Annotated in this window: 39 protein-coding genes, 2 pseudogenes and 1 riboswitch; of the genes and pseudogenes, 16 read left to right on the forward strand and 25 right to left on the reverse strand. The window is 58.1% G+C overall.

The window, feature by feature from the left end; genetic code table 11:
- Positions 1 to 214 precede the first annotated feature (214 nt).
- The 3 genes from ACYVGU_RS21030 to ACYVGU_RS21040 all read left to right on the forward strand — a co-directional run bounded on the left by ACYVGU_RS21030 (position 215) and on the right by ACYVGU_RS21040 (position 4,048).
- A complete protein-coding gene (locus ACYVGU_RS21030) occupies positions 215 to 979 on the forward strand; it encodes a ParA family protein (RefSeq protein ID WP_460623691.1) in 765 nt (254 codons plus the stop codon).
- Positions 980 to 1,286: 307 nt separating this feature from the next.
- A complete protein-coding gene (locus ACYVGU_RS21035) occupies positions 1,287 to 1,544 on the forward strand; it encodes a hypothetical protein (RefSeq protein WP_460623692.1) in 258 nt (85 codons plus the stop codon).
- A 353-nt stretch (positions 1,545 to 1,897) separates the two neighbouring features.
- Entirely contained in the window at positions 1,898 to 4,048 is a 2,151-nt protein-coding gene (locus ACYVGU_RS21040; RefSeq protein ID WP_460623693.1) for a glycoside hydrolase family 97 protein, read from the forward strand.
- Positions 4,049 to 4,295: 247 nt separating this feature from the next.
- On the opposite strand, the gene ACYVGU_RS21045 is transcribed toward ACYVGU_RS21040, so the two are convergent.
- The 4 genes from ACYVGU_RS21045 to ACYVGU_RS21060 form a co-directional block, all read right to left on the reverse strand.
- Positions 4,296 to 5,966 carry an alpha-N-arabinofuranosidase gene (locus ACYVGU_RS21045; RefSeq protein WP_460623695.1) on the reverse strand — a complete coding sequence of 557 codons (1,671 nt, stop codon included), beginning with the start codon at positions 5,964 to 5,966 and terminating at the stop codon, positions 4,296 to 4,298.
- A gap of 428 nt (positions 5,967 to 6,394) precedes the next feature.
- Positions 6,395 to 10,939, reverse strand: coding sequence for a PKD domain-containing protein (locus tag ACYVGU_RS21050; protein WP_460623696.1), 4,545 nt, complete (start codon positions 10,937 to 10,939; stop codon positions 6,395 to 6,397).
- A gap of 53 nt (positions 10,940 to 10,992) precedes the next feature.
- Entirely contained in the window at positions 10,993 to 12,297 is a 1,305-nt protein-coding gene (locus ACYVGU_RS21055) for a DNA/RNA non-specific endonuclease (RefSeq protein ID WP_460623698.1), read from the reverse strand.
- Positions 12,298 to 13,070: 773 nt separating this feature from the next.
- Positions 13,071 to 14,141 carry a glycoside hydrolase family 43 protein gene (locus ACYVGU_RS21060; RefSeq protein ID WP_460623699.1) on the reverse strand — a complete coding sequence of 357 codons (1,071 nt, stop codon included), beginning with the start codon at positions 14,139 to 14,141 and terminating at the stop codon, positions 13,071 to 13,073.
- 200 nt (positions 14,142 to 14,341) lie between these two features.
- Between ACYVGU_RS21060 and ACYVGU_RS21065 the strand changes: the two genes are divergently transcribed.
- From ACYVGU_RS21065 to ACYVGU_RS21075, 3 genes are all read left to right on the forward strand, one after another.
- Positions 14,342 to 15,997 carry a family 43 glycosylhydrolase gene (locus ACYVGU_RS21065; protein WP_460623701.1) on the forward strand — a complete coding sequence of 552 codons (1,656 nt, stop codon included), beginning with the start codon at positions 14,342 to 14,344 and terminating at the stop codon, positions 15,995 to 15,997.
- Between the two features lie 63 nt (positions 15,998 to 16,060).
- On the forward strand, positions 16,061 to 17,764 hold the full coding sequence (locus tag ACYVGU_RS21070; RefSeq protein ID WP_460623702.1) for an SLC5/6 family protein: 1,704 nt from the start codon (positions 16,061 to 16,063) through the stop codon (positions 17,762 to 17,764).
- Between the two features lie 406 nt (positions 17,765 to 18,170).
- The gene (locus ACYVGU_RS21075) at positions 18,171 to 18,395 is read left to right on the forward strand and encodes a hypothetical protein (RefSeq protein ID WP_460623703.1); all 225 of its coding nucleotides are present in this window, start codon (positions 18,171 to 18,173) and stop codon (positions 18,393 to 18,395) included.
- A gap of 155 nt (positions 18,396 to 18,550) precedes the next feature.
- Here ACYVGU_RS21075 and ACYVGU_RS21080 read toward each other — a convergent pair whose 3' ends face one another.
- The 7 genes from ACYVGU_RS21080 to ACYVGU_RS21110 all read right to left on the reverse strand — a co-directional run bounded on the left by ACYVGU_RS21080 (position 18,551) and on the right by ACYVGU_RS21110 (position 27,652).
- Positions 18,551 to 19,240, reverse strand: a complete 690-nt coding sequence (locus ACYVGU_RS21080; protein ID WP_460623704.1) for a ferritin-like domain-containing protein — start codon at positions 19,238 to 19,240, stop codon at positions 18,551 to 18,553.
- A 274-nt stretch (positions 19,241 to 19,514) separates the two neighbouring features.
- Positions 19,515 to 19,730 (reverse strand): hypothetical protein, encoded by a 216-nt coding sequence (locus ACYVGU_RS21085; protein WP_460623706.1) that lies wholly within the window; start codon positions 19,728 to 19,730, stop codon positions 19,515 to 19,517.
- Between the two features lie 260 nt (positions 19,731 to 19,990).
- A complete protein-coding gene (locus ACYVGU_RS21090; RefSeq protein WP_460623707.1) occupies positions 19,991 to 21,868 on the reverse strand; it encodes a pyruvate kinase in 1,878 nt (625 codons plus the stop codon).
- Positions 21,869 to 21,975: 107 nt separating this feature from the next.
- Positions 21,976 to 22,968: a 2-hydroxyacid dehydrogenase gene (locus ACYVGU_RS21095; protein WP_460623708.1), complete on the reverse strand. Its 993-nt coding sequence runs from the start codon at positions 22,966 to 22,968 to the stop codon at positions 21,976 to 21,978.
- A 129-nt stretch (positions 22,969 to 23,097) separates the two neighbouring features.
- Entirely contained in the window at positions 23,098 to 23,919 is an 822-nt protein-coding gene (locus ACYVGU_RS21100) for a universal stress protein (RefSeq protein ID WP_460623709.1), read from the reverse strand.
- Between the two features lie 467 nt (positions 23,920 to 24,386).
- Positions 24,387 to 26,954, reverse strand: coding sequence for an ABC transporter permease (locus ACYVGU_RS21105; RefSeq protein ID WP_460623710.1), 2,568 nt, complete (start codon positions 26,952 to 26,954; stop codon positions 24,387 to 24,389).
- On the reverse strand, positions 26,951 to 27,652 hold the full coding sequence (locus ACYVGU_RS21110; protein WP_460623711.1) for an ABC transporter ATP-binding protein: 702 nt from the start codon (positions 27,650 to 27,652) through the stop codon (positions 26,951 to 26,953). Before ACYVGU_RS21110 ends, ACYVGU_RS21105 begins: the two co-directional genes overlap by 4 nt.
- 145 nt (positions 27,653 to 27,797) lie before the next feature.
- Between ACYVGU_RS21110 and ACYVGU_RS21115 the strand changes: the two genes are divergently transcribed.
- A complete protein-coding gene (locus ACYVGU_RS21115; protein WP_460623713.1) occupies positions 27,798 to 28,505 on the forward strand; it encodes an arylesterase in 708 nt (235 codons plus the stop codon).
- A 57-nt stretch (positions 28,506 to 28,562) separates the two neighbouring features.
- Here ACYVGU_RS21115 and ACYVGU_RS21120 read toward each other — a convergent pair whose 3' ends face one another.
- From ACYVGU_RS21120 to ACYVGU_RS21180, 13 genes are all read right to left on the reverse strand, one after another.
- Positions 28,563 to 31,601: a PAS domain-containing protein gene (locus ACYVGU_RS21120; protein ID WP_460623714.1), complete on the reverse strand. Its 3,039-nt coding sequence runs from the start codon at positions 31,599 to 31,601 to the stop codon at positions 28,563 to 28,565.
- 287 nt (positions 31,602 to 31,888) lie between these two features.
- A complete protein-coding gene (locus ACYVGU_RS21125; RefSeq protein ID WP_460623716.1) occupies positions 31,889 to 32,317 on the reverse strand; it encodes a hypothetical protein in 429 nt (142 codons plus the stop codon).
- 93 nt (positions 32,318 to 32,410) lie between these two features.
- A complete protein-coding gene (locus tag ACYVGU_RS21130; protein ID WP_460623717.1) occupies positions 32,411 to 32,710 on the reverse strand; it encodes a hypothetical protein in 300 nt (99 codons plus the stop codon).
- A gap of 370 nt (positions 32,711 to 33,080) precedes the next feature.
- Positions 33,081 to 34,079 (reverse strand): type IV toxin-antitoxin system AbiEi family antitoxin, encoded by a 999-nt coding sequence (locus ACYVGU_RS21135; protein ID WP_460623718.1) that lies wholly within the window; start codon positions 34,077 to 34,079, stop codon positions 33,081 to 33,083.
- 120 nt (positions 34,080 to 34,199) lie between these two features.
- The gene (locus ACYVGU_RS21140; RefSeq protein WP_460623719.1) at positions 34,200 to 35,627 is read right to left on the reverse strand and encodes an IPT/TIG domain-containing protein; all 1,428 of its coding nucleotides are present in this window, start codon (positions 35,625 to 35,627) and stop codon (positions 34,200 to 34,202) included.
- Positions 35,628 to 35,695: 68 nt separating this feature from the next.
- Positions 35,696 to 38,578, reverse strand: a complete 2,883-nt coding sequence (locus ACYVGU_RS21145) for a TonB-dependent receptor (protein ID WP_460623720.1) — start codon at positions 38,576 to 38,578, stop codon at positions 35,696 to 35,698.
- A 149-nt stretch (positions 38,579 to 38,727) separates the two neighbouring features.
- Positions 38,728 to 40,002, reverse strand: a complete 1,275-nt coding sequence (locus ACYVGU_RS21150; RefSeq protein ID WP_460623721.1) for a DUF3570 domain-containing protein — start codon at positions 40,000 to 40,002, stop codon at positions 38,728 to 38,730.
- Positions 40,003 to 40,032: 30 nt separating this feature from the next.
- The gene (locus ACYVGU_RS21155; protein WP_460623722.1) at positions 40,033 to 40,278 is read right to left on the reverse strand and encodes a DUF4266 domain-containing protein; all 246 of its coding nucleotides are present in this window, start codon (positions 40,276 to 40,278) and stop codon (positions 40,033 to 40,035) included.
- Positions 40,275 to 41,291, reverse strand: a complete 1,017-nt coding sequence (locus ACYVGU_RS21160; protein ID WP_460623723.1) for an FAD:protein FMN transferase — start codon at positions 41,289 to 41,291, stop codon at positions 40,275 to 40,277. Before ACYVGU_RS21160 ends, ACYVGU_RS21155 begins: the two co-directional genes overlap by 4 nt.
- 80 nt (positions 41,292 to 41,371) lie before the next feature.
- Positions 41,372 to 41,827, reverse strand: coding sequence for a thioredoxin family protein (locus ACYVGU_RS21165; protein WP_460623725.1), 456 nt, complete (start codon positions 41,825 to 41,827; stop codon positions 41,372 to 41,374).
- A gap of 332 nt (positions 41,828 to 42,159) precedes the next feature.
- On the reverse strand, positions 42,160 to 43,485 hold the full coding sequence (locus ACYVGU_RS21170; RefSeq protein WP_460623727.1) for a voltage-gated chloride channel family protein: 1,326 nt from the start codon (positions 43,483 to 43,485) through the stop codon (positions 42,160 to 42,162).
- 58 nt (positions 43,486 to 43,543) lie between these two features.
- A riboswitch (Fluoride riboswitch) is annotated at positions 43,544 to 43,616 on the reverse strand.
- A gap of 101 nt (positions 43,617 to 43,717) precedes the next feature.
- Positions 43,718 to 44,914 carry an MFS transporter gene (locus ACYVGU_RS21175; RefSeq protein WP_460623728.1) on the reverse strand — a complete coding sequence of 399 codons (1,197 nt, stop codon included), beginning with the start codon at positions 44,912 to 44,914 and terminating at the stop codon, positions 43,718 to 43,720.
- Positions 44,915 to 45,260: 346 nt separating this feature from the next.
- A complete protein-coding gene (locus ACYVGU_RS21180) occupies positions 45,261 to 46,172 on the reverse strand; it encodes a bestrophin family protein (RefSeq protein ID WP_460623729.1) in 912 nt (303 codons plus the stop codon).
- Positions 46,173 to 46,646: 474 nt separating this feature from the next.
- Between ACYVGU_RS21180 and ACYVGU_RS21185 the strand changes: the two genes are divergently transcribed.
- From ACYVGU_RS21185 to ACYVGU_RS21200, 4 genes are all read left to right on the forward strand, one after another.
- Positions 46,647 to 47,087 carry a hypothetical protein gene (locus tag ACYVGU_RS21185; RefSeq protein ID WP_460623730.1) on the forward strand — a complete coding sequence of 147 codons (441 nt, stop codon included), beginning with the start codon at positions 46,647 to 46,649 and terminating at the stop codon, positions 47,085 to 47,087.
- 72 nt (positions 47,088 to 47,159) lie between these two features.
- Positions 47,160 to 48,458: a PAS domain-containing protein gene (locus tag ACYVGU_RS21190; RefSeq protein WP_460623731.1), complete on the forward strand. Its 1,299-nt coding sequence runs from the start codon at positions 47,160 to 47,162 to the stop codon at positions 48,456 to 48,458.
- Positions 48,459 to 48,499: 41 nt separating this feature from the next.
- Positions 48,500 to 48,856 (forward strand): hypothetical protein, encoded by a 357-nt coding sequence (locus tag ACYVGU_RS21195; RefSeq protein WP_460623732.1) that lies wholly within the window; start codon positions 48,500 to 48,502, stop codon positions 48,854 to 48,856.
- 201 nt (positions 48,857 to 49,057) lie between these two features.
- Positions 49,058 to 51,373, forward strand: coding sequence for a PAS domain-containing sensor histidine kinase (locus ACYVGU_RS21200; RefSeq protein WP_460623733.1), 2,316 nt, complete (start codon positions 49,058 to 49,060; stop codon positions 51,371 to 51,373).
- A 99-nt stretch (positions 51,374 to 51,472) separates the two neighbouring features.
- Here ACYVGU_RS21200 and ACYVGU_RS21205 read toward each other — a convergent pair whose 3' ends face one another.
- Positions 51,473 to 52,705, reverse strand: coding sequence for an NADP-dependent isocitrate dehydrogenase (locus ACYVGU_RS21205; protein WP_460615557.1), 1,233 nt, complete (start codon positions 52,703 to 52,705; stop codon positions 51,473 to 51,475).
- A 528-nt stretch (positions 52,706 to 53,233) separates the two neighbouring features.
- Between ACYVGU_RS21205 and ACYVGU_RS21210 the strand changes: the two genes are divergently transcribed.
- The 5 genes and pseudogenes from ACYVGU_RS21210 (at position 53,234) to ACYVGU_RS21230 (ending at position 57,422) form a co-directional block, all read left to right on the forward strand.
- Entirely contained in the window at positions 53,234 to 54,196 is a 963-nt protein-coding gene (locus ACYVGU_RS21210) for a site-specific integrase (RefSeq protein WP_460623734.1), read from the forward strand.
- Positions 54,197 to 54,207: 11 nt separating this feature from the next.
- Positions 54,208 to 54,414 (forward strand): hypothetical protein, encoded by a 207-nt coding sequence (locus tag ACYVGU_RS21215; RefSeq protein ID WP_460623735.1) that lies wholly within the window; start codon positions 54,208 to 54,210, stop codon positions 54,412 to 54,414.
- Positions 54,415 to 54,426: 12 nt separating this feature from the next.
- Positions 54,427 to 54,579 (forward strand): annotated as a pseudogene (locus tag ACYVGU_RS21220) (PAS domain-containing sensor histidine kinase); the annotation flags it as partial.
- Positions 54,580 to 55,332: 753 nt separating this feature from the next.
- A pseudogene (gene mobV, locus ACYVGU_RS21225) lies at positions 55,333 to 56,943 on the forward strand (MobV family relaxase).
- 125 nt (positions 56,944 to 57,068) lie between these two features.
- Entirely contained in the window at positions 57,069 to 57,422 is a 354-nt protein-coding gene (locus ACYVGU_RS21230; protein ID WP_460623736.1) for a transposase, read from the forward strand.
- Positions 57,423 to 57,671: the final 249 nt, after the last annotated feature.

Consider the following 57,671-nt stretch of genomic DNA (forward strand, 5'->3'; position numbering starts at 1 on the left):
ACATTCAACATCGCTTTTTGGACTCTGCTCAGGTTATGTGGTTACCTCATGACTGCCAAGATGATTTCACGGAAATAAGAACACCATGTTATCGGTATTATTTAGTAACATCAGTAACACAAGTAATATATGTAGTATTGGTAACAGTGGTAATACCAGTAACAGATGTGGTACTCATAACACGAATAACACGGTCAACTTCTATATTTGGCGTATGGGTAAAATCATCGCATTCACGAATCAGAAAGGGGGAGTTGGGAAGACGACTTCCACCGCCAACATCGGGGCTTGTTTGGCCCAGCAAGGGTACCGGGTAATTCTTGTAGACCTGGATCCGCAGTGCAACCTCACGCACGGGCTCGGACAGCGGGAACTGAAGCTCAACGTGTACGGCGCGCTGTTGCAGGAGTACCCCCTGAAAGTCTATGCCATCCAGGAGCGCTTGGGGCTGGTGCCGGGCTCAGCGGCTATTTCCAGCTTCGAGAAAGTGAAGGGAGATGAGCTGGACCGGGAGTTTCTGCTGAAGGACTTGCTGGAGCCCTTAAAGGAGCGGTGCGACTTTATTCTGCTGGACTGCCCGCCGGCCCTGGGCCTGATAACCCTGAACGCTTACGCCTGCGCCGACTCCCTGTACATTCCACTGGAAGCGCAACTGTACGCCACCGATGGACTGGAAAAAGTGTTGGAGATGGTGACTAGGGTCAAGCGCCGCTTAAACCCTGCTTTAACCATTGGCGGCATCTTCTTTACCCGCTTTGATGCGCGCAAGATTCTGCTGCGCGAAACGGCAGAATCCATCCGGGAAAAGTACCCGGAACTGGTACTAACCAGCCGGATCCGCGAAACTATTGGCTTAGGTGAAGCGCCGCACCTAGGTCAGGATATTTTCAGCTACGCGCCCAACAGTGCCGGCGCAACCGATTACAGCGCCCTGGTTCAGGAAATTCTCACCCATAAAGAAGCAACGCTCCATGGCTAAGTCATTTAAACAAGTAGCCGCTAGCCCGCCCGCCGCGGCCAAGCCCGCCTCGGAGCGTGATTTTCTTGATTTCCTGGAAGCAGAGCATAGCGCTGAGCCCGAAGCCAAACCAACAAAAGCGTCAGCCCCCGTTACAAGTAACACGAGTAGCATCGGTAATACAGGTAACCTCAGTAATACGAGTAACACCAGTAATACAAGTAATAACAATAGGTCTAATAACAGCAGTAATACCGGTAACACTAGCGCTTCAAAAGCTAAAAAGTCGGCGGTATCTGCTGTCAACCAGCCTCAGGAGCAGCCAGCAATGACTTCGTTAGGAGAGGAAGCTGCCGAGGTAGATGTGCGCCAGACGTTCATCATTAATGAGCACTACCTGGAAAAGCTGAAAAACTACGTGCATTCGCGGCGGGCCACCGGGGAGTACAACTACACGCAAAAGCAGGCCCTGCACGAAGCCCTTGACAAGTTGTTTGCCGGTGTGAGTGTAGCGGAGCGGCCCGACCATATCCGCAAGCAGGAGGAGCAACGCAAGCAGAAAATCCGGCGGGGCAAGGAGCAGTAAGCGTAGAGTAGCAAAGCGTAAAAGGGCCCCGCACCACAGGGGCCTGGGTATGCCTGCCTGGCAACTACTGCCAGGCTCCCTAGGGTGCCCTCATGCCGCAACCGCCTTGACTTGAAAATAAGTTGGGGCGGTTGCGCTGTTTACGCGGCCTAGTAAACCAATGCTAGATTGCCACTAAATGATTCGACAAATGACTTACTTTGTCAATCCAAGATTCTAGGTAGGCAATGCGTCGGGCAGGGTTCCGCACTTTTTCCAACCTAGTAATTGCTTGGGCCGCCTTAGACCAAGGCGTGGTTACTTCGCCTTTGCTATTATCTTTTCACCCACTCCAACCGTTGCCGGCTTATTCTATGCTCCCTCTTTTCCGACGTTCTGGCGCATTTGCGCGCCGAAAAACTGCGCCTGTTTTGGCTTTCCTGTGGTGTTGCCTGCTAATGCAGGTAGCCAACGCCGAAGACTTGGAGTCGCCGAACAAGCAGCTGCGGCTGCGCGTGCTGGTGCAGGAGGGAGGCGTGCCAACCTATCAGCTTACCTACAAAGGCCGCGACGTGCTTAAAACCAGCCAGCTGGGCCTGGAGCTGAAAGGCACCACCAGCCTCACCAGCGGCTTCACCCAGACCAGTGCGGAGCGCCGCTCCGCCGATGAAAGCTGGCAGCCCGTGTGGGGCGAGGTGAAAACCATTCGTAACCACTACAACGAACTAGCGCTCACGCTTACGCAAACCCAAACCAGCCGCGTGGTGCGCCTGCGCTTCCGCCTTTTCGATGATGGCCTGGGTTTCCGCTACGAGTTTCCGCGCCAGCCCAAGCTCGACTACTTTACCATCAAAGAGGAGAAAACGCAGTTTGCCCTCGCCGGCGACCACAAAGCGTTCTGGCTGCCCGGCGACTACGACACGCAGGAATACAGCACTGTTACGTCCAAGCTTTCGGAAGTACGCGGGCTGATGAAGTCGGCCGTCACGGGCAACGCGTCGCAGACTACTTTCTCGCCAACCGGCGTGCAAACCCCGCTGATGCTCAAAAGCCAGGACGGGCTCTACATCAACATTCATGAGGCGGCGCTGATTGACTACTCGGCCATGCACCTGAACCTTGACGACAAGAGCTTCGTGCTGGAGTCGCACCTCACGCCCGACGCCGTGGGCGACAAGGGCCTGATCCAAACCCCGGCTAACTCGCCTTGGCGCACCGTGATTGTCAGCGACAAAGCCGCCGATATTCTGCTCTCGAAGCTGGTACTGAACCTGAACGAGCCCACCAAGTTCAAGGATGTTTCCTGGATTAAGCCAGTGAAATACGTGGGCGTGTGGTGGGAAATGATTACGGGCAAAAGCACGTGGTCGTATACCAACCAGGAAAACATCAAGCTCGACTCGATTGACTACACGAAAGTGAAGCCCAACGGCACGCACGGCGCCAACACCGCCCACGTGAAGGAGTACATCGACTTCGCCGCCAAGCATGGCTTTGATGCCGTGCTGGTAGAAGGCTGGAACACGGGCTGGGAAGACTGGTTTGGCAAGCACAAAGACTACGTGTTCGACTTCGTGACACCCTACCCGGATTTTGATGTGGCGGAGCTGCAGCGCTACTCCCAGAGCAAGGGCGTGAAGATGATGATGCACCACGAAACCTCCGGCTCGGTGCGCAACTACGAGCGCCACCTCGACTCAGCCTTCCAGTTCATGAACAAGTACGGCTACACGGCCGTGAAAACCGGCTACGTCGGCGACATCGTGCCCCTGGGCCACCACCACTACGACCAGTGGGTAAACAACCACTACCAGTACGTGCTGGAAAAGGCGGCGGAGCACAAAATCATGGTAAACGGCCACGAAGCCGTGCGCCCGACGGGCCTGGCGCGTACATTTCCCAACCTGATTGGCAACGAAGCCGCCCGCGGCACCGAGTACGAGTCGTTTGGGGGTAACAACGCCGACCACACCACCATTCTGCCCTTCACCCGCCTGATTGGCGGACCGATGGACTACACGCCCGGCATCTTCCAAACCAAGGTCAGCGCTTATAATCCGAGCAACACCTCGTTCGTGCACACTACGTTGGCCCGGCAGCTGGCCCTGTACGTGACGATGTACTCGCCGCTGCAAATGGCCGCCGACTTGCCCGAAACCTACAACAAACACCTCGATGCCTTCCAGTTCATTAAGGATGTGGCCGTGGATTGGGACGATACCAAAGTGCTGGAAGCCGAGCCCGGCGACTACATCACGTACGCCCGCAAAGCCAAGGGCCAGAGCAGCTGGTTTGTAGGCAGTACCAACGATGAAAACGGCCGGACCTCGAAAATCTCACTGAGTTTCCTGGAGCCCGGCAAAAAGTACGTGGCCACCATCTACGCCGACGCCAAGGACGCCCACTACGAGAAAAACCCGCAGGCCTACGCCATTCGCACGATGACGGTGAATAGCAAAACCAAGCTAAGCCAGTATTGCGCGCCCGGTGGCGGTTACGCTATCAGCCTGAAGCCAGCAAAGTAGACTAGCCCTTACCAACGCACAAAGCCCCGCTCTACCTGATAGAGCGGGGCTTTATGCTGATACAGGACCTAGTAAAACGTAGTAACCTGCGCCGGAAAACTTACGGCTATTTACTAGGTGTGTGCGCCGGGTAAAGTCCCTCGTATGGCGTGCCACCAAACCATACACTAGGCCTCACTCAGCATCAAACCCTTTGGGCGCTGCTAGCAACTGCAGTGATGGGCAGCCCGTAGCGTTGCTGAGGTTTCTACTTTAGCTCCAGCACTACCACCGATTGGGGCGGCAACTCCACGGCCAGCTTGTCGCCGCGTTTTTTTGCGCCTTTAAAGCCCGCCAGCTTTACTTTGTTAGGTTGGTCAAAGGAGTTGTAGTCGCTGACGCTGGCCGAGGTGAGGATGCGGCCCGAAACGGTTTTCCAGTTTACGCCGGGTAGCGCCGTTTCCAGCTTCTGGGTTTTCTTGGTGTCAAGGTTGACCAGCGAGATATGCACGGTGCCATTCTCGGTGCGCGAGGCGGAGGCGTTCAGGGCCGGAATCTTCTCATTACCCATCACGTAATCGGGGCTGGCAAACTGCAGGGGCAGCCACTGCGCATCCTGGTGCACCTTATAGAGGTCGAACACGTGGTAGGTGGGCGTGAGCAGCATCTTCTCCTTGTCCGTCAGAATCAAGGCCTGGAGCACGTTTACTGCCTGGGCCAAATTGGCGCCGCGCACCCGCTCGCAATGATTGTTAAAGATGTTGAGGGTAGTGCCGGCCACCAGCGCGTCGCGCAGGGAGTTCTGCTGGAACAGAAAGCCCGGGTTGGTGCCGGGCTCCACATCGGTCCACACGCCCCACTCGTCCACTAGCAGCGCCACCTTCTTTTCCTTGTCGTACTTGTCCATGATGGCGGAGTGCCGGGTCACGATGTCCTCCATCTTCAGGCAGTTGCGCAGGGTGTTGAAGTACTGCTGCTCATTAAAGCCCGTGGCCGCGCCCTTGCTCCCCGACCAGCTGCCCGTGGGTAGGGTGTAGTAGTGCAGCGTCAGGCCCCACATCTGGTGCGTGGGGATGTTCTTCATGCACACCTCCGTCCAATTGGCGTCGTCGCCGTTGGCTCCGCTCACTATTTTCTTGAGTGGGGGCGAAGCCGGATAGTTGTGGGCAAAGGTGGCGTAGCGCTTGTACACATCGGTGTAGTACTGGGCCGTCATGTTGCCGCCGCAGCCCCAGCTTTCGTTGCCAATGCCCCACCAGCTTACCTTGTACGGCTCGGGGTGGCCGTTTTTGCGGCGCTCCTGCACTAAGGGGGTGTTATCATTGGAGTTGAGGTATTCCATCCAGCCGGCCATTTCCTGCACCGTGCCGCTGCCCACGTTGGCTGCCAGGTAGGGCTCCGTGCCCAGCAGCTGGCACAGCTCCAGAAACTCGTGGGTGCCGAAGGAGTTGTCTTCCAGGTTGTTGCCCCACCACATGTTTAGCATGCTGGGCCGTTGGGCCGTGGGGCCGATGCCGTCGCGCCAGTGGTAGGTATCGGCAAAGCAGCCGCCGGGCCAGCGCAGGTTGGGCACCTTAATCTGGCGCAGGGCCTCCACAATATCCATGCGGATGCGGCCTTGCTTGGGCACGTTCAGCTTTTCATCCACCCAAAACCCGTCGTAGATGCACCGGCCTAAGTGCTCAGCAAAATGCCCGTAAATGTGTTTGCTGATTACCACGTTGGGTTTGCCAGCCTGCACGGTTACGGGTATGGTTTGGGCCGTGGCCAGCAGGGGAGCAAAAGCCAGCGCCACAGCAGCCGGCCGCAGACTTTTGGTAAGCCAGTTCATCATCATGAAAACAGGGTTGGAAGAAAGAAGTAGGAGTAGGGCTATGCTCTGCCGCAGCGGCAGGTTTAGGAGCAGAGAGCAGGTAGCAAATGACATCAAATCAGCCATCTTCAGCAAGCCGCCCGCCCGCCGCCCGGACAGAGGGTTGCTGTTTCAGCTGGCCTTTCAAGTGAAAGCAGGGAAAAGAACCAAGGAAGTTTTCCTAGGTGCATTTACCCGCAAACCGCCTAGGGTACCTGAGCAAAAGTAGTTAGCTGAGCTTGCAGCAAAGGGTGCGTTTTCGTCAAGAAGAGTGTGTGTTTTCGTCAGAGAGCTTAGCAGAATCGGGGGCCGAAACCTGACTAGGAAGTGAGAGTAAGTGCAAAGAAGACCGACATGATTCTGAGCAGGTGGGCCGCAGTAGGTTCTTGTAGTTATTGTTGTCCGTTTTATTCATTCAGCAGCGGACTAGGTTATAGAGCATGCTGACCAAAGAGAACCGCAACAAAAAAGGGACCCTAAGGTCCCTTTTTTGTTGGTTTAGCTTGTAAGCGCGCTTACTTAATCAGCTGCAGGCGCAGAACGTGCAGCTTGCCATCCACAACCAGACGAGCCGTATAGAGGCCGTTGGCCAGGCCTTGGCCTTCCACGCGGAACTCATACTGCTGGCCGGCTACCACTGGGCCATTCAGGTAGGTGTGCACCAGCTGCCCCAGCGAGTTGTAAAGCTGGATTACAGCCGCCCCGGAGTGGGCCGGGCGCAGGTGAATCAGGGCCTGCTGGGAGAAGGGGTTCGGAGAGGCTTCAAACACCAGTTCTGCTGCGGGACTGCCCGGTGCCGTAGCCAGGCTCTGGCTGGCTGTAGTGGGCTTGGCCGCGGGTGCACAAGCGCCTAGCTGGTCGCCGTGGGTTAAGTGTTCTACTACGTCGCGGGCGTCCACGCACAGAGCCTTGCCGCCGTGGCAGACGCTTACTTTTTCTAGCTTATTGCCGCAACGCACATCCAGCACTGTGAGGGTAACCTGCTGCGTAGCGGTGCAGCCTGTTTCGCTGGTGGCCGTAACCGTGTAGGTATACACGCCGGCCTTAGTAGGGGCAAAAACGGGGTTAGCCAGCGTTGCGTTGCTAAGCGCCGTAGCAGGGCTCCACTGGTAGCTTACCCCGCCGGTAGCCGTCAGCTGCAGGCGCTGGGCGCCGTAGCCGAGGTACACGGTTTGGGCCTGAGCCCCCGCAAACTGCGCGGTGGCAGGCGTGACGGCAATGGCGGGCGTCGGGATGGTACCCACCACCGTAACCTGGGCCGTTTGCGTGGCCGTGTTGCCGTGGATGTCGGTTACGGTCAGGGTAACCTGGTTGTCCCCGATGTTATCACACGTGAAGGTGCTGGGGCTTATCGTCATGGTGGCAATGCCACAGGCATCGGTGCTGCCGTTGTCTACTTGCGCTGCCGTGATGGTGGCCTGGCCGTTCTGGAGGGTTACCGTTACATGCTGGGCTAGTACGGTAGGTGCCTGCTGGTCTTGTACCGTAACGGCGAAGGTTTGGATATCCTGGCCGCAGCTGTTCTGGGCCGTAACCGTTACCTGCGTAGTACCAACCGGGAAGAAGTACGGCGAGCTGATGGGCACCAGTATTCCGCCCTGCAGGATGGAATACGTCAGGGTGGGAGTAGGAGAGCCGGTGGCCGTGGCCGCGAATTCTACGCTGGCGCCGCACTGGTTGGCATCCGTTTGCTTGGTCGCAATAACCGGGAGGGTTACAACCGGCGGCGAGGTAATCACTACCTGCTGTGTGTAGGTTTCGGAGCAGCTGCCCTGGGTGATGGTCAGCTTGACAGTGTACTCGCCGGCTGCCTGGTAGGTGTGGGAAATGCTGCCCACAGTGGTGTAGTCCGTCTGGCCGTCGTTGTTGATATCCCAGGCATAAGTGGCATTCGGCTCTATGCTGGTAGAAGCATCAGTGAACTGCACGGCCGTGCCCGTGCACGCGTTGGCGGCGCTAAACAGGGCCATTGGCTGCAGGCAGGTCAGGCCGGTTGCTACCACCCGGTAGGTGGTGCCAACCCGGATGCCATCGACTACCACCGCCGGAGAGTTGGCTCCCTGGCGCAGCGCAATGGAACCGATGTTGTCATTCGGGGCCGAAGGCGTGGTGCCGGTTTCCACAGCGCTGGCGCTGGGTGTTGCGGGCTCAGCCGCCAGGGAAGGCGAAATGAACAGCTGGCTTACGTTGCCGGCTTCGTCGAAGGTATACTTGACCACCACCAGATACGTCTGGTTGAACTCGTACTCCTGCGGGGCATACACCACCGTACCCGTACCGCTGCTGATTCCGAGCTGCAGCTTGTTAGCGGCATTCTTTCTGGCATACACCCGGCTGCGGAACGTGCCGCCAATGGCTTTTGGGCCCAGGTGGAAGAAGTAGTCGCCGGTGGTAGAAGCGTTAGAGAACTTCATCAGCGCCGAAACATACACCGGCGTGCGGGCATACACGGGCTCAAAGGTGCGGTTCACGTCTTCGCCACTAGTTACCACAGCGGCGGCATTGCCACTCTGGGCGCTATAGCCGGGGTAGGTGAGCCCAGCCGCAGTAACTGCTATGGAACGGCTGCCGGCTCCGCTGTGGGCCGACCAGTTGTTTGCCGTGAGCAGCGCGCCGGCCGTGTACTCGAAGTTTTCTTCCAGCAGCAGGGTAGCGGGCAGCGGAGTGGTTTCTAGGCGCAGGGTGCCAGTGTTGGTGGTCAGGTAGTTTTCTGCGTAGGCCGTGTTGTTGTCGCTGAAGGCGAAAACGGCGAAATGATACGGCGTGTTCGGGCGCAGGTTGGTGATGGTCACCTGGTCGGCGCTGCCGTTGGCAACTACCACGTTGCCGCCGCTTAGCCGGGTGCCTGCCCCAAAGCTGGGGTCGGCCAGGTAGGTAGTAGCATCGGTGGGCAAAACATCAACTGGGCCACCCAGGCGGGCAATTACTAGGCGCTTCTGCCCATCGCCACCACCTAGGTTTAGTTGGATGGTGGTGCCAGTTACCAAGCCGGCCGTAAGCGAGGCCTGAACACTAGGCTCGGTAGCCAGCGGAACCTCCACGGTAGAGAAAACCTGCTCTTGGCCGTAGGTAGTGCCCTGCGCGTTGGTAGCGTAGGCGCGGGTGTAGTAGGTGGTGCCGGGCAGCAGGCCGGTAAGAGTGCTGCTAAACGTGCCAAGGCCAGCGCCATCAGCAGTTTTTGAGTTGCTCAGGGTTGGGTTGGCCGTCGAGGACCACACTACTCCTCGGGCCGAAACCGGGCTGCCGCCATCCTCGAGGATGGTGCCGCCGGTTGTGGCGCTGGTAGGCGTCAGGTTGGTCAGGGCGGCCGATGTTAGCGTAGCCGGATACGTAGCGCTCGTGCCCGTTCCGGAAACAGCCACGGCCTGCGGGGCCTGCCCGCCGCTGAGTACCGGAATGGCGGCCTGGTAAGCTTCGGCGCCGGTAGGGGCAAAGCGCACCTCAATGGTTGTGCTGGGTACGCTGCCGCCTACGGGCTGCAATGTAATCGCGCAGCAGGCAAAGGCAGTCGCGCCGGTTCTGATTTCAAAGCCCGCGGGCGGCGTGATAACTACGGCCGAAGTCAGGCCGTTGCCGCTGACCGTGAAGCTGCGGGTGGCCGAGGCCGCCCCGGCGGTTGCCGTGCCAAAATCGGGCAGGGTGCTGGTCGATACCTGAAGCGAGGGAGCCGTAGGAGCGCTGGAAACCGTGATGGCCACCGGGGCGCTAACCCCCGAAACCGTTCCGCAGCTCGTGGAGGCCGTGGCCTGGGCTACCAGATAAAACGTGCCCGCGCTCGGAAAATCAGTGCCCTGCGGCTGGTAGGCAGCTGCCGTGGCGCCGGCAATAGCCGTGAACGGACCAGCTGGAGAAGTGCCAAACTGCCAGCTGAACGTGGAGGCAGCCGTGGCCGTGGCCGTCAGGGTAGTGCCGGTGCCGGTGCTAGGTATGGTTTGGGCCGAAGCCGGCAACACCGTAACTGAGTTGCTGGCCGGCGTCAGGCTGATGGTCAGGTCCGTGCCGTTGTCGCGGCCGTAGGTCAGGGGGGCATCATTCAGCACCCGCACCCGGTACTTGGTGCCGCTGGCTGTGCCTGCCGGAATAGAAACCAGAATAGGGGAGGCGCTGCCCGTACCGATGATGGAGGCATCCGTGGGGGTAGCGAATACGCCGTTAGCATCAGAAAGCTGTACGCGGTAGGTACCCGTGAACGAGCCGGTGCCGGTAAAGCTCACGCTAAACGGCGCGCTGCCGGCCGCTGCCGTCACACAAAAGGAAGTGGGGCTAACGGAGGCCGTGGTGAGCGTGGCGGTCGGAGTAGGGGTTTGGCCGCCGGCTAGGGTGGGGGTAACCCGCAAGTTGTCGAGGCCGAGGGCTTGGGCATTGGTGCTGCCACCTACTCCCTGGTATGTCCAGCGCAGGTAGTAAGAGCTGCCATCAGCCAGGTTTACGCCCGCTACCCTCACCGTTTTAAGGGTAGACTGGGGCGGGGTAGCTTCGGAATAGAAGTAGGTATTTGAGGTGAGGTCGGCGGCAAAGCTCTGGCTGCCATCTTCCTGCGGGGTCCAGGTGATGCCGTCGGGGCTAGTGAAAAACTTCCAGTCGTAGGCCCGCGTGCCGGTGCGGTATTTCTCAATATCAAACTGAACGCTTACGTCCTGCACGGCGCTGCCCGTGCTGTTCTTTACCTCCAGCAGTATGTGGCGGGGCGAGAGGTAGCTGCCGCTGGAAAGAAAGCCAATGGCCCGATCAGAGAAGGTAGCGCCGGTGCTGGCCCCGAAGTTATAGGTGCCGCCCGAGGTAAAGTTGTTACCGTTGGAGGTTTGGGTGGGGCTAGTGTAGGCCGAGGCATTGCCGTAGGTGGGGGCAGCATCAGCGGAGAACTTGAAGCCCGCTGGCGCGGCCGAAACCGTGGTACCCATGCCATCGAAGTTTTCGGTGGCCGGAGCGGAGCCCGTAAGTATCAGCTGAGCACTTGCCGAGAAATTGCAGGCTAGTAAACCTGCCGAGAGCAAGCTTCCCGCAAGGGCTTGCAGATTTCGCCGGGTTGGAAAGCCGAAGAGATTAAACGTTTTGTTCATATAGTGACAGCCAGGCTGCAAAAACCAGAGAAAGAAACGAGAAAGGGCTAGCGCTAGAGTACCGGACCGGCATCTACCTTGGCTTCCAGGGTTGCCTGAACTTCCAGGGGTAGTGCCGAAAGCAGGTCGTAGCCGGTAGCCGCTTCAATGGCATCAACGCTGGTGCGGTGCGTTCCCCACGACTGGTTTAGCGTATTGGTGTTGGGCATATCCACAGCAATGACGCGCGTAGAAGTAGTGATGCGGGCCACGTCGTTGTCGCCGACGGGAAGCACCACAATGACTTTCCAGGTGCGGCTGGGCACGGTTATCCGGCCTTGGTCGAGGGTGGTGGTTACCCCGCCATTCAAGCCAGTGCCCCCTACGCCATAGCTGCCACAAATGATGTAGACTTCATTACCGGGCAGGAAAGTGCGCGAGTAGTTCTCGAGGTCAGCCCAGGGGCCCTGGTTGTTTTGCGGGGCCTGGGGCATCATGTTCGTCATCAGGAAGGTGGCCGAGTTGTCGGCCACGGTGGCGGTGCGGTCGGCGGAGGGGCAGTTGTGGCCCCGGTCAAAGCCCGAGTTGGAGTAGCTGGTGTTCAGAGCCCGGTACCAGCCGTCGGGCAAATCCATGTCCGGGCGAAAATCGTCCTGGCGGTCGATGGGGCCGCGGTCAGCAATATCCAGGTGCCAGCTTACCCAGTTGGGCTTGCCCTCGTCGCGGTTGTAGCCAATGGCGAACTGGGGCTTTTCCAGCAGGTAGTTGTTCGGGAAGCTCACATCCTTGGTGGCGCCGCTGGGGTTGCCCAGGGCCAGGTGCGAGTTGTCAGCGGAAGGCAGCGCTACCCCAAAATCGGTAACGGTGAAGTCATCAATGTTAAGCTGACCGGCACCCCCGGAGGTTTTGCGAATTTCGAATTTAACCTTGCCCGGGATGTTGACCGTGAAGGCTGCTGCCTGCAAGGTAGGGGAGCTGGTGAGCACCGTGGCGCCTACTTTCGTCCATTTGTTGCAGTTGCAGGATTCAGCCTGAGCCCATAGTTCCCAGCTGCTGCTGGCATCGGAGCCGTAGCGGGCGTGCTGTACCGTTACGATGGACGCCCCATTGGGCAGATAAAAATCCATGGTAAGCGTGCCGCGCTGCTGCAGCCGGACTGCTTGCACTCCATTTTTGCGGTCGGCCTCTGAGCTGCCTAAAAGGGCATCGTTTAAAATCCAGTTGCCGGTTGGCAGCGTCACGGCTGCCGGTGCGAAGTCAGACTTGGCGCCCGTATCAAACGTTTCGAGCGAACCGGCAAAGGCCGGCAAAAATGGCTTAAAGGCCAGGCTCGAAAGCACCAACAGAAAGCGCAAGGAACTACATAAAGTTTTGGGCATACGAAGGCAAAAAGTGAACGGACAAACACGTTTCGAGCGACCTCAAAACGAAACTGGCCGCAAAGGTACTAAGCTCAACACTAGCACTGTGTTGCCAAATTGTTACGTGTTGGGGACCGAGGCCCTAGCGGAATTCTGGGAAAGCGTATTCCCAGCAAGATTACTTTATTTATGGTTAAGGTTATATACTATAAGAAAAAGGAAATATTCAATTTATGGCTCCAGCCTTCAAAAAGGCATATTTACCCTTGAAAACGGACTGCAATACTCTTAGTAAAGCATCCAACTGAACCTGGGAAATCTACCGTAAGCAGGTAGTGGTAGCGGTCATTTACCTGCCAACTACCCGCGGAATACTGGCCGGTTGATATAGCCTCAAACAGGTCATGCTAGCTATGGGACTTCATGCCGGAGCGTGACTATAGAAGGCAGCTGAAGTATCTCGCGTGTTGATGTTGAGTTACTGACTCATTCAAACTAACCGTCATGCTTTGACTCCGCTCAGCATGACGGTTAGTTTGGCAATGACTGCACCCCAGATGCTTCGGATCCGCTCAACATGACCAGTACTTTGAAGGTCAGGCCACGGCCGCATGGCAGGTACAACATAGGCCATGGTTGCTGGGCTATTTGAGCGGCGTTTGGGCATTTTGCCAGGCCTCTCTCGCCCCTGAACTCTGGACATACGAAGCCTGCCGGCTCCGGGTGGGATCCGGTAGGTGGAGGCAGTGCTAGCGGTTGGACTACCCGGGGGGCCTAGGAAACAGCTGGCACTAGGGTAGTGGCTGAGGAGTGTACGTGGGGCCCTGGCAGCGCGGTCCCTGCGCCGTCCATTCCAGCTTATCAATACACAGCTGCCGCTCCTTCATGCCCTTTTCCCAGGCGTGATACACCAGGTATTCCTGTTTGCCGTCGGGGCTGAGCACGTGAGAGTGGTGGCCGGGGCCGCGCACGTGGCCTTCCACGGCGTGCAGCACCCGGGGGCCTTTCTCAGCCCCGGCATCGGAATACGGACCCATAATGGAATCAGCCACGCAATAGTCAACCCCGTAGCGGGAGGTTAGAAAGTTGGCGCCGCTGTAAAAGCAGTAGTACTTGCCTTCGTGCTGGCGCACGAATGGGCCTTCCAGGGTGTGCCACTCCGGAAACGTGCGGTTGCCATACAGGGGCATGGTGCGGTTTTTCTCAAACACCGTCCAGTCGTGGCGGGCGCGCATGATGGTGCGGCTTTCGCCGGCCAGCTTGGTCATATTCAGCAGCCGGTCCGTTACTAGGCCCGTACCCGGCCGAAACCCCTGGTCCGTATCGGTGAAGTCGCGGGCATAAAACAAGTACCACTGTCCATCGGTGTCCTTGAACGGATGCGCATCAATGGTAAACTGACTGCCCGGTACATCCAGCAGCGCCGCCTCGTGGTACGGGCCCTGCGGAAACAGACTGGTGGCCACGTGCAGGCGGTGGCCCACGGTGGCATTAATGGCGCCGCCGCCCTTGGAGTAGTACATGTAGAAGGTGCCGTCGTGATAAACGACTTCGGGAGCCCAGAAATCAGCTCCTTCGGCGCCGGCGGGTGGGACCAGGGCACCGCCCAGGGGCTTCCAGTCCACTAAATCATCGGAAGTCAGCAGCGTGAAGATGTTGCCGTCGGGGGTGCGGCCCTGCCCGGTAGTGCCAAACGCGTAGTAATGCCCCTCGTGGCGCAGCACGAAAGGATCCGGAAACTGGCCGGCGAACACGGGGTTGGTGTAGGTTCGGGCTTTCACGCAGGCCGAAACAAAGGGGAATAAGGTCAGAGAGGCAAGGCCGGCACTGGCCTGTTGCAAAAAATGACGGCGAGAAGGCATACGTACGAAGGAAGACGCGGTAGGATGGGCTACCGCAAGCAGGGACAAGATGTAAAGAATTATGCAAACGATTGCACAAACTTGCTATGCCTCTCCTAACTTCGGCGCGCCCTCCCACGCATGCTGTGCCACCCCAGTCCACCGGTTGCCAGGGGGTAGGAGGGTAGTAACTCGCTTGTTCACACATAATTCCTTTCCTGATGGTGCTTGCCAGAAAGTTTACTTTAACAGCCAGCCTAGTATTAGGGGTACTAGGTGCCTGCCAGACCTCAACCCCCACCGTCGGGAGTAGCACGCCGGCCACAGAAACCACCGCAGCCGCTCCGGAGCCCGAAATGCCGGCTTTGTCCATCGTGAATCCTGTGCTGCCCGGCGACTTCCCCGACCCGTCGATTACCAAAGTCGGCGACACGTACTGGGCTACGGCTACTTCCTCTAACTGGGGGCCGGTGTTTCCGCTGCTCAAATCCACCAACCTCACAGATTGGGAGCTGGCTGGCCACGTGTTTCCGAATGAGCTGCCCGCCTGGGCCGACTACTATTTCTGGGCCCCGGAAATCAGCCAGGAAGGCAATAAAACCTACATTTACTATACGGCCCACCAGAAAGGCGGCAACCTGGCCGTGGGCATTGCCAGCGCCGACAACCCCGCCGGCCCGTACCGCGACCATGGCCCATTGGTAGGGCAGGAGGTGGGCTCCATTGATGGCTTCCCGATGCGCGATGAGCAGGGCCAGCTGTACCTGATCTGGAAGGAAGATGGTAACAGCCGCAACCTGCCCACCCCCATCTGGGCCCAGCGCCTGAACGAGGAGCACACTGCACTAGTAGGCGAGAAAAAGGAGCTGTTCCGCAACACCGACGCCTGGGAAGGTAACCTGGTAGAAGGCGTGGCCATGATCAGGCACAACGGCTACTTCTACTCCTTTTATGCCGGCAATGGCTGCTGTGGCCACACCTGTACCTACGGTATTGGGGTGGCCCGCTCCAAAACGCTGCTGGGCCCCTGGGAGAAGTACGCCAAAAACCCCATCCTGACCAAAAACGAAAAATGGGCCTGCCCCGGGCACGGCACCGTATTTAACCGCGGCAACCGCTGGTACATGTTGCATCATGCCTACGACACCCGCAGCTTTGAATACGTAGGGCGCCAAGGCGTCATCAGCGAGTTTACCTGGACGGCCGACAACTGGCCCGAGTTTATTCCGAGCACCCCAGCCGTGGCCAGTGCCCCCACTATGCTGGCGCGCAATTTCAGTGATGAGTTTGACGAAGCCACGCTGCGCCCTACCTGGCAGTGGCCGGTAGAGGAGAGGCCTACCGTAGCCGTGCGCGAAGGCAAGCTGTACCTCACGGCCCGCCCCGACCACAGCGGCGCAGTGCTCGGTCAGCACACCACCTCCGCCGATTACACGGCCACCACTACCCTGCTCAGCCCGGCCAAGTTCACGGCCGGAACCATAGCGGGCATAGCGGCCCACGGCGACCCTGAGAATACCTTGGCCCTGACCGTTGGCAGCGGAAAGCTTCAGCTGTGGCAGCGCGAGAAGGGCAAGCAGAAGACCCTGAGCGAGACCAAGCTACCAACCACTACGGCTGCGCTTGCCCTGCGCCTGCAGGCCCAGCACGGCAACCAGTTCCGCTTTAGCTGGAGCGCCGACGGCGGTAAAACGTGGCAAAACCTGCCCGGTATCACGGCGCCCATCAACGGAACCTACCTGCCGCCGTGGGACCGGGGCATCCGGGCTGGGGTGCTGGTAAAAGGCCCGGCATCGGCCACCGTAGCATTCGAGAACTTCAGCATCCAGAATCAGCCGGCGGTTGCCCGGGCGGCAGGGACTCCTAGCGGGAAATAAAGCAAAGCAGGCACTCAGCCGAAACACTACTGAAAGTCAACTCAACCTTTCATTTTCATTAGCATGCAAAATGCGTTCAATGCCCTGGACCTGGCAGTGTTCCTGGCATATATAGTGGGCGTGTCGGGCTATGGCTACTACGTGTACCGTAGCAAGCAAAAAGCCCAGATGGACACCAAGGACTACTTCCTCGCGGAAGGCTCCCTGACATGGTGGGCCATTGGGGCCAGTATGATTGCCTCCAACATCTCGGCCGAGCAGTTTATCGGCATGTCGGGCAATGGGTTTCAGGTGGGCGTGGCCGTAGCGGCCTACGAGTGGGTGGCGGCCATCATCCTGATAATTGTGGCGGTCTTCTTCATGCCTATTTACCTGAAGCAGAAGATTTACACCATGCCCCAGTTTCTGGAGCAGCGCTACAACGCGGCCCTGAGCCTGATTATGAGCATCTTCTGGCTGTTCCTGTACGTGCTCGTAAACCTGACCTCTATTCTGTACCTAGGTGCGCTGGCCATCAGCAACCTGATTGGGGGCGGTGAGAGTTTCCACCTGATAATGGTGGGCCTGGCCGTGTTTGCCCTCATTATCACCCTAGGCGGCATGAAGGTGGTAGGCTATACCGATGTGGTGCAGGTTACGGTGCTGATTATTGGCGGGCTGGCCACAACGTACCTGGCCCTCACGTTGGTAAGCGAAAAGTTTGGGTTGGGCAGCAGCGCCATTGCGGGCTTCAATGCCATGATGACCGATGCCGGCGACCATTTCCATATGATGTTCGACAAGCCCACGGCCGCTACGCCCCAAGCCGAAATCAATAAGTACCTGATGGTGCCCGGCATTGCCATGTACGCCGCCGGCCAGTGGATTGTAAACCTGAACTACTGGGGCTGCAACCAGTACATCACGCAGCGGGCCCTGGGTGCCGATTTGCACACGGCCCGCACGGGCATTCTGTTTGCCGGCATGCTCAAGCTCTTGATGCCCGTGATTGTAATGCTGCCCGGCATTGCCGCCTACGTGCTGCACAAAAACGGCTCGTTGCAGGCAGAAATGGCCTCCACCGGGGCCTTTAATGCGGACAACGCGTATTCAGCTATTCTTACCTTTCTGCCCAACGGCCTGAAAGGCCTTTCGCTGGCGGCCCTGACGGCGGCCATTGTGGCCTCGCTGGCGGGCAAGGCCAACTCCATCTCCACCATCTTTACGCTTGATATTTACAAGCGTTACCTTAAGCCTGGCTCCGATGAAAAGCAGCTGGTGTGGGTGGGTCGCCTCACGGTGCTGGCCGCCATGGTTATGGCCATTCTGCTTACCTGGAAAGACTTGCTGGGCATTGGGGGCGAAGGCGGCTTTACTTACATTCAGAAGTATACCGGCTTTATCTCGCCCGGCATTGTGGCCGTGTTTGTCCTAGGGCTGTTCTGGAAGCGAACCACGGCCCAGGCCGCCATTGCTGGTATCCTGTCCGGCTTTATTCTGTCGGTGTTCTTCAATAACTACGCGCCTTCCGTTTTCGGCAACGAAACGCTGTTTTACACTGCTTTCCCTAATGGGAAAGGTGGTTACGAGATTCCGTTCCTGATCTGCATGGGCCTGTCTTTTGCCTTTACCTTTGTGCTGATGGTAGCCATGAGTCTGGCCGGGCCTAAGGTAAACCCGCGCTCTATTCCCATTGAGCCCGGCATGTTCAAAGTCAGCCCGCAAACTCTCACGCTTATTGTCCTGACGCTGCTCATGATTACGGCGCTGTACGTCAAGTTCTGGTAGTCGCTACGCAAGAGGCCGAATTTTACGGGAAAAGCCCGATATCCAGCAATGGGTGTCGGGCTTTTTTTGTGGGAAAACTGAGCGGTCTCAGTTGTTTTAGAACAACGCTTACGTGCCGGACACGGCACCACACCAACCACATTGATAAGCCAGGCAGCCATTCATCATATGTACTAGGTGCTTTGCGACTCTAGGCAACCTAGCAGACGGCTTTTCCTGCACCAGATCGGGATAGCCAAAGGTATTTCTCGGGTTTAAATTTTGTTCTTTGTTAATAATTAAATAGATTATCGGAAGTAAGCTCCTAAGGTTTTCTGGCGATTATGCCGTAACAACAACCTCGAGCTTAGCGCAACGTTGTATACGGCGAAAGCAGTCTGCTGCTTTCGGCATTACCTCTTGTACTATGGCCAGCTCCTACTTCCCCGCCCCACCTGCCTCCCTTCCCGTCTCTGACCAGCAAGGTTGGTTTTCACGCCTGCAGCACGCCGAAAAACTGGTCGGCATTACGGAGGCGGGCATTCCACAGGTTAGCATGGAAACCTTATCGTTGATGCAGCGCTACGTTCTCGGTGAGCTGACGCTCGATCAGGTTCTGATTCTGCAGTGCCGCCGCTTGCAGGTGCGCTAGCCTAGGGCCGCGTTTACCTTAATTTTACTACCCCTGTTAAGGGCTCGAACCCACACGGAAGGCTGAGTTGCTGGCCAACGTGACACCAACAAAAATCCCCTCGGATTGACCTATACGGCCTTCCCGAGGGGATTTTGAAGTTATCGAGCTACTGGTTACTGCTGTTGGGCCTGCAGGCTCTTCAGCTTATCGTAGGTTTTCTGCGCCAGGGCGTACTGCCGCTCTACGGACTGACGGATGTCATCGGAAAGCTGGCCTTTGGAGAGGGCATCCTGGTAAGCTTTCAGGGCCCACTCCTCACCGAAAATGTTGGAACCCAGAATGGCTTTTTCATCCTGGCCGGTTACGGCTGCTTTGGCATCCATCCAGCGACGGTAGAGCTTGCCTTTGAGGGTGGTGCCAGTCTGGCGTGATTCGCCTTCTTCGCGCAGTGCGGCATTCAGCTCATTCGAGAACTGCTGGCTCTGGCTTACCAGCTGCTTGTAGTAGCCGCGCAGCTCAGCATCGGTGCTTTCGGCTACCGCCCGCTGATACCCTTCGATACGGTCGTTAATAAACAGGAGCAGCTCCTGCAGGGTGTTTACTTGTCCGTCGGAGCTGGTAGCGCTGGCTTTACCGCGGGTTGAAAAATAGCCCACGCCCAGTACTAACAAGGCACCGCCCACGATTTTTTGGGTGGTGCTGAGCTTGTTAAACTGAGCGGTTGCCTGCGTGCCTACATTCTTGAGGGCCGGCGACAAGCCGCTGAGCAAATCAGATACACTGCTTTGCGACAGCCACTGCTGAGCCTGGTCGGAAAGAGAATCGTTCGAGTTCGAGGAGGAAGTTGTGGAATAGCGCGTCATGACAAAAAGCGTAATAGTGAGATATGCCTAGTGATACGGCAGTACGCTTCATTCGTTTGACATAGCTAGTAAACAGCTTACATCAAGCACAAGAGTATATTGATATAACAATTTGATTTACAGATGTAAAGCGCAGCGTGTTTTTCTTTGGAGTAGAGCAGAGCTCACTCCATTACAGGTTTGCATGACGCAGGTGTAAGCAGCAAGTAACTCTGGTAACACCGTGTTACCGCTTGTACTGAAACGTTGCTACGCTAGGTAGGTACCGTGCTTGTTAGGCTTGTTCGTTCTCGCGCAGATAGGCGAGCATGTGGCCCAGGGTAATTTCCTGATGCGCCACCATATTCAGCAGGCTGCGCTCGTAGGGCGGCAGCGCACTGTCTACATCCAGGGAAAGCGCTAATGCCGCGGCTATCACCTGTTGGGTCCCTTCGTCAGTTTCTAGCAGAGAAGGGTTCTGACTCAGCCATAAGAGAAGAAAGAAGTTCATTCCTAAAAATCGGGATATGGCAGTCAGCATCCAAGTCGACAACCAGAGTCCTATCCGAACGCCTGCCTATACCCCACGAATAGCTTAAAACCATCGACCTACGGCTTGGCCACAACGGCACTTGCGCAACAAAACAATGACGTAGCCTAGGCTGGATGAGGTTTAAACTGTTTATGGACCTAGTCCTGGTTGCCTTAGCTGAGTGTGCCAGATCTTCCTGAGGAGGTTTGGAACAGCTGTAGGGCTAGTAAATGTCTTGCTTAGCTCCAGGAAGTAGATTGCGCCACGTGTAAGCGCCGGAGCTGGGCGCTCTTTTTGTGCTGGTGGGCCTGCATGCGCCTCAGGATTCCTCCCAAAATCTGCACGGCTTCCAGCACCCGCGGCCCTTTGTTGAGCATTACGCACTCGGCCCGGTCGCCCATAGCGGCGTCCGTAATTTCAGCTCTGGACGGCATACCGCCGCGGGCCAGGCTTTCCAGCACCTGAGTGGCCCAGATAACAGGTACGTGGGCTGCTTCACACAGCCACAGAATCTCTTCCTGCACTTCCGCCAACCGTTCAAACCCGCATTCTACGGCCAGGTCGCCGCGGGCAATCATTACCCCGCAGCTGCTGGCTTTCATGGCCGATAGCAGCAGGGTCGGCAGCTGCTCGAAGCCGCGGCGGGTTTCAATTTTAAGCAGTATCGGCAGTGACCGGTCTGTGAGGTCGTGCAGGCGTTTTTGTAGCAACTCCACTTCCTCCACGCTGTTCACAAACGAGAGGGCCACCATATCGGCGTGTTTGGCCACGAACGCCAGATCGTGGCGGTCTTTTTCCGTGAGGGCCATCACGGGTAGGGTGGTGTCGGGCAGGTTGATGCCTTTGTCGTTGCGCAGCTTTTCGCCCTGGGGCCGGGCCTGGGTAATACGAATCAGCAGCGAATCGGGGCTGGCCTCTTGAACAACTCCGCCAATTTTGCCATCATCAAACCAGATTTTCTCGCCCGGGCGCACATACGCCAACACTTCCGGCAGCGTACACCCGATTTGAGTTCGGGCGGGGGCTAGTGCAGGCCAGGAGTTGCTGGCTCCGGAGGTAGCGGTAGCGGGCCTGATTAGCTCCACTTCATCGCCGGGGCGCAGCACCAGATACGACTCCAGATGCGGCAGGTGGTGCGGGTTAGCGCCCCCCGCAGGAGCGATAAACAAGGTAGCCGGCGTCAGATACGCCGTTTTGAAGAGGTGAGCCCAGCATCCGTGCGGGCTCGTGCTGAATACCTGCAGCAAGCGGGTAGAGCCTCGCGCATCTACCAGCGAAATGGTGTCGCCGGAGTTCAGGCTTTGCAGCCACGCTTCGGGAAAAGGAAGGGTAGCGAATGCGGGATTGGGTGGTGCCTGGGGCCTTTCCTGGCTGGTAAGCCACAGCCGGGCCGGCGCCAGCACCTGCCCGAACACATTGCGCTCAGGTTTTACCTTGAGCACGGCCGCGCCGGGCGGCAGGCCCGTGGTGCGCAACTTGGGCCCCGCCAGGTCCATGCTCACCCGGCACGATTTTCCCAGCTTCTGCTCGGCCTGCCGAAGGTGCTGGATCATCTTGCGCCAGGCCCGTACGTCGTCGTGGGCGCAATTAATGCGCATGCAGTTCATGCCGGCCCGCAGCAAATCCTCTATCAGCGTATAGTTGCGGGCACCTTCGCTGGAGATAGTAACCATGATCCGGACGTCATGCTCGGACGGTACGGGCCCTAGCACGGTAGCGCTGTGCTCGGCCAGCAGGCGGGCACCCGTTTGGAAGTCGGGCGCTAGTTCGGCGGGCGGAGTGGGCAGTGGCTCCGCCAGATCAGCCGCTTCCTGCACCCGCGCTAGCACGGCATCAAGCGTGGCCAAGGCATGCGCCTCCGCCCTCCCCAACGAGGAAAGGCCTAGCGAGGAGAGCTCCAGCTGCAAGGAGCGCAAATCATGCTGACGCAGGGCCAGGTAGTGCAGCAGGTTGCGGGCGCTAAGCTGGAAAGTAGGATGCACCGCTTCCAGCCGGGTTGCCGCCTGCGCCGCTGCACTCAGCATATCCTGCCGGATGGCCGTGAGGCGGTCGAAAAGCGCCCGAATTTCAACTTGAACCGACGCAGCAGGCACAGACAACTGGGTTAACTCAGGCATACGTTAAAGCTGATCCGGTGCCAAGTTGAGCACCGCTGTATCTATTGATAAGATAACTTAAGTTACAATACCTATAATAAATTGTAAATTAAATATGCTGCTTAGGGTTAAGGGCGTACCTCGTTTACTAGGTTTTGCTGCTGCTCAAAGGCCGTGATGTTCTGGAGGGTGGTGTGGGCAATGTTGCGCAGAGCATCGGCCGTGAAAAAGGCCTGGTGCCCGGTTATCAGCACGTTGTTGAACGACATCAGGCGCATAAACACGTCGTCCTGAATCACCTGCCCCGACAAATCCTCAAAGAACAGGTGGCTTTCTTCCTCATACACATCGAGTCCCAGGTACTTTATCTTCCCTGATTTCAACCCTTTAATAACCGCCTCGGCCTTGATGATGGCCCCGCGGCTGGTGTTAATGAGCATAACCCCGTCCTTCATTTTGGCAATGGATTCTTCATTGATAAGGTGGAAGGTTTGGGGTGTGAGCGGGCAGTGCAGGGAAATGATGTCGGATTGGGCGTAGAGGGAATCAAGGTCGGTTTGCTCCACGCCGATTTCGGTGGCTTCTGTACTAGGGTTGATATCGTAGCCAAGTACCCGGCAGCCAAACCCCTGCAGGATACGGGCGGTTACCAGCCCAATGGTGCCTAGCCCGATCAGGCCCACGGTGCGACCGTGCAAGTCAAAGCCCATCAGGCCGTTGAGCGCAAAGTTGCCTTCCCGTACGCGGTTGTAAGCCCGGTGCGTGTTGCGGTTCAGGGTCAGGATGAGGGCCAGGGTGTGCTCGGCCACGGCATAGGGCGAGTAGGCCGGCACCCGCACCACTTTCAGGCCCAGCTTCGCGGCCGCCTTCAGGTCTACGTTGTTGTAACCCGCGCACCGCAGCGCCACCAGCTTCACGCCTTCCTGGGCCAGCGTCTGGAGGACCGGCGCGCTTACGGCATCGTTTACAAACACGCACACGGCCTGCGCCCCCTGGGCCAGCGACGCGGTGGTTTCGTTCAGGGGCACGTCCAGGAACTGCAGCTGGTGCCCGGTTTCCTGATTAGCTTCCGTAAAGAACTGCCGGTCGTAGGGCTTGGTATTGAAAAAGCTGATGGTCATGGAGTTGGAATAATAAGAAGGGCCATGCGCGAGTTACGCCGGCCGGCCCCACTTCCGGCCGTGCACCTGCACAACAACCGGCGTGGGGCCAGAGGAATCTGATGCGGTAAGCTAGCAAATCGTGGGCGGCTAATCCTCGGCGGGCAGTACCAGCACCGGCACGGGGCTTTCCTGAATCAGCTGGGCCGTAACGCTGCGGTGAAACATGCTGCCGAGCAGGCTGTGGCGCCGGGCCACCACCACCAGCATATCGGCCTCCTGGCGCGCAACTTCCTGCAGAATCCCACCGGCCACATGCGGCTGATATACCTCGTGCAGGTGCGCTTCGGAAGGTGCCGTCACGAGGTCGTTGGCGGAAATGGTCCGGAGCACGGCGGCTTTATCGGCCCGCGGGTGCTCATCATCGGTCACGTGCACCACCTCGAGGGTACCACTTACGGCCGTAAGCAGGCGGCGCAGCACATCCTGGTGCGGAAATAAAGTAAACGGCTCGCCATCAACGGCCAGCATTAGCCGGGTTGGGGCAGCAAGGTCCCAGCCCACCGTGGGCACAATCAGCAAGGGGTACGGAGAGTGCCGCAGCAAATCCATGACGGTGCTGGTTACGACTTCGTCGGGCATTGAGGCCGAACCGGGCCGCCCCAGCACCAGCAGCAACGGATGATGCCGGGCCACGCTTTCCTGTATGGCCTCGGTCAGGAACTCATCCGATACATCAACTTCCGTGGGCACGGGTTGCTGGGCGGCCAGCTGCTGCAGCGAAGGCGAAGCGGCGGGTTGACCGGATTGCGCTTGCCGGCTGTAGTACTCCTCGGGCGAGAGCAACCCGTCGTGGCGCAGGTGCAGGAGCACCAGCTGGGCCTGGAGCGGTACTGCCAGGCCCGCCGCATACGATATGGCGTGGTTGGATACGGCAAAGAAATTCGTGAGAACAACAAGGGAAGTATTCATAGCGAAGCGGAAAAGAGTACCGGTGAAATCACGAGGGTAAGCAGCATGCCGAAAGCCACGGGAAGCCCAAAGTCCCCATGTGCTTATTATGGGCGCTTGGATTGCGGGCGACACTAGGTAGCATAGCACCGCCAACCGCATAGGCACCTAGGGCAGCCTAGCAGTACCCGACGAAAGGCCGCCGCCAAATGGCCCTTACGCCCGCTGGGGCCGCCGAATACCACGCCGGTACACCCCGGACAGGGCCAGGGCGGTCAGCAGCAGAATCGGGAACAGAAAAGCAAAAGGTAGCACGGCATCAAGGGGAAAAAGTACAGACCAGGAACAAGTCAGATATCTATATGAATATCGGCATATTTCGGGAGTAAGCCCCTGACAATGATTAACTTATTTGCTGATGTTTGTCATGTTGCAAGGTTTGCCCGCGGCTTTACTACCCCACCCGCGGCAGTGAACCGCTTGGGGTATCAGCTGGCCTCGTTGCGCAGTACTTCCAGGGGTGGGCGCGTGAGTACGTCGCGGCTGTTGAGCAGGCCAATGAGCACTGTGAGCACCATAGTAACCAGCGCCAACGCCAGCAGCGGCCCCGGGTTTGGAGCAAATGCCACCTCAAACACCCAGATGGCCAGCGCCCACGCTGCTACGCCCGCCAGCACCAGCCCGGCCAACGCGGCCAGAATCCCGAGCAGAGCATATTCCACCAGCGTAATAAACAGGATCTGGCGCCGACTGGCCCCTAGCGTGCGGAGCAGCACGCTTTCCTGCACCCGTTGGTAGCGGCTCACTACCACCGAGCTGACCAGCACCAGCAAACCCGTAGCCATACTGAACAAGGCCATAAACCGGATAACAAAGGAAATCTTGTCCAGAATGTCTTCCAGCGTTTTAAGAATCAGGCCCAGGTCAATGGCCGAGACGTTGGGAAAGCGCTGCACCAGCTCGCGTTGCACGGCGCCGAGCACGGTGTTGTTGGGTACCCGCGTGATAAGGGCAAAAAACTGCGGCGCGCCTTCCAGCACCCCCTGCGGAAACACCACCAGAAAGTTGGTTTGCACCTGGCTCCAGTCTACCAGGCGGGTTCCGCTCACGATGGTGTTCATGGGCACGCCCTGCACATTGAACGTAAGCGTATCGCCCAGCGTTAGTTTCAGCCGTTTGAAGTAGCCTTCCTCAATGGAAATGCGCGGAATGCCATCGGCCCCCAGCATGGGCAATATGCCGGTTTCCTGCTTTTCAGAGCTGATCAGCTTATTACGGTAGGTTACGCGGTACTCACGCCCAAAGGCCCACTTCGGCACGCCCCGGGTGCTGTCCTGGCGGAAAGCGGCTGCCGTCCGGCCATTGATAGCCGCCAGCCGCATTGTTACCACCGGTACCTGCTGGATCACGGGCAACTGCTGCCCCCGAACTAGCTGCTCCACCTGCTGGCGCTGCCCGGGCTGAATATCAAACAGCACCAGGTTGGGCTGCTGGCCTCCGCCGGCCACCTCAACCCGGCCCAGCAGCAAGCCCTGCAGCATATACAGGGTTGCCAGCAGAAATACCCCTAGCCCAATGGAAATGGTTAGGGTGATGGTCTGGTTATTAGGGCGATACAAATTCGCCAGCCCCTGCCGCCATACGTAGCTCCAGGAGGAAGGAAAGTATCGCCTCACCAGCAAGCGCAACAGGCTCCCTAGCCCTGCCAGCGCCGCAAAGGCCACCAGCAAGCCCCCGCTGAAACCAAGCGTAAGAAGTATGTCGCGGGTCTGGAGGTACGCAAAGCCAGTAATGAAAAGCACGATCAGGGCATACACGGCCAGCCGCAGCGGATCAGGGCGGGTGGTATCTTCCTCGTAGCTGGCGCGCAAGGTCCGAAGCGGCGAGATGCGCCGGATTTTCAGCAGCGGCAGCAATGCAAACAGCACAGCCACCAGCACACCTGTCAGGATACCCTGAGCCACGGCCGACCACGAAACGGCTACCTGCACATCCACGGGCAAAAAACCGGCAAAAACCCGGGGCAGCAGCACCTGCATGGCAGAGCCAAGCGCCGCGCCCACCACGGCCCCCACTAGCCCCATCAGGGCCGTTTGAAGCAGATAAATCAGGAGAGCCTGGCGGCCGCTGGCGCCCAGGCAGCGCAGCACGGCCACGGAGGCTACCTTTTCGCGCACGTACAAACTCACGGAGCTGGCCACGCCCACGCACCCCAGCAGCAAGGCCACAAACGCCACCAGGTTCAGGTAGCGGGTAAGGTCGTTGAAGGAGCGGCCGGTGCGCTTCTTGCGGCTGGCTACGGTATCGGTGTCAATATTGTCTTCATCGAAGCGCGCTTCCAGCGGCTTAATCAAACTCTCCACATCGGTGCCGGAAGTTAGCTGGTAATAGCGGCGGTACTGAATGCGGCTGCCGCGCTGCACTAGCCCGGTTTGGAGCAGAAAGGCACCCGGAATGAACACGGTGGGCGCCACCGCGGCACTTAGCCCCGACTGCCCCGGCGTTTTACGCACCCGCCCGGCAATCCGGAACGTGAGCTTACCTACTTTAATGGAGTCGCCGGGTTGGGCGTTGAACTGCAGGAGCAGGGCATCATCTACTAGGGCAACCTGCTGGCCCAACCCCGCGGCCTCCCGAAATGTGGCCAGCGCGGCAGCCGGTTCCAGCTCCCAGGTACCGTAGTACGGAAAGTTGCCCGTGAGGGCGCGCACCTGCGCCAGCCGCACGCCCTGCCCGCGGACGAACTGCACCAGCGAGCCAAACGACACCTCTTCGCTGCGCTCCGGACTCAGGGCATCGAGCCTTGCCTGAAGCTTGGCACCTAGCGGCTGCGTGGAGGACACCACCAAATCAGCCCCAACCAGCTCCCGGGCCTGCTCATCGATGCTGCGGGAAAGGTTGTCGCCAAACCCATTGATGCCCACCAGCGCCGCGATGCCCAGCACAATGGTAGATATAAACAGCACCAGGCGGGAGCGGCTGCGCCGGGAGTCGCGCCAGGCCATGCGCCACAGCCAGCCCATACCGGGCCGGGCCTGCGGAATTTCGGTGCTCATGACAGGGGGGCGGCCGCTGCCGTACGGGAAGCCTGCGAGTCGGAAATTACGGCCCCGCTCTTGATCCGGATGATGCGCTGGGTTTTGGCCGCCAGCTCCAGATCATGGGTAACTAACACCAGCGTGGTGCCAGCTTCGCGGTTGAGTTCAAACAGCAGCTCCACCACCCGGGCGCTGGTGTCGGAGTCGAGGTTGCCGGTGGGCTCATCGGCAAACAGTATTTTAGGCCGATTAGCAAAGGCCCGCGCCAGGGATACGCGCTGCTGCTCGCCCCCGGAAAGCTGAGTGGGGTAATGATGGCCGCGCCCGCCCAGGCCCACGCGTTCAAGCAAGGCCTTGGCAATGGGCTGGCCGCCCTTCACGCCGCGCAGCTCCAGGGGCACCAACACATTTTCCAGGGCGGTGAGGGTGGGCAGCAGCTGAAAGTTCTGGAAGATAAATCCCACGTTTTCGTTACGCACCGCCGCGCGCTGGTCTTCGCTGAGTTCATCGAGCCGGATGCCGTTCAGCCACACGCTGCCGGCCGTGGCCCGGTCGAGGCCGGCGCACAAACCCAGCAGCGTAGTTTTGCCGCTGCCGGAAGGACCCACAATGGAAAAGGTATCGGCGGGTTGCAGCTCGAAACTAACGGACTCCAGCACCGTGAGCGTCTGGCCGCCGCTGGTGTAGGATTTGGTGAGGTTTTCTACTTTCAGCATGAAATCAAAGAGTGTAACCAATTGGTTGGAAAGGCAGTCGTGTGAGCCGCCCGGGTGGCGCACCTGCTACGGCTACCTTAACAGACGCACTAGCCCCTGCCGTACTTTCTACCGTACGGCATAAAGCACAAGAAATAGATTCCGCATGAAAACAGTCTCGTTCCTACTTAGTTGCTGCCTGCTGCTGGCCCTGGGCGCCTGCGACTCCACCACCCAGCCCGCCACCGAAACAGCCGCCGCAGCCCCAGCCGTACCCGCAGCACCTACAGCACCGGCCGCAGCCAAGCCGGTACTGCTCTTTTTTGGAAACAGCCTCACGGCCGGCCTGGGGGTGGAACCGGAAGAAGCGTTTCCTGCTTTGATCGGGCAGAAGCTGGACTCCGCGGGCCTTACCTACACCGTAGTGAATGCGGGGCTGAGCGGCGAAACCACGGCCGGTGGCCGCAGCCGGGTAGGCTGGGTGTTGCGCAAGCCGGTAGCCGTGTTTGTTCTGGAGCTGGGCGGCAACGACGGCCTGCGCGGCGTGCCGCTTTCCGATACCCGCCAGAATCTGCAAGCCATTATTGATACCGTGCGCCGGCGCAGCCCCCAGGCCCGGATTGTGCTGGCCGGTATGCAGCTGCCGCCCAACCTAGGGGCTGAGTACGCCACGGAGTTTAAGCAGCTTTATCAGGAGTTGGCGCGCCAAAACAACCTGGTCCTGATTCCTTTTTTGCTGGAAGGAGTGGGCGGCGTGGCGCGCTTTAATCAGCCCGACGGCATCCACCCAACGCCCGCCGGCCACCGCATAGTAGCCCGCACCGTGTGGAAGGTATTGCAGCCCGTGTTGCAGAAGGCAGTGCCAGCCAGCTGATCCACAGCGCACTAGGCACTGTGGTGCCGCAAACCCCAGCGCCCGGGAGTTGCTAGGTTAACGCGGGAAGTAAACTGAGAAGGTAGAGCCGGTGCCCAGCTCGCTTTGCACCTGAATGTGGCCGCCCGCGTTTTCTATCATGCGCTTCACCATGTACAGGCCCACGCCGGAGCCCTCCACGTGCGTATGAAACCGCTGAAACATGCCAAAGAGCTGCCGCTCCCGGGATAAGTCCAGCCCTAGGCCGTTGTCCTGCACCTCCAGCACATAAAAGTCCGGCTCTACCCGGGCGCGCACCTGCACCTTCACGGAGCGGTCGGGGTGGTGGTACTTGAGGGCGTTGCTGAGCAGGTTATACACGACTGAGCGCAGGTTTTTCTCCGGGAACATTACCCGCGGCACTGCCCGTACATCCACGCTCATGCGCGCGCCCACTTCCTGCAGCAAAGGAGCCAAATCCAGGCGTACTTCTTCAATTACGTGGGCTAAGGGCACTTCGTACGCCGGCTGGTCGTGCTCCTTCTGCAGCTTCGAGACGTCGGTGAGGTGGTCGATGGTTTTTTTGAACCGCTCCACCGAGTCCTGCATCAAATCCAGGATATAGGAAACCTCACCGGCCTGACTTTGGGGCGGCATCTCGGCCTGCAGCGTGTGCAGCAGCCCCTCAATGTTGGTAATGGGGGCTTTCAGGTCGTGGGAGGCGGTGTAGATGAAGTTGTCGAGGTCGACGTTGGTGCGCGTCAGCTTTTCGTTGGTAGTACTTAAGGCGGTGGCCAGGGCGTGCGCCTGCTGGGCGCTGCTTTCGGCGGCGCGGCGGGCTTCTACCTGCTCCGTTACCTCAAAGGCAAACACCAACACGCCGTTTATCTGCTCCTGGTCGTCGTGGCGGGCCTGGTATACAAAGCTGAAATAGCGGTCTTCCAGCACGCCATCGAAGGGCCGTGCTATGGGCACCAGCATGGCCTGCTCCTCGTGGGTTTGGCCGGTGCGGTACACTTTCTGCAGCAGCCGCTCAATGTGGGTGCCGGCTATTTCGGGCATGGCTTCCAGAATAGGCATCCCCAGAAATGAGCGGCCGGGAATCAGCTGCTCATAGCCTGGGTTCACGAATTCATACACCAGATCAGGCCCATCAAGAATGCAGATGCCGGCCGGGGCCTGCATAAACAGGCTGTGCAGGCGCTGCTGCTGGGTTTCGCGCTGCTGGCGGGCTAGTACCTGCTCCGTGACATCGTGGGCAAATATGGAAACGCCGGCAACACTGCCTTCTTCCCGGTACGCTTGGTAGGTAAAGGTGAAGTACATGTGCTGGGGGGCGAGCCCATTGGAATGCTGCACGGTGAGTGGCAGCTCCGTCCCGAAAAACGTTTCGCCGGTATGATACACCCGGTCAATGAAAACGTCGAAGCCCTGTCCCACAATCTCGGGCAGCGCCACCGTCACGGGCAGGCCTAGCAGCTGGCGACCAGGGAACAGCTGTTGGTACGCCGCATTAATGTACTCAAACGTGTGCTCGGGGCCGCGCAGCAAGGCAATGCAAGCGGGCGTCTGCTCAAATACCTGATAAAATGTTTCCCGCTCCCGAGCCTGGCGCTGGGCCACTTCCAGCAATGCCTGTTGGGTTTGGGCCAGTTGGGCATGGTTAGCACGCAGTTCTTCGTTTGACGCCTGCAGTTCCCGGTTAAGCGTTTGTACCTGCTCGCGCGCCTCTACCTGATCAGTAATATCGGCTACTAGGCTGTAAAAGCCCATCACAGCGCCGTCACGCATATCGGGTACGTAGCTAGTTTGGATGTAGCGGACAAAATCCTGCCGATACGGCATCAGCGACGTGAAATCAAGCCGCTCTCCGGCCAGCGCCCGTTGCATGTAGCTTTGTATTTTCTGGTACGCCGCCTCCCCAATAACGGCGCGTACCTGCTGGCCGATTATCTGCTTGGCCGGAACATGAAACCAGGATTCATAGGCCTCATTAGCAAATTGATAGGTTTCGGACTGATCTATGTAACTGATCAGTACGGGTAAGGCATCGGTAAGCAACTGCAGCCGGCGCGTGGTGGCCTCGCTTATCTGGCGGGCCTGCTGCTGCTGCTGCTGGGCCACTACCTGCTCGGTTATCTCAAAGGCAAATACCAGAATGCCATCTATCTGGCCCTGCTCATTATAGCGTGCCTGCTGAATGTAGTTGAAGTACCGCTCCTCCAACACTCCATCAGTAGCCCTCAGCAGCGGAACCAGCATGCTCAGCTCCTGGTGGGTGTTACCCGTTTCATACACCTGCCGGAAGGTGCGGTACACCTCATGATGCTCCAGCTCCGGGAGGGCTTCGAGCAGGGGCTTGCCTAGCAGCTCCCGCCCCGGAAACAGCTGCTGATAGCCTGGGTTCACTAGCTCAAAAACCAGCGCAGAGCCATCGAGAATGCAAATGGCGGCAGGGGCTTGTAAAAACAGCTCTTCCAGCCGTTGGCGCTGCCGTTCCACTTGCTGCTGCACCTGCTCCAACGCCAGCGTGCGCTCCCGAACTTTGGCGTCCAGGCCTTGGGTAAGCTGCTGGAGCTGGTGTTGGGTGTGAATCAGCTCGGTATCCAGTTCCTGACGCTGAGTGTTGTTGGTTTTGAGGTTGCGGTTGGCCGTGTACAGCTCCTGGTTTAGATGCTGCACTTGTTGCTGGGCCTGCACCTGCTCCGTAACATTCACTACGTAGTGCAGAACAAGGAGAACCTTCCCCTGCTCATCACTAACCGGTACGTTGCGCGGCAGCCAGAATCGCTCTAAGAATGCTCCCGGATTGTCGTGATCCTGAACATCGTATCGTTGCAAAGGCATTTCGTGCGGCTGGCCCGTGCTCAGGACTTGGAGCAGAGAACTGCGCAAATTAGCTACTGCATTGGCCTCCGGCACCATGGGGTTATCCGGAAACGCCTCAAACATCGGACGACCCAGGAGCTGTTCGCGCCGGCTGGCGGTAGCTGCCAGGTAATCATTGGAAACGGCCTTAATAATAAGCTCTGGCGAAAGCAAAAGATACGCCCCGGGCAACACAGTGAATACCGACAACAGTGCTTGCAAATCAGACCCCGGGAAAGCAGAATTCATACGTGTTTGATACAGCGGGAATGGCTGGTATTGGGCAATTGCGCCTACAAAACGCGTCAAGAGAAAGGCCGCCTGCGTGCCAGGAGGAGGCCTCACCCACGAACCAGCTTTGAGACTGGGAAGATAGCAACACTTTTCGGGCCTGACAGCATACCACGGGGCACACCACGGGCCGCCATCCGGTGGCGGCGGGCCTATCAGGGTGCGTGACATGGCAGCGTGTGCCGGTTAGTGATGTGGCCCCAACGGCCGCCTGGCCCCCGAATAGGTTTAGGCTCCGCGGAGGGCTAGGCGTTGGTAGGAGCAGTGCGTTGCGCCACGCGCAGCCATTCCTGGGCACCTTCAATCTCATTGAACATGCGCATGTACAGGCGGCCGCCTACGCCCAGGTGCATGGCCTCCGCAGACGGAGCGGCCATGGAAGCCGGGTTTACTACATGCGCAAAGTGCGTAAGGCCCAGTCTACTGGCCCGCGGCGCCCAGTCCTGCACAATCCAGCTGACGGCGTGGTCCCAGGGGCCAATCACCTGGCGGTTGTCGTTGAGCAAATACGGACAGGAATGTTTTTGCACCAGCTCCAGGCACGCATCTGCGCCACTTACCACATCAGCATAGGTTTGGTAGCCAATCCAGTTATTATACACCCAGTGATGCCGCACGTCGTATTCGGAAGTGAAATACACTTTGCCGAAGCTATTGGTTAGTTGCGTAGCCATGGAAGCGTAGGGAAAGAGTACAAACGGTCCAAAAGCGGGGGAGCTTCGGCAAAAGTTGCGGCGCCTGCGGCCAAGCGGCCGACCGCGCCTTGATCAGGCTTCGTTTGCCAAGGTGATGGCGCAGGTCTGCCATAAGGAGGAGTGCACCAGCTGCCACATGTTGTCGCCTTCCAGAATATAGTCCTGGTCCCGGATGGACTGCTGCAACATCTTCAACTGTACTAGCCTAAACCGCTGGTTTAGGGAAAGGGGCTCTAGAAGCAACAGGCTCTCAATCGTGGAGGAAAGGATATCTAACAGGCGCTTCTTGCTGGCCACTGAGTTTGAGCGTTGGCGTAAGCCAGCCAATAACTGCTGGTTGTGCGCAAAGCGTGTTAAAATCTCACGAGTCATACTGGCAGGAAAGATAAAATGGTTGCAGTAAGACGAGACGGTTACTTCACGTAAGCAAAGTAGTCATTTCACACGTGAAAAGCACCCACACCCCAGGCAACACGCGCACCCGCTTGGTCCCTGACCATATCAGTTACTATAGTTTGCGGCTTTAACTGACCTAGTAAGTCCTATTGATATTATATCAACCCGTTGTATATCCGATCTATACGTAATTCGCTGGCACTGGATCAGCCCGCACCGTTCATCCGTTGCCATATTGAAATACTTCTATCACATGCCGCAAAATTCAAGGCTTGCTGACTAGGCATGCTGTAACCGGAAACCAACCGACCGCACCAATTTAGCACTATGCGTTGGTTGCTATGGGCTACAGAAGTTTGGGTAGAAATTGCCTGCGGAGCGCTGTGGCCATGGCCTGGCTCACGGAGGACTCACTAAGCAGCAGGTCAGTGTGAACCAGAAACGGGTCAACGCACTGCCCGTACGCCGCCGACAATGGTACATCGGAAAAGAAGGGGTTCAGTACTTCCACGTTGCCCTTGCTGTGCGCAATAAGCCCCATACGTTCCGCCAGGTTTGGCCGCGGCTGGCGGGTGTACAGGATATAGGCGGTTGGCGACCCGGGCTCCCCTAGCAACCGGCCGGCGGCCACTTCCCCACTCCACCAGCTGCCAGCCGGAAGGGCCTGGGGCTCCAGCATTTTGGTAGCCATGGCCGGGTCGCGCCAGCGGTAGCGTTGGGGGTTGAGGCGGTTGCGCAGGCTAGTAGCATACTGCTTCTGCCAGGCCTGGGCTAATTGCGGCAGGGAATCCAGCTGGTGCTGGTCATCCAGGTGCCACAGCCCTTGGTGCTGTAGGTTTAGAATAAAGCGCTCCACCAGGGCCAGCTTAATGCCCGAAATGGATGACAAAGCCTCGGCGGTGTGGGAATAAGGTTGGGGGCCGGTAATAAGCTGGAAGGCAAACCGCATCTGGGTGGCTACAATAGAAGCACTAACCGGCGCCGTTGCGGCGCGGTGGGGCGGGTTTCCTTGCAGATGCACCAGTACCTGGGGCTGCGCGCAACACAACCAGGCATTGCCAGCACTATCAGCATAGCAAATGCGGGCGGCCCGCAGCTGCTCGCCTACCTCCGCCGATACAAACTCCGTAACCAGTAACTGCCGAGGGTGCTGGTGGGCGTAACGGGCTATTTGCTGAGCAGACAGGCAGGAGCAGGCGCGCACGTGAAAGGCTATGCTGGGCTCCCAGAACCAGTGCTGCTCTACCTCTGAAGCTATATCAGCCGCTTCCTGTACTCGGATGGGAACGCCTAAGGTGTGCGCCAGCTTCTCCCGAACCTGCGTCAGGAGGGAAACCGTAGCCATAGGTAAAACAGATGGTGCCAAAGCTGCTGCGCGGTATCACTACCGGATTAGTATACAACAGAAAGGCCGGAGCTATCGCCAGCTCCGGCCTTTCCTCGAATAAGTGAGCTAGTAGGGAGCTTAGTAGGCCGTGTTCTGGGGGTCGAAGTTGGTCCAGCCCTGGGCCCAGTTGTCGGTGCCGTTAAAGGCCCCGCGGTAGCTTACCTTATCAAAGAAGTTGTCGGCGGCTTTGCCCGTAAACACAGCGCCGTTGAGCAGGGGTGAGGAGCTCGATAATAGGAAGCCCGGCGTACCTAAGGTGAAGGTGTTAGCGTTCAGCCCGAGGGTACCTAGCTCGGCATTGGGTACCACCATATTGTTTTTGCCGGCGCCGTTAAACCAGGTTTCCACATCGGCATCGGTGAAGGCGCCGGTGTTGTTGGCGGCGCGCAGCGGACGCGTGGTGTTGGCCAGCACTACCCCGTTCAAATCTAAGCCCCCGCCCTGCAGGTTGGTCCAGGTAGAGGCCCCGTCGAGGCGCAGGCCCTCAGGGTAGCCCACGAATACCGAGTTGTAGACGCTGGTCGACGTGTTGCGGCGCAAGTGCAGCGCCGACTGGAAGCTACCGCTACCCGACTGCTGGGAGGCCGGGGGCGTGCCGCCGGTAACCATGACACTGAAGTTGCTGAATACCGGGGCCGTCAGGGGCAGGCCGGCGTTATCGCCCGTGGCGGGCGTGCCGGGGTTGAAGTTGTCGGATTCAAAACCGTTCGAGCCCGATTGGTCAGCATACTGCGGGTCGCGCAAGGAGAGGCCGTACTGGAGTTTACCCGTGAAGCCGAAGTCGGTGTCGAAGTCATCATCGAAGCCGCGGTACGCTACCAGGTGCTTGGCATTCACGGTGCCGCCAAACCACTCATAGGAGTCATCACCCGAGTACGATACCTGCACGTAGTCAACCTTGGTGCCGCTGCCCACGCCGTACATGGTCAGGCCGTTGATTTCGCTGTTCGAGCCTGAGGAAAGCGGGATGCCAGCAAACTCAATGCGCACGTACTTCAGACTGCCCGAGTTATCTTCTTTGTTGGTGCCGCCAAACGTGCCCCCAATGCCGCCTTCCGGCTGCGTGCTCAACGACTGGTTGATGGGCGCCGAGCCAATCAGTACTACCCCGCCCCAGTCGCCATACCCGCGGCTGCCCGCGGCCTTGGCCGACGTGAAAACGATGGGGTTGCTTTGGGTTCCCTCGGCCATGATCTTGCCGCCCTTGTCAATGATCAGGGTGCCCTTGGTGGCCTGGTCGCCGAAGATTTTGGTGCCTGGCTCAATGGTGAGGGTAGCGCCGTTGCGCACATACACAAACCCCTGCAGCAAGTACTTCTCGTCGGCGCGCAGCGTCCGGTTGGCGGTGATGTCGCCGCTCAGAATTACCCGGCCCGCGTTATCGGTAGGGCCGCTGGGCTGCTGAATTTCAGGGGCGTTGTCGTTGTTGTCTTCGCAGCTGCTCAGCGAGGTGGCGGAAGCGGTAGCCAGCAAAGCCAGCAAAAACAAGTTGGAAATGCGTTTCATGAAAAGGAGATAGGGTGAAATGAGCGAAGGTTGAGGGCCAGCGAGGGGCTAGTCCGAGGAGCAGTTGGCTACCAGGTGAAAGTCAGGCCCAGCGTGGTGTTGGAGCCGCGGCGGAACGTGCGCACCGTCTGGTCGCCGCCGGAATACTTATCGTTGCGGTCAGTATCCTGAACTAGCTTCACGGGCTGGTTAAACACGTCCTGCCAGGCAGCGCGCAGCTCCCAGTGCTTGGCCAGGCGCTTGGTGGCTACCAGGTCTACCACGTTGCGGGGCGCTTCGTACACGGTGGGGTTTACTACCGTACCTACTGCGTAGATGCGCGGGCCAGCCACGTTGTAGAGGGCGCTGATTTGGGTGCCTTTTTCCTCGTTGGCATAATAGGCGCCCAGGTTTACGAGGTAGGGCGACTGGTTTTGCAGGGGGCGGCGGCGGGTTTGGGTGTCGCTTACATTCTGGGCTTCCACCCGGCCGCTGGCGTCGGGCACGTTTACCGTTTCGCCCAAGTCAATCTGGCTGAAGATGTAGGAGGCGTTGCCGACCAGCGAGAAGCGGCGCAGGAAAGCCGACTCGGAAAACGAGGCCAGGCTTTTGCGGATTTCAATTTCGGCGCCGTAGTTCTGGGCCGACTGCGTGTTCACAAAGGCGTAGCTGAGGCTGTTGGCACCGGTCGCCGTGGTCAGCAGATAGTTCTCGATGGGGTTGGTGAAGTGCTTGTAGAAGGCGCCCACCGTAATCTGCTCCCCGCTAGTGGGGTACATTTCCCAGCGCAGATCCAGGTTTTGCACGGTGGCCGTTTGCAGGGCGTAGTTGCCTTGGATATCCGCATTCAGGTTGAAGTCATAGAAGCGGAATGGCGCCAGCTCCCGGAACTCGGGCCGGTTGATGGTAGAGGCGTAGGCAGCGCGCACCAGCATCTGGTCGGTCAGGTTATACGAGACGTTCAGGGAAGGCATGGGGCTGAAAATCCGGCGTCCGCCATTGGTCAGGCCGCCACCGCGCAGCTCACTGGTTACCTGCTGGTCGTTGTATTCGCCGCGGAAACCAAGGGTACCCGTAAACTTGCCCAGGGGCAGGGTTAAGCTGGCGTAACCGGCTAGCAGCGTGTTGTTAGCCGCGTAGGAGTCGTTGGGGTCCGTGCCTTCTTCCAGGGTAAAGCTCCCGTCGCGGCCGGTCAGGTTTTCGGGGGCAAATACCTGCTCCACGGGCAGCGTCCGCGTTACGCTGGTATTGCCCACGCTGCCGTACCCGAAGAATCGGGCACTGAAGTCACGGTCTTTGCGCTCAGCGTAAAGGCCGGCTTTCAGCTTGATACCGCCTTCCTTGTTAGTAGAGTCGCGGGTAATTTGCTGCACCACATTCAGGGCCACCGTACCTACGCGCTCATTGAGCTTGGAGAAGTAACGGCCCGACTCCGTGAGGCTAGGGTCATTGGGCGTCGAAACCCCGAAAGGTGCCGGCTGGCCGTCGCCGTTCATGGCGCCGATGGGGCGGATGTAGCGCACCCGGCGCCAGTCGGGCTCGGTGCGGTGGGTGTTCGAGAAGCCGCCTACCCAGTTCACAGAGGTTTTGTCGTTGGCTAGCTCGTGGTTACCGAGCAACTGGCCCGAGTAAATGCTGCGGCTCTCGAAACGCTGCGAGTAGGCCCGCACATCGTTGCTGGTTTGGGTGATGTCCTGGCCTTCGCGCACTACCGTTTCAGCGGTGCCTAGCTGATTGAACAGGTTTTTGAATTCCAGGGTGCTCCGGCCGTTCAGCCGCAGCCAGAAGTTCTGCACCAGCCCGAGGCGAACTTCATTGCCGTACACCCGGTCGTTGTAGTAGGAGGCCAGCTGGTTGCGGTCGGCGCCGTTTTCGTAGAAGCTCAGGCGGGCATCCGTGGCCTGCTTGTAGTTGCCATAGTTCACGCTAGTCAGGGTGCCTACCTGCTTTTCGCCCAGCTCAAAGCGGCGGCCCATGTTGAACGACAGGCGCAGATCAGGCGCGGCCTGCAGGGATTTCACGCCCCAGCGGTTGGGCAGCTGGCGGGCGTAGGCCGCCCGCATCGCGCTGGAGTACTCATCACTGAGACGGGCTGGCCAGTTATTAGGAATGGTGCGCTTGCCGCTGTCAAAGCCGAGCCAGTCGTATTTGCCGCCTTCTGCTTGCTGCACTTGCTGGCCGGTGGTGCCGCTGCGGTAGCCGCTGAGCACGCTTAGGTTGGTGAAGTTTTCCTCGGGGGCCCGCTTGGTGTATACTTTGATTACGCCGCCGGCAAAGTCGCCGGGCAGTTCGGCGGAGCCCGATTTGAAAATCAGCATCCGGTCGATAACGTTGCTCGGAATCATATCGAAGGCAAAGGCCCGCGTATCTACTTCTGAGCTAGGCGTGAGCACATCATTAAGCATCACGGCATTGTAGCGCTGGGTAAGGCCGCGCACCAGCACAAAGCGGTTGTCCTGAATGGATACGCCGGGTACGCGCCGGGCAATTTGGGCCGCGTCCCGGTCCTGGGAGCGCACAATCTGCTCGGCCGATACGCCAACTGCTACCAGCTGGGCATTCCGTACTTCCGATATAACGGCAACTTCGGTATTGGTCCGGCGCTGGGCCGTAATGACTACCTCGCCAAGGGCGGCGGAAGCATCGGCCAGGCTGGTGTTGATGACCACTACTTTGCCAGCCTCAACCTGTAAGGAGGGCAGGCTTTTCGACTCGTACGAAACCGAGCTGATGCGGAGCGTGTGGGTACCGGTAGGTACCTTGGCCAGGGCAAACGTGCCATCAAGGTCGGTGGAGGCCCCAATGGTGGTGCCCACTACCCCTACGCTGGCCCCAATAATGGGCTCTTTGGTTTTTTGATCGAGGACCGTACCGCGGATGGTGCCGGTGGCGGCTTGCCCAAGAGCGGTTAGGCTGCTCACGAGCCCTAGTAAAACCAGGAAAATCTGAAGCTGTAAACGTGCGACTGACATAGTAGAGAAGTATGCCGCAAAGCTCCTCTTCTGCTATGTCCTTAAGTTGTAGGAATCGTTATGTAATTGTTGCCTTCATAGAAAAAGCAGTATACCGAGATATTGTCAAGTCAACTCTTGTGTACACACACTTGCTGCTTTCCAGAAGCCTAGGGCATGGTGAAGGATAAATCGGTGCTGATGAGGCTGGCAGTCAGGCCCGTGCTCTGGCGATAATAGGCGTAGCGCACATCCAGGGACTTGAACTTTGCTACGCGGCCCCCAAACGGCGTTTTAAAGCGCGCGATGCCGTACACGGGCGAATACCGAAACCCTACTCCAAGCTTATGAGCGGAGAACCCGGCTAGGTCGTAGTCGGAGGTGTAGTACTCGTCGGTGATGGAATGCTCCTGGTAGGGCGCAAAGTAGTCGGCGGCGGTTTGGGTATGGTAGCGGTAGAAGGGGTAGAGCACGAAAAAGGGCGTCACCTTCACCGGCGTTTCCAGCTCCAACGTATGGGCCGTAATACCGAAGTTATCATTGTAGAAGCGGTAAAAACCACGCAGCTGCACCAGGTCACTCGCATAATACGTGGCCCGAACGCCCACCGGATACTTCAGGCGTTGGCGGGGCAGCAGCTCAGCGCGGGCCGTGCCGAGCGCGCCGCCGGTTTCGCGGAAGTATACCCGGTGAAACGGTGTGCTCAAGAGTCCGCGCTGGGCTACCAGCTCGGTGCTGAAAGCCACCTGCAAGCGTTGGGTGAGCACCTGCGAGTACACCAGGTTTAGGTTATAGCTCTGCCTCGTATCCTTGCCCGAGCCGTGCTCGCCGGCGCCCCCGGGGCGCAGCTCGGCGGGCAGAATCAGGGTGGCGCGGTCAAAGAAGGCCTGCGCGGCCACGCTCAGCTCCCGGTTGCCATCGGCGGATGCCCTCGCCCAGGAAGCCGTAACGTTGCCCGAGAGGTAATCATACTCCTTGGAAAAACCGCCGCCCACGCCAACAAGGGTACGCTTGTCAGCCAGCTGGCGCGAGTAGCCCAGGTCCACGTGGTAGCGCGTATCATGCGCCGAGGCTGAAGACAGCACCTGATCAATGCGGTCAGTGGAAGCTGAGGCGTAATAGTCCATGCCCACGTTGGCCGAAACGCGGGTAACGGAATCCAGCGGCACATTCAGGATGATGGTCGGCGTGAAATCAGTGAGCTGCTGGGTTCCCTGGCCGCCTTCCACGGCACTGTGGTTGCCATCCTGAGAGTAGTAGCTCGACAGGATGTTAATCTCCGTTTCGCCGTGGTTGCTGGGGTTGGGTGGGCTCGGGGCGGTCGTGGCCGGAGCCCCGTAGCCATCCACGCGGTTGGGCGTGGGCGTAGCTTGCGCAAATGTCAGCACGGGCAGGGCCACCAGGGCCAGCAGCAGGCCCGCGGGCCGAAGAAGAGGGGAGGGCATGGCAGGGGAGAAGAGCAGGTTCGGTATCAATTAGTTGCAGCCGCAGCCGCCCCCTACTTTGCCGCCATTGGCGCCGCCCGCGCCTTCGCGGTAGCTTTCAAAGTTGGTCTCATACACTTCCACGCGCTTGTTGGCCAGTTTCATGTCCTCATCATTGAGGTACACTTTCTGGTACGCGGCCACCGAAACGCAACTGGTCAGACCACTTCCGCAGAGCAGCAACACGCCGGATACCAGCAATCGGATTCTAGAAAGTAAGGGTTGGGCGCACGTCATGGGGTAGGGGCGGCCGCAGCCGGCGGTTGCTTGGTAGAATAATAATTCACGGCCATGCCGTTGGAGGTAAGCGTGCGGCCATCATTAGTGATAAGCGTGCAGTCCACGCCTTTCAGCTGGTTGATAAAGGCCAGGCCAGCCTCCGGTCCTTTTACGAACACCACTTCATCCAGCCCATCAGCCAGTTCCACATCAGGGCAGATGATGGTGACGGAGCGCAGCCCCGTGGCCGGGTAGCCGGTTTTGGGGTCGATGATGTGCCCGTAGTACTTTCCCTTCACGGTGAAGTACTGCTCGTAATTACCAGCCGTCACCACGGCGGCATCAGTCAGGCGCACCCAGGAAGACACGGACTGCGGAAAGGCGGGGTCGCCAATGGCAATGCGCCACAAGGAGCCATCGGCTTGCCGGCCCCAGCACGAAACGTCGCCGGAACCGTTTATGAGGCCGCCGGTCACGCCCATCTGCTTCATCAGGGCTTGCGCGCGGCGCACCCCGTAGCCCTGCAGAATACCAGCCAGGTTCAGGCGCATACCTTTCTCCCGCAGCAGCACGGAGTGCGTGGCTGGGTTGAGTAGCACGTTGCGGTAATTGATGCGGGCTACGGAGGCTTTCACCACTTCCGGGGCGGGCAGCGCGGCGTGCTCCTGGCGGTCGAAGCGGTAGATTTTCTCACCCCCGGCAAAGGTGATGTCGAAGGCGCCGCCGCTCAGCTCCGAAAGCTTCAGGGTGCGCGCAATTAGGTCGTATACCTCTTGGTCCACCACCACGGGCCGCAGGCCGGCGGCGCGGTTTACCTGCGTAATCTGCGAGGTAGAGTCCCAGTAGGAGCACAGCCGGTCAATGCGCTGCGCTTCCCGAATACCCGCCCGAATGGCGCGCCACGCCAGCGAATCATCACTGGAAACGGCCGTAAACGTGAAGTGAGAGCCCATCAGGTGGGCCGAGCGGGTGAAGGTGCGCGGTTTGGGGGCAGCCACTTGAGTCTGCGCGCCGGCAGCTAGTGGGGCCATCAGGAGGCAACTAACTGTCAGGAGCAGTAAGTACTTGGTGGCGCGCGCGGCAGGCCAGTTGGGAAGGTAAAGCACAGGACTTAGTGTTTAGTCAGCAGCTGGGTAAGATGCGCATCGTAGGTTGTAGCGCCACCTGGGCGGTAGCCGGTTTTGGCCAGCACCTTGCCTTCCGGCGAAAGCAGGAGCACCAACGGGAACGCGCCTTCTTTATTCAGCTGCGCCGCTGCCTGCTCATTGGTTTTGGTTTGGGCGGCCGAAAGCTTGTTTTTCTTGCTGCGCGGGAAGTCAAAGCGCGTCAGCACGAACCGGTCTTGGGCAAACCTGGCAAACTCGGGCGTATCAAACACCTCCTGCTTGAGCATGATGCAGGGCTTGCACCAGTCGGAACCCGAGAAAACAACCAGCACAGGTTTATTGCTGGCCTTGGCCTGCTGCAAGGCAACGGCTAGGTCAGTGTTCCAACTAAGGTCAGGGCTTTGCGCGTGCACGCTCCGGGTGCTTAACAAGAGAAGTACACACACTATCAGATTTCGCATGGCGTCGGAGCGTAGATGGAACAATGTCTCGGGATTAAAATAACATTAAATCCTGAAATGTTGTTCGCTTAACGCAAGAGTTACTGCGCAGTTGTGCGGCCGGAACATTATTACCGTCTGTCACCTGAAGGGCGCGTGCATAACGCGAGGTTGACGTGCTTCCGGAGCCTAGTAAATCCGACTGCTACGATGCCTGAACTGCTGTTTACTAGCACTGCCAGCGGCCTCTTACTCTGCAGCCATGCACCCCGGTATCAGCCTGCATAAGTACAGACGGCTTTTTCACCACCGCCTAAACAGTGCAGCTAGCATAGAAAGCGTTAGCGGTTTAATTAAGTGGTTGGGCGGTTGCGGGAATTTTGGCGGCTAGCGGAAATATCGCCTAGGGTGCGGCCCCGCTCCCGGGCATAGCGCAAATGCTTGGCGTGGCCAATCACCTGGGCGGAATAAATGCCGGCGTGCCCCGAAAACAGGTATGCTGATACACAGGCCAGTCCCAGGTATACGCCGGCCTGCGCTCCAAACAGTTCCATTCCCATTAGGGTACAGGCCAGCGGCGTGTTGGCAGCACCCGCAAACACCGCTACAAAACCCATAGCCGCGAGCAGGGCCACCGGAAGCGGCACCACCAGCGCCAGCGCCGACCCCAGAGCGGCGCCAATGAAAAAGAGGGGTGTTACTTCGCCGCCTTTAAAGCCGCAACCCAGCGTCAGGGCCGTGAAAGCCAGCTTCAGCAGGAAATCTTGCGGGGGTAGCGGGGCCTGGAAGGCCGCTACTATGGTGGGCACCCCCAGGCCAATGTATTTGGTGGTGCCCAATGCCGCCACGGCCAGAGCCACAAGGGCCCCACCCAGCACCGGCCGAAGCGGTGGATAAGATACGTGCTTAAACCACTGCGTAACCTGGTGCGTGAGGCCAGCGAAACTCCGCGCCGTGAGACCAAACAGGCTACCTACTCCAACGGTAAGCAGCAACCCGAGGATGGTAATAGGTTCAGCACCTAGCTGGGGGTAGTGGGTGTGCCCCACGCCCCAGGCCCGCGTGACCAGGTCGGCGCTGATGGCGGCCAGAAAGCTGGGCAGGATAGCATCGTAGCGAATAGCCCCGAGCAAAAAGACCTCTAACCCAAACACGGCTCCGGCCAGCGGCGTCCCGAACACGGAGGCAAACCCAGCGCTGATACCGGCAATGAGCAGCAGTTTCCGGTCGCGGGGGCGCAAGCCCAACAGGCGGGTAAGCTGGTCGGCCAGGGTGCCGCCCATCTGCACGGCCGTACCCTCGCGGCCTGCCGAGCCGCCAAACAGGTGAGTTGCTAGGGTGCCAAACAGCACCAAGGGAGCCATCCGGAGCGGAACAACCTTGCTGGGGTTATGAATTTCGTCAAGTAGTAAGTTGTTGCCCTTCACTACGCTTTGGCCCAGGTAATGGTAACTGGCGCCTACCACAAAGCCAGCCACGGGCAGCAGCCAGATTATCCAGGCATGAGCTTCGCGCCAGGCCGTAACCCAATCGAGGGCCAGCAGGAAGAAGGCCGAGGCCGAGCCTACCAGTACCCCCACAACGGCGCAAATCAGCAGCCAGCGGCCCAGAAACAGGAGGTGAGAGGTTTGCTCGAGGGCCAGTACTGGCCGGAATAAGCGGGAAAATCGAGAAGCCACAAGCAGGGAAGTGAAAGCCAATAAAAAAACCTACGCGCCGCGGACAAGGAAGCCCGTAGGTTGCGTAGGAATCATCAGCTCAAAGCCAGGGCTTTGGCGGTTACAGGTGGAAATCCATCACCTACTATGAAAGCAAATATAGAGAGTTTGCCTGGATGCTAAACCAGCGGAAAGTCTTTCTTTCCGCTGGTGAGTATGGCAACTACCCTGCGTTGGCTGATGATTTAAGAGGTTAAGCTTGCGCTTTATTAAAGGTAGCCGGCACGCGGGCCAGGTACCCGGCTACGCCCAACGCCACGGCAGCCGCCAGCCCAAACGTGAGGCCCGCGCCCTGCCACTGCCACAACAACCCCGCGCCCGCGCTGGCACCGAGCGCGGCTAGGCTACTCAAGCCCCCAAGGGTACCCAGGGCGGCGCCGGTATCAGAGGGTGCGCACAGGGTACTGATCCAAGCTTTACCAACGCCTTCCGTAGCGGCCGCGTATAGTCCGTAACAGGCAAATAACAGCCCGAACACCCAGCCATCGTGCGCCAGGGCCATGCCACCATACACGCCCGCAAACACCACTAGTCCGCCGGTTAGGAGCTTGCGGGGCCCTAGTCGGTCGGAGAGGTGGCCCAGCGGCCAGGCGCTAAGCACGTACACTATATTATACAGGATGTAGAGGCCAATAACCTGCGGACTTGAAAGACCCCGTTGACGGGCCAGCAGCAGCAGAAAAGCATCGGAGCTATTGAAAAGGGCAAACAAAACCAGCCCGCCCACCACCCGCCGGTACGCGGGCGAGGCCTGGCGCCAGTAACTGAATGAGGCCCAGAACGGCACCACCGGCCGCCCCGAGGGTATTGTCCGCCGCTCGCGCAACAGCAACGAAATAAGTACGGCCAGCACTCCCGGCACAAACGCCCACAGAAACAGCGGGCGATAGGCCGCAGGATGAGCCGCAAGCCACCCCAAGGCGGCCAATGGGCCCAGAACGGCCCCCAGGGTATCCATGGAGCGGTGAAAGCCAAACACTTTGCCGCGGTCCGTGGGGGTAGTCTCGTCCGAAAGTAAAGCATCCCGAGCGCCAGTGCGCAGGCCCTTGCCCAGCCTATCCACGGTGCGGGCCAGCAGCACCCAGGCCGGAGTGGCCAGCACCGCCAGCATCGGTTTTGACAAAGCACTCAGTCCGTAGCCCCATTGCACAAACGGCACCCGGCGGCCCAGTCTGTCAGACCATTGTCCGAAGTAGCCTTTGCTAAGCCCCGCCACCGCTTCCGCCACGCCTTCCAGCAGCCCGATATACACCACCGAAAAGCCAATGGACTGCAGATACAACGGCATAACCGGATACAGCATCTCGCTGGCCAAATCAGTGAACAGGCTGATGAGCGAGAGCAGCCAGACGGCGCGGGTAAGGTAGCTCGGGAGAGGAAGGCGGCGCATCAGCGGGAGTAAAACCGGAAAAATGGGTATCAGATACACTACGTTCATCCCCAAAGCCTTACTAGAATCGAGGCGGGCCGTGTCGCCGGCAACTTTTCCATACGGTTTAGGCAGCACTGAGGGCTAGTGATTTTCAGCCAACAGTTGCCTGAAGGTACATGCCTTGCTTCTCCTCTTTCTGATTAATTGGCTATATGTTTTTGCAATGCCTGGCCCGAATACAGGTCATGGCAAGTGAATGTGCGCCTGCGACCCGGCTTAGAGCCTGGGCTTTGCCAAACGATATAACCACCACGAGGCAAGCAGTTCTGCTTGCCTCGTGGTGGTTAGCACTATTCACTAGGGGTTACATAATATAAAAGGTATCAGACTTTATAGGCGCTGGAATTTCAGCTTCTTGCAGTAATTGCTTTAAGTTAATCTCGACGGTGCGCGCAATGGACGTGACGGGCGTATCGGTGGGCTTATCATTAAAGGGGTCCTGCATATACCGGGCGGTCCGCTCCAGCAGGAAATAGGTGGAGGCCGTCACGAGCAGCACCGGTATTTCCCACAGCCCAATAGTTTCCACCAGCCCCAGCGATAGGGTGAGCAGAAACAGGTAGATAAAAAAGTGCATCAGCTGGCGGTAGCTGACCGGAAAAACCGTGTTTTTAATGCGCTCGGCGCCGCCCATGGAGTCGCAGAGTCGCACCAGCGTGGAGTCGAGCTGCACATACTGAAAGGAATCGAATGCCTGCTTCTGGTAGAGCTGCTTGAGTTGAGCGGTATGCAGGGCCAGCAGGGCTAGGGGCTTATTGGAGTGCGCCTGCACATACTGCTGTTCATGCGCCGGCAGATATGCCTGCAGCGCAGCCGTAGAATCCTGGCCGCGCAGACTGTGCCCCAGGCTGTAGCACCACGCAATCTGTCGGTAGGCTACAGCCCGGAGTTCTGCTGCCAGACTAGCTGAGTCAAACAGACCAACCGGGAGAAAGCCCTGCACCTGCCGCAGCAGCGTGCGCGAGTCATTCACGACGGCTCCCCAAAGCCTGCGCGCTTCCCACCACCGGTCATACGACTGGCTGATGTTGAAGGCAAGAAGCAGGGAGATGGAACTGCCCAGGATAGTGGGCAGCTGCAGCGGAATCTGGGGGATATAGTCGCTGAAAAACAGTTTGAGCAACTGAAATACAGCAGAAATAACCAGTACTCGGATAATATCCGGCCGGATGCGGGTAAAGATATAGCGGATGGGAAGTCGGGTGTCGAGTAGCATATACAAGCAATAGGAAGGCAGGCGCTACCGGCCGGCCTGGTGGGGTAGCAATACGTTTCCGAGGAGGCAGGACTGTTGCTCCGGTTTCAGCACCTCAGAGGGCTAGGGAGCTTCTACGGACGCACGCTCCTGCTAGGCGCGGCAAGGGCGAAAAAGTGTATCACTAACGCCTTCAGCCTTCTTCTCACCTTGCCCGGGCTTACTTGCCACAAAGGTACGCCTCCCTTGCCCCACGCATATTAAAGGCTCATTATATGTCGATTATAATAGCGTTAAAACCAGATTATAAATTCATTAAAGCAGAACGGTGGATGCCCTACCCTCGGGGCCTAAAATGAAGCTTGTGGGCTCTCAGGCTAAAGTATGTAGTTAGGCCGCCCGGTGTAGGCGCCTTGTGAGCAGTACACTAGGCCTGCGGTTTGCCTGAGCTGGTGGTCTCCCACTCCTGCCGCTGATGACATTTCCTGCGTAGCTTTGTTACTCGCTTTTGCTTCCCCAATTACACGCAGTACCACCTTGCGCCTCTATTTTGAAAACCCGGTTGGACGTATCCTGGAGCACCCCGATGGGTACGTTCTGATTCGTTACCACGCCGGCCCCCGCGACCTGTTTCACCTGCAGGCTTTCCTGACCCATACCGGCCGGCTTCTGCAACTCCGCAAATGGAATAAGCTGTTCGGCGACCAGCGCCTGATGGTGCCTTTCACGGATGAAGAAAGCCAATGGATTGTGGAGTACTGGCTTTCAGAATCCAACCAAGACTGGCCGGTTTACGGGGCCGTGTTGGTGGCACCCGGAGCGCTGGAGGGCTTGCCCGAGGCGCAACGCACCCAGCCGGCCCACGCCGGGGCGCTCACGTACCGCCTTTTTGATGAGGAACAAGCAGCTGCTACCTGGCTGCTGCAATGCCCCTAAACTCAAGGGTTTGTTTCTTTCAGGTGAGGTGTTGCCTCTTCTTTTTTCGTTCTTGCTTCCTGCCTTTCCTGCATGCAACCTGCCGTCGTCGACTACCAGCATTTGTTTCGTTTGTTGCCCCACAACTACCTGCTTCTGCAGCCCGATGGGACAATCGTTGACAACTCCGACCAGCATGTTGGCGTCTCGATGCTGCCGCGGGAGCAGGCCGTAGGGCGTAATATTTTTGCGGCTTACCCATCAGCTCCGGAAAGCCAGCAGGAACTTAATGAGTCGCAGGAGTTTGTGCGCGTGCACCGCCAGCCGCACACCATGCCCGTCATGCGCTACGACCTGCTGCGCCCCGAAGCGGAGGGCGGGGGCTACCAGCAGCGTTACTGGCGCATCACGCACTACCCCATCCTAGACCTGCAAGGTCACCTGCTTTATATTCTGCAACATCCCGAAGATATTACGGAGCAGCACTTGTCGGCATTGCAGCAGCAGGCCGCGGAGCAGGCACTCAATAGCGCGCAAAAGCGGGCCCTGTTCACGCTGGAAGCCCTGCCCGTTATGGTCTGGACGGCCCAGGCCGATGGCACCATTGATTTCTTTAACCAGCGCTGGCTGGAGTTTACTGGCCGCGCCGCAACGGCTGATATTTCCCAGGGCTGGCAGGAAGTGATTCACCCCCATGATTTACCGCAGCTAATAGAATCCTGGACTACATCCATAGCGAACGGCAGTCACTACGAAGCTGAGTTTCGGATGCGGCGCCATGATGGGCAGTACCGCTGGGTGTTGGCGCGCACAGTGCCTCAGCTCGAAGATGGACGTGTGAGCATGTGGCTGGGCTGTGGTATTGATATTCATGCGCAAAAACAGCTGGTGGAGGAGCTCACAGTAGCCAACGAGCAGCAACTGGTACTTGCCGACCAAGCCTATGCGGCCGCACAGCTAGCCCAAAATCAGCGCGAAACCTTTTACCGGCTGTTTATGCAGGCCCCGGCCCTGATTGCTATTGTTCGGGGGCCGCAGTACGTATTTGAATTTGCTAACCCAGCCTACCAGGAGCTGTTCGCCACGAGCGAGCTACTAGGCAAAACGGTATTGGAAGTAGTGCCGGAAGCCGTAGAGCAGGGCTTCATGAGTTTGCTGGACACGGTGTACCAAACGGGTGAGCCGTACCACGGCAGCGAAGTATTGCTCAAGCTTCATCGCCGCCTTACGGGCACCATTGAGGAACGCTATTTTGATTTCGTGTACCAGGCATTCCGTGAAAACGGCCAGATCGTTGGGATTTTCAGCTTCTCCTTCGATGTAACTGAGCGGGTGCGTATGCGCCAACTCCTCGACCAGCTCCAGCATCCTAACGGCTCTACGCATGCATAAGGGGTGGCTGGCATTTTCACTACCACGTGTTCACCTGCGCCATGGACTTGACTAGTCTTGACTTTCAGCATGCGCGCATCAAGCAGGTGGTGTTTAAGTCGCGCTTGCGCTCCGTGCTCTACGGCGTGCGCGAGCCGGATGCTGCTCTGTTTTCAGTTCAGGACAACCCGTTTGGGCAGTGGGTGGCTACTACGCTGCTTTCCCAATTCGGCCCTATTCCCGAGATACGCAGCCTGGAGCGGATACTACAGCAGATGCTGCGCCATGGACAAGACCTGGTAACCCAATACCAGCGGGGCAACATTGAGCGGGCCCGCGCCGGCCTGGAGCAGATTGACGTGTACGCCGCTGAAATTGACGCCGTGCTGCAGCAACTGGAGCAACGTAACCCCAGCTAGCCCTCGTACTTGTATAAAGTGTGGCACTAGGGCGCTTTAGTAGTTAAAGTGCTAAGCCGCCAGGTAGCCAGCTTACCGGGCGGCTACTTATTGCCACCCGCAGTAATTTGCTCTGGTTATTTAGCTTACTTTGCTAGTAAGTGCGGTCTTGTCACTTACTCGTAGTGGTGGTCACCGCGTTTCTGAAGTTGCCAAAAACGCATGGACCCCGTTGCTTCTTTTGCTGCCTTTTCCACGCCTGAGGATGTACTCCGGAGCCTGCTGGCCATTTCGCCCAGCGGGGTGATATTCTGTACTCCCTTGTATGGTAGCTCAGGTGAAATCTCCGACTTTCAGTTAGCCTACGTAAACCCGGCCGCCCAGCATTTGCTAGGTCTTCCGGAGCATCCCGTACTCACTCTGCAGCAGCACTGGTCGCATACTAGTAATACAGAAATATTCGCTTTCCTGGCGGCGGCTTATGCCTCATCGGAGCCTAGTGATTTTGTATTCCGTCCGCGTCCCGAGAGTGCCAGCTCCACGTATCGATTAGCCGCTCAGCGTTCTGGCCAGGGCGTACTGGTTACTTTCAGTGAGGCCACTGCTGGCATCTTTGCTTTCGATACGTCTTCATCATCGTCTGTTTTAAGGCAAGAAGACGCGGTTTTACCATCCGCTGAGCTGGCACATGGCCCCCTGCACCACGTGTTCCGGCAAGCTCCGGTTGGTATCTGCCTGCTCACAGGCCCTGACCTGGTTTTCGAGCTCATTAATCCGGTTTACCAAGCACTGTTGCCTACTACTGTGGGGCTGGGCCAGCCTTTCGTGAACGCACTGCCTGATGAAATATATCAGTTGGAGTACAGCACCATACGCCGCGTTTTTGACACGGGCGAAACCCACGAGGAGTTAGGTCGGTGCATTTCCTTTGAGCACTCCAAAGGAGAGGAGGAGGCCAACCGCTACCTGAACTTCGTTTATCAGGCCCTTCGGGAAGATAGCGGGCCGGTAAGGGGGGTACTCATCTGTGCTTTCGATGTTACAGAGCAGGTAGTGGCTGCTCAGCAACTAGCGAAAAGCCGCGAGAAAATGAAGCGGTTTAAGTTCATGGCCGATCAGGCGCGCGACGCCTTTATTTTGATGCGTGAAGATGGCACGTTTGCCTATCTCAACCACAAAGCCCGCGAGGCCTGGGGCTATTCCGCGCAGGAAATTAAGGCGCTGCGCGTGCCCGATGTTGATGTGCTGTACCAGCAGGATACCTTCGCTCAGCTGTTCGCGCGGGCTCAACAAGGGACTGTTACACAGTTTGAAACCCAGCATCGTCACAAAGACGGTCACATTATTCCGGTGGAAGTAAGTCTGGTGATGCTGCAGCTGGGTGGCAAGCCACATCTGCTGGCCGTAGCCCGCGACATCACCGAGCAGAAACGCACGTTAGCGGCCTTGCGTGAAAGCGAGGAGCGCTTCCGTATTATGGCCGATGCGGCCCCCAACCAAGTGTGGGCCGTCAATCCGGATTCCAGCATTCGTTACGTGAACCAGGCCTTTCTGGACTTTGTGGGCGTGAGCCTGGAGGAATACATGATGCAGGGCTGGTCGGCGTTTATGCACCCCGAGGAGTTGGCGCACGCCCAGCACACCCTGGAGCAGGCTATCCAGTCGCGTAGCGTTTACATGCTGGAACACCGCATGCGCCGCCACGACGGTGAATTTCGCTGGCTTTTATCCCAGGGAGCTCCTAGCTATTTCCCTAACGGAGACTTGTATGGCTACATAGGCTCGGCCATCGATATTACGGAACTGAAGCAAACCAACGAGCAGCTGGTACGCACCAACATTGACCTGGACACCTTTATCTATACCGCTTCTCATGATCTGCGCGAGCCCATTACCAACCTGCTGGGGCTGGTGCAGGCTTTGCAGGAACAGCTGCCGAGGGATGCGTTTCAGGATCCGTTGGTGCCGCGTCTGCTCACCATGATGCAGGAGTCAGTGGCCCGGTTCCAGCTCACTATTGCCCAACTTACTGACCTGGCCCAGCTGCAACAGGCCCAGCTGCAGCCCGCCGAAGCAGTTGACGTGGCAGCACTGGTAGAGTCAGTCCGGATGGATTTAGCGCCCCGATTGGCCGCCGCCGGGGCTACGCTCAACGTCGAAATGCCCAGCGGATGTGCCGTTTCATTTGCCCCCAAGCATCTGCGCAGTATTATCTATAACCTGCTCAGTAATGCTGTAAAGTACCGTAACCCGCATCGGGCGCCCCACATAAGTTTACACTGCCAACGCATGGGCTCTACTTTCAAGCTGGCAGTGCAGGACAACGGCCTGGGGCTGGATGAAGTGCAGCAGGCCCGGCTGTTTGGCCTGTTTCAGCGCCTGCACCACCACGTAGAGGGCTCCGGCATTGGGTTGTATATGGTAAAGCGCATTATAGAAAATGCTGGCGGCACCATCTCGGTACTGAGTGAGTTGGGTGTGGGTTCTACCTTTACAGTGTTGTTACCAGGCTATCGGGAGGTGCAATCCGCATTGTAAAAAAAATGTATCGTCAGGGGTTCAAGTTGAAAATTACCCTAGCACGAAAAGGCCCATCCGAGAATCGGATGGGCCTTTTGTATCTAAAACCAGCTGGACTTATTTGCCCAGTTTGATTTTCAGGTTTTCATCGAGCGCCTCCAGGAATTCCTCCGTGTAGAGGTAGTCGCGGCCGTGCTCTACTTTGTTGCCATGAATGCACACAGCCAGATCTTTGGTCATTTTGCCGCTTTCCACAGTTTCAATGCACACCGCTTCCAATGCCTTGCAGAAGTTTATTAGCTCCTGGTTGTTGTCCAGAATACCCCGGAATTCCAGGCCGCGGGTCCAGGCAAAGATGGAGGCAATAGGGTTAGTGGAAGTAGGTTTGCCCTTCTGATGGTCGCGGTAGTGGCGGGTTACGGTACCATGCGCAGCCTCCGCTTCCATCGTTTTACCATCGGGAGTTACCAGGGTTGACGTCATCAGTCCCAAGGAGCCAAAGCCTTGCGCTACCGTGTCGCTTTGCACGTCGCCGTCGTAGTTTTTGCAGGCCCACACAAAGTTGCCATTCCACTTCAGCGCCGAGGCTACCATGTCGTCAATCAGGCGGTGCTCGTAGGTAATGCCGGCAGCCTGGAACTTAGCCAGGTAATCCTGCTCGTAAATCTCCTGGAAGATGTCCTTGAACCGGCCATCGTATTTTTTCAGGATGGTGTTTTTGGTGGAGAGGTACAACGGCCAGCCTTTCATCAGAGCCTGATTAAAGCAGGCGTGCGCAAAACCCCGGATCGACTCATCAGTGTTGTACATGGCCAGTGCCACGCCGTCGCTCTTAAAGTTGTACACCTCAAACGACTGCTCCTCGCCGCCATCTTCGGGCGTGAAAGTAATGGTGAGCTTGCCTTTGCCTTTGGTTACGAAATCAGTAGCACGGTACTGGTCGCCGAAGGCGTGGCGGCCGATGCAAATGGGAGCCGTCCAGTTGGGCACGAGGCGCGGCACGTTGCTCATCACAATGGGCTCGCGGAACACAGTGCCGTCCAGAATATTGCGGATGGTGCCGTTCGGCGACTTCCACATCTGCTGCAGGTTAAACTCCTTTACCCGCTCTTCGTCCGGGGTGATGGTAGCACATTTGATGCCCACACCGTACTGCTGAATGGCTTTGGCTGCGTCAATGGTTACCTGGTCGCCGGTTTGGTCGCGGTACTCAATTCCCAAGTCGTAGTACTTGATATCCAGCTCCAGGTAGGGCAGAATCAGCTTGTCTTTGATGAATTTCCAGATGATGCGCGTCATCTCATCGCCATCCAATTCTACTACCGGGTTTGCTACTTTGATCTTTGACATTGCGTGGGGGAATCTGATTTAAGGTGCAAGTTGAGGGGTTTCGGGCCCCAATAATACGGGTTCAGCAGTTGCTGGTCTATATAAGCCTAGTAATTGCCTTCATCTTATTCATACGAAAAGGCTGCTTCCACTAATTGGTAGCCAAGGACGGAGTATATATTCCGCCACAACTCACCGCATCCGGGAGTTTCGGTAGCCAGCTATTCGGTTACTGCAACCGGGTTAGGAATGGTTTGGTGGACCAGCATGCCTAGTAAACATAGATTTATTCTGCTGCCCTTATCCAGTTTAGCACAGTGTAGGGGCTAGTCTCATGCCGCAAGCATTGCCGTAGAAATTTATAGCACCTTGAAGCAAACTCAAGAAATCAGGACGTTTGCAATGTTGATATGAGAAGACTATAAAGTGTTGCCCGGCAGATTGGTAAAGATCCTCGCCTTTGTAAGGTCCGATAATCACTTATCGGACCTTATCGTATCTTCGCTTTTCCGGCCCATTTTTAGTCCCGCTACTCCTTATATAGGCTACATGGAAAATCAGTCCGGACTCGTCACCACCTCGTCGTCCTTGCCGTCCCTTTCCGAGCTGGCCGAGCACACCGCCCGCTACGTCGAGGCCGGCTTGTCCGGGGCCGCCAATACGGCCAAGGCGTACGCCGGGGATCTGAAGCGTTTCGGTGCCTGGTGCTCGGCCCACAGCCTGGAGCCGCTGCCGGCCTCGGTGGATACGCTCGCCGGCTTTGTAACCCACCTGGCGGAAACCGGCAAAAAGGTAGCCACCATTCAGCGTCACTGCGCCGCCGTCAGCAAGGCCCATGCCTTGCGCGGCGTGGACTCGCCGACGGACGACAAGAAGTTTAAGGTCCTGATGGAAGGCATCTCGCGCGTTAAAGGTGTGAGGCAAAAGCAGGCGCCCGCGTTTACGCTGGCAGCCTTCAAGCGCATCGTCAAAGGCATCGATAGCACGACGGTGGCGGGGCAGCGCGACAAGGTGATTTTGCTGCTGGGCTTTTCCGGCGCGTTTCGTCGCTCGGAGATGGCGGCCCTCAATATCGAGGACCTCGGCTTTTCCGAGGAAGGGCTGATCGTGGACCTGAAGAAAAGCAAAACCAACCAGCTGGGCGAAAACGAGGAAAAAGCCATTTTCTACTCCCCGGAGTTGCCTCTTTGCCCCATCCGGTCCCTGCAAAGCTGGCTGAAAACCCTAGGCCGCAGCGAAGGCCCCTTGCTGGTATCCCTGCGCAAGAATAGCCGGCTCACCGAGCGCCGCCTGACCGACAAACACCTGAATCTGATTGTGCAGCGTTACTTAGGCCCCACCTTTTCGGCCCACTCTCTGCGGGCCTCGTTTGTAACGGTGGCCAAGTTGGCCGGGGCCGATGACTCGGAGGTGATGAATCAGACCAAGCACAAGACGTCCACCATGATTCGCCGCTACACCCGCCTGGACAACATACGTCAGCACAATGCGGCCCAGAAGTTAGGTTTGTAAACCGGCGGTGGGTGCTGCTCATCGATGTCGATCGCACCACCAATTTTCTCAACAAACTCCTGCACACGCTCAAGCGCGAACGGGCCGACCCGGTGGCTTGGCTGGCCACGATGATGAAGGAGTTTCAGCGCTGGACCTACCATCCGCATCTGCACTTCGACTTCGACGCCACCACCGCGCCGCGGTACGTGGAGATGGCTATCAACAAACTGCAGTAGGTCTTCAACAACCTCATCTCCATTGCTATCAAGTTCACCCCGGATAGAGGCCAGATCAGGGTGGGGGTAGCTCGGCGCGGAGAGCAGGCGGTCGTCACGATATCGGGTACGGGCATCAGTATTCCGCAGGAGCTGCCGGCTGGCTTGTTTGAGCACTTCACCTAAGCGCGCCGGACGGGCCGGAGCGGGGAAAAGACCAACGGCCTGGGCGTGTCCATTATTTAAAGGGTGGTGGCCTTGCATTAGGGCACGATTACCTGCGTGAGAGAGGAAGGCCACGGCAGCACCTTTACAATTAAGCTACCTGCCTTGCCACAGTAGAACGGGGTTTATTCTACCACAGAAATCGGCCACACTTATTAGCTGGTTATATATTCCTGTAGCCTATCTAGGATGGGAATTCTTTATGGCGCGCCTCATCCAAAGGCGAAAGTTATCCATCTAATTTTAGATTTTATTGCTAAGGCATTTCTGCCTGCTATTTCCTTATGCCTGCTACATCTTGTTCCCTTCCCCAGCAATAAGGCTGGCTATTCCACTTGCATCAAGCAGCGGAAATTGTTGGCCCTATCGACATAGGTATTTCCCAAGTATAGGCGGAGGTGCTCTCTCTACGGCAACGTTACGTGCTAGAAGAGCTAACACCGAGAACAACATCTGATTCTACAGTATCACCGCTTACGGGGACGCTCATAGCACCTACTAGCGTGACTCACTACTAACCTTAGCATATTAGTAGATTATACACTTCCTCCGGAAGTGAGTAGTAGTGGAGAGGGCATGCAGACCGTGAGGAGAACTAGGCGATTTCGTTCAATGTATAACTCACTACACATTGGCGCGTAGGGAAGGGTAGTAGGGTAGGCCTTACTGGTATCGTATCCTATTGCGGTTGCGGTCATCCGCGTCACCAAAATCATCAGCCGCGAGCAGGCCCAAAGTGTAGCCCACCATAACTGCTGCCCCCAGGAGACGCCGAATGCCGACCCGTCCCTGCGGCACCTGAATCAGGAGCTTGTCAACCACAAACAGCGCAGCTGCTGGGACCTGGCCCACGAGCGCATCGCAGTGCTGCAGCTGCCGCGCCTGCGCAAGGATGCTGTGCGCGTCGTCGAGGTGCTGCTCACGGCCAGCGAGGAGAAGTTCCCACAAGACCCGGTGGCAGGGCAACGGGCTGACATCCGAGGCTGGCAGTAGGTACAGGACAATCTGGACTTTTTACAGAAGCGCTACGGGGCTCAGAATGTGATCGGGTGCATGTTGCATCAGGATGAAAGCACCCCACACCTGCATGCTCTCATGGTACCCGTCACCCAGGGACAGCGCCTGCACCAGGGTGAAAGGAGGGGGCCGACCGAGCGGCTCACGGCCCGGGATTTGTTTAGTCCTGTGGCCTTACGGCAGCTGCAAACGGACTACGCCAAGGCCATGGAACCCTACGGTCTGAAGCCGGGCGTGAGGTACAGCACGGCCATTCACCAGGACGTGCGCCGCTACTACTGGGCCCAGAAAACCAGCCAGCAGGACCTGGCCGGGTTAACCAAGCCTTTGGTACACGAGCCCTTTCAACTGGCTGCTATGAAAGCCCTGGAGCGGGTCAGTCCGCAGGCGTATCTGGAGCGCGAGCAGGCGCTTCTGAATGAGCAACTGGCCCAGCAAGTAGCGGCCGTCAATGCCAAGTTGGAACATGTATCCTTCGTAGCGACCGCCAATGCCCTGGCTCAGGACCAGGCCCGCGTACTGGAAAAGCAACTGGCCACCAGTCAGCAGCGCGTACAGGAGTTACTAGCCGATGTGAAGCAGAAGGCCCAGGAGTTGGCCACCAAGACGGAGGAACTAGCTACCCTGCGCGGGCGCTTCCATCGGTTGATCGTACAGACGGCGCAGCCGCAGCCCCTGGCGCCCAACTTGGCCGAGTGGGCCAGCAAGCAGCAAGCCCACCGACAGCAGCGCGCCGAGCAAGTCGTAGCCAACACCCTACAAGGTCCAGTGACCACCGCAGGTGACATCACCCAGGCGTTACAGCAGAATGGGTACTCCATTTACAGTACGAAAGAAGGACAACTGTTAGTCCGCGAAGCCCACTCGGCCGTGCAGTTCCCCCTCGCTGACCTGCAGCCAAATGGCAAGCCCTTGTTTTCACAAGTACAGCAGGCAATTGAGCGCACCCGAGAAGAGCAGCAGCCAGCGCAGCGGTTGCCGGTCGCCCGTGATCCTCGCTCTCTGAACGCAATCATCACAGTAGTTGACCAGGAACGGGCACCACGCATTCAGGCCGCCTTCGAGGATGCCGGCGCGAGCGTGTGGCAGGTGCGCACGTTAGCGGATCAACGGACGTCTCTGAGCGTGGCCCATGGCTTCGATTGGAAGACGATCGAAAAGATCAGCACCGTCCTGAGCAAGGCCCAGCGCTCTCAGGGTGTGGCAGTAGAGGAAAGTTATAAAGACCAGGGTACGCGCACAGGAGCAGTGCGGACCATCGAGCGGGACCGGCAGCCTCGTGACCGGTCACAAGGATTGTCTATGTAGCAAATCAGACTAGGCAAAAAGCTCCACAAAAGGAAAACAAGCTTTCAAAATCAACAAGTCCATAGCTGAAAATTTGACCTTGGAAGATCTAGGTTCTCATTTGCTTGAGATACTGAGGTGGTCTAGTGAGGCCGGACAGAATTAGGACGTATTTTCCTTCCGTCATAGCAACACCCCAGCAAGTAAGTAAGCCGGATAAACGGCGCAAATACGACAACGCGTTCAAGGCCGAAGCCTTGCGCCTGGCCAGCGATAGCCGGTCCATGTGCGCCGCCGGGCAATTAGGCATCAACGAGAAGCTGCTCTATCGCTGGCAGCAGCAACAAGCTGCCGCCGAAGTGGGCAGTGACGAGCTGGCTCGCGACCCAGAAGTGCGCGCCTTGCACGCCGAACTGCAGCGGGCGCAGCGCGAGCAGCACATCCAAAAAAAACCTTTCGAAATCCAACTTCAAACAACGCCCCAAATGTGTCCGACTTAGCCATACCACCTCAGCCATACTGGAAATGTCATGTTGAGCAATACGCATTGTAGCTCATTCGCCGGGGCACCACCAGCCTGTTGCACTTGCGTGCCAACCAGACGCTTGAGCGGGCTGCAACCGTTTAGAAAGTCCTTGTTCAGGTACAGCACTACGGTGCCATAGAACCCCCAATTTTCTTGTGAGGGGGACAACTGCATCATCAAGGCCACACCTAGCATGACTAACGTAACATGCTCTCCAAGTATA

Source organism: Hymenobacter tenuis (genome assembly GCF_054780495.1).

Excerpts from the sequence above, each read along its gene's own strand:
- ACYVGU_RS21030 (WP_460623691.1), top strand. The coding sequence starts at position 215 with ATGGGTAAAATCATCGCATTCACGAATCAGAAAGGGGGAGTTGGGAAG.
- ACYVGU_RS21035 (WP_460623692.1), top strand. The coding sequence starts at position 1,287 with ATGACTTCGTTAGGAGAGGAAGCTGCCGAGGTAGATGTGCGCCAGACG.
- ACYVGU_RS21040 (WP_460623693.1), top strand. The coding sequence starts at position 1,898 with ATGCTCCCTCTTTTCCGACGTTCTGGCGCATTTGCGCGCCGAAAAACT.
- ACYVGU_RS21045 (WP_460623695.1), bottom strand. The coding sequence starts at position 5,966 with ATGGCTGATTTGATGTCATTTGCTACCTGCTCTCTGCTCCTAAACCTG.
- ACYVGU_RS21050 (WP_460623696.1), bottom strand. The coding sequence starts at position 10,939 with ATGAACAAAACGTTTAATCTCTTCGGCTTTCCAACCCGGCGAAATCTG.
- ACYVGU_RS21055 (WP_460623698.1), bottom strand. The coding sequence starts at position 12,297 with ATGCCCAAAACTTTATGTAGTTCCTTGCGCTTTCTGTTGGTGCTTTCG.
- ACYVGU_RS21060 (WP_460623699.1), bottom strand. The coding sequence starts at position 14,141 with ATGCCTTCTCGCCGTCATTTTTTGCAACAGGCCAGTGCCGGCCTTGCC.
- ACYVGU_RS21065 (WP_460623701.1), top strand. The coding sequence starts at position 14,342 with ATGGTGCTTGCCAGAAAGTTTACTTTAACAGCCAGCCTAGTATTAGGG.
- ACYVGU_RS21070 (WP_460623702.1), top strand. The coding sequence starts at position 16,061 with ATGCAAAATGCGTTCAATGCCCTGGACCTGGCAGTGTTCCTGGCATAT.
- ACYVGU_RS21075 (WP_460623703.1), top strand. The coding sequence starts at position 18,171 with ATGGCCAGCTCCTACTTCCCCGCCCCACCTGCCTCCCTTCCCGTCTCT.
- ACYVGU_RS21080 (WP_460623704.1), bottom strand. The coding sequence starts at position 19,240 with ATGACGCGCTATTCCACAACTTCCTCCTCGAACTCGAACGATTCTCTT.
- ACYVGU_RS21085 (WP_460623706.1), bottom strand. The coding sequence starts at position 19,730 with ATGAACTTCTTTCTTCTCTTATGGCTGAGTCAGAACCCTTCTCTGCTA.
- ACYVGU_RS21090 (WP_460623707.1), bottom strand. The coding sequence starts at position 21,868 with ATGCCTGAGTTAACCCAGTTGTCTGTGCCTGCTGCGTCGGTTCAAGTT.
- ACYVGU_RS21095 (WP_460623708.1), bottom strand. The coding sequence starts at position 22,968 with ATGACCATCAGCTTTTTCAATACCAAGCCCTACGACCGGCAGTTCTTT.
- ACYVGU_RS21100 (WP_460623709.1), bottom strand. The coding sequence starts at position 23,919 with ATGAATACTTCCCTTGTTGTTCTCACGAATTTCTTTGCCGTATCCAAC.
- ACYVGU_RS21105 (WP_460623710.1), bottom strand. The coding sequence starts at position 26,954 with ATGAGCACCGAAATTCCGCAGGCCCGGCCCGGTATGGGCTGGCTGTGG.
- ACYVGU_RS21110 (WP_460623711.1), bottom strand. The coding sequence starts at position 27,652 with ATGCTGAAAGTAGAAAACCTCACCAAATCCTACACCAGCGGCGGCCAG.
- ACYVGU_RS21115 (WP_460623713.1), top strand. The coding sequence starts at position 27,798 with ATGAAAACAGTCTCGTTCCTACTTAGTTGCTGCCTGCTGCTGGCCCTG.
- ACYVGU_RS21120 (WP_460623714.1), bottom strand. The coding sequence starts at position 31,601 with ATGAATTCTGCTTTCCCGGGGTCTGATTTGCAAGCACTGTTGTCGGTA.
- ACYVGU_RS21125 (WP_460623716.1), bottom strand. The coding sequence starts at position 32,317 with ATGGCTACGCAACTAACCAATAGCTTCGGCAAAGTGTATTTCACTTCC.
- ACYVGU_RS21130 (WP_460623717.1), bottom strand. The coding sequence starts at position 32,710 with ATGACTCGTGAGATTTTAACACGCTTTGCGCACAACCAGCAGTTATTG.
- ACYVGU_RS21135 (WP_460623718.1), bottom strand. The coding sequence starts at position 34,079 with ATGGCTACGGTTTCCCTCCTGACGCAGGTTCGGGAGAAGCTGGCGCAC.
- ACYVGU_RS21140 (WP_460623719.1), bottom strand. The coding sequence starts at position 35,627 with ATGAAACGCATTTCCAACTTGTTTTTGCTGGCTTTGCTGGCTACCGCT.
- ACYVGU_RS21145 (WP_460623720.1), bottom strand. The coding sequence starts at position 38,578 with ATGTCAGTCGCACGTTTACAGCTTCAGATTTTCCTGGTTTTACTAGGG.
- ACYVGU_RS21150 (WP_460623721.1), bottom strand. The coding sequence starts at position 40,002 with ATGCCCTCCCCTCTTCTTCGGCCCGCGGGCCTGCTGCTGGCCCTGGTG.
- ACYVGU_RS21155 (WP_460623722.1), bottom strand. The coding sequence starts at position 40,278 with ATGACGTGCGCCCAACCCTTACTTTCTAGAATCCGATTGCTGGTATCC.
- ACYVGU_RS21160 (WP_460623723.1), bottom strand. The coding sequence starts at position 41,291 with ATGGCCCCACTAGCTGCCGGCGCGCAGACTCAAGTGGCTGCCCCCAAA.
- ACYVGU_RS21165 (WP_460623725.1), bottom strand. The coding sequence starts at position 41,827 with ATGCGAAATCTGATAGTGTGTGTACTTCTCTTGTTAAGCACCCGGAGC.
- ACYVGU_RS21175 (WP_460623728.1), bottom strand. The coding sequence starts at position 44,914 with ATGCGCCGCCTTCCTCTCCCGAGCTACCTTACCCGCGCCGTCTGGCTG.
- ACYVGU_RS21180 (WP_460623729.1), bottom strand. The coding sequence starts at position 46,172 with ATGCTACTCGACACCCGACTTCCCATCCGCTATATCTTTACCCGCATC.
- ACYVGU_RS21190 (WP_460623731.1), top strand. The coding sequence starts at position 47,160 with ATGCAACCTGCCGTCGTCGACTACCAGCATTTGTTTCGTTTGTTGCCC.
- ACYVGU_RS21195 (WP_460623732.1), top strand. The coding sequence starts at position 48,500 with ATGGACTTGACTAGTCTTGACTTTCAGCATGCGCGCATCAAGCAGGTG.
- ACYVGU_RS21200 (WP_460623733.1), top strand. The coding sequence starts at position 49,058 with ATGGACCCCGTTGCTTCTTTTGCTGCCTTTTCCACGCCTGAGGATGTA.
- ACYVGU_RS21205 (WP_460615557.1), bottom strand. The coding sequence starts at position 52,705 with ATGTCAAAGATCAAAGTAGCAAACCCGGTAGTAGAATTGGATGGCGAT.
- ACYVGU_RS21210 (WP_460623734.1), top strand. The coding sequence starts at position 53,234 with ATGGAAAATCAGTCCGGACTCGTCACCACCTCGTCGTCCTTGCCGTCC.